Here is a 57,671-nt window from a genome sequence, read left to right on the forward strand (position 1 = left end):
CCGACTTCGGCCTGGGCCGCCTCGCCGAGCGCGTCGATCAGCTCGTGGGTGCTTGCCGGAGTACTGGTGGCAGACTCGAGCAGCGCCATCCGCCGCCGCGCGATGGCCGCGGCGGCGAAAGTGTCGCCGGCCAAGCTGTGCGCGCCGGCGAGAGTGTCGAGTGCGGCGGCCTCGGCCAGCGGGTCGCCCGTGCGGTGCGCGAGTTCGACCGCATGTTCGGCACGGGCGATGGTGTGCGACACGGCGTCGTCGGGTGAGTGCTGGGCGGTGAGGGCATCGGTGAGCGTCCGGCCGGTGTCGGCCAGCGCCACGGCGGCCTCGGCAGCAGGGTCGTCCCCGGCGAGCTCGCGCGCTTCGGTGATGAGTGCGACCGCCTCCTCCGGTGGCAGCGGCCGGACGAACTTGCTCGCGAACCGGTACGCGTCGGCGGCGGCGGTCGCCAGGTCGCGGGCGGCGCCGGCGGAGTCACCGGACCGGAGGGCGGCCTCCGCGGCCGCACGGTGCAGCCGGTGCATGTCGTCGCCCCGCATCTGGCATCCCGCGGCGGAAGCGGCGTCCCGCAGCATCGAGGCGACGGTGGCCGGGTCGTCGGCGAGCGCGGCAGCCTGCTCGTAGCGCATCTGGGACTCGCCGATCAGATTCCGGGTGAAGCACAGTCGCGCCAGGTGCTGGGCGAAACGGGATGCCTCCGCGCGCCGCTCCGGCCGCTCGCCCGCCCACGCCATCGCGGCGCGGAAGTCGTCGGCCACCGCGTCGAATCGTGGCCGCCAGTCCGCTCCCACCACCGCCAGCTCGCCGGCCCCGGCCAGGCACCAGCTCAGGTGCCGGGTCCGGATGTCCTCCAGTTCACCTGCCTCGGTGAGCCGCTCCATCCCGTATTGACGAATGGTTTCCAGCGCCCGGTATGCGGTACCGCTGGGGGAGGCCGTCACCACCAGCAGGCTCTGCTCGGCGAGCCGGGCCAGGCCGTCGGCGACAACACTTTTGTCGGACCCGGCCACTTCCGTGGCGGCCGCGACGGTGAACGACTTCACGAACACCGACACCCGGCGCAGCAGCATTCGATCGTCCGGCTCGAGCAGGGCGTGACTCCAGTCCAGCGCTGCCCGCACCGAGCGGTGCCGGTCCTCGGCACGCGAGCCGCCGGCCAGCATCCGCAGCTGGTCGGACAATCCGGCTTCGAGGCCGTCGAGCCCGAGCGTGGTCCAGCGGGCCGCGGCCAGTTCGATCGCCAGCGCCACCCCGTCCAGCCGCGCACAGAACGCGGCGACCTCGTCGCGGAGCGCATGATTCGGCGGCCAGCCACCGGCCGCCGCGCGGTCCATGAACAATTCGACCGCATCCGATGCGCCCTCGCCGGTCAGCGACATCGGCGCGACGGCGTACACCCGCTCGAACGGCACCATCAGCCGAGCGCGGCTGGTCGCCAGCACCGTCACACCGGGGCATGTCGCGAGCAACCGTTCGATGAACGGCGCCACCCCGTCGCGCACGTGTTCGCAGTTGTCCAGCACCAGCAAGGCATGACGGTCGGCCAGCGCGGCCGACACCGTCTCGTCCATGGCACGGCCGGGCTGCTCGCCGAGGCCGAGGGCGAGGGCGACCGTGCCTGCGACCACGCAGGAATCCGCGCCGGCGATCGGGACAAGGTCGACGAACCACACCCCGTCGGGGTACTCGGAGGCGATCTGCGCGGCCACGGTCAACGCGAGCCGGGTCTTGCCCACTCCGCCAGGGCCGACCGCGGTCACCTGCCGATGTTTCCCGAGCATCTGGGTCAGCTCGGCCCGCTCTCGGGCGCGGCCGATGAACGAGGTCAGTGGTGTCGGCAGTAGCGGCGCCGGGTGCGACCGGTCCGCGCGAGCCGGAAGGGACGCACGCTGAGCGAGGGCCCGCCGATCCGGTACCTCCAGTTTGCGCAGGAGCGAGGAGACATGGCTCTCCACGGTCCGCACGGAGATGAACAGCCGCGCCCCGATCTCGGCGTTGCTGAAATGTTCCCCCACCAGCGCCAGCACCTCGGCTTCCCGAGCCGAGATCTCCACCGTCGCCGCCATGGCACCGATTCTGCCGTATTCGCCGCGCACTCATACTCTGCGGTTTGTTTCCGGTGGTGGGGAGCTGATTCCGGCCTGCTCGCCCGGCCCGCGAAGCGGGACCTCCGATGAGCACCGCAGCACCCGCGTTGGACGATCCGTGCCGCGATCAGTGGTCGGTTCCGTGGTCGCCACGGATGTGCGCGGGCCGCGCCGGAGGAGATGCTTTGAGCACGTTCGGTTCGCCTCGACAGGCGGCCACCAGGAACAACGCGACCGACGAATTCAGGAGTGATCATGACCAGCTCTCCCACCCAGGGAATCAAGACCGTGCTGCATCCGGTGTCGGACCTGGCGGCGGCCAAGGCGTTGTACGCCGCTCTGCTCGGTGTGGCGCCGCAGACCGACACGTCCTACTACGTCGGCTTCGAGGCCGAAGGCCAGCACATCGGGCTGGTGCCGAATGGGGGCCCGCAGGGCATGACCGCACCGGTGGCCTACTGGCACGTGCCGGACATCGAGGTGAAGCTGGCGGAGGTGACCGCCGCGGGAGCCACCGTGACCGAGCATGCGCACGACGTCGGCGGCGGCCGCCTGGTCGCCACCGTCACCGACACCGATGGCAACGTCCTCGGGTTGATCCAGGACCACTGAGCGCCGAATCCCCAAAACACCATCCCCTCATCCGACATCGCCACGAAGGAAACCAGCTCATGAACGCGCAGAAGTCCGCTACCCGTACCACCACGAAGACCAAGGCTTCCGTCGGATTCACCGACGAGGAACGAGCCGCGATGAAAGAGCACGCCCAAGAATTGAAGACGGCGGCGCGCCGGGGTTCGCGAGCGGCCAAGGCGGACGGGGAGCAAGACGTGCTCGCGAAGATCGCCGGAATGCGGGAATCCGATCGTGCCATCGCCGAACGATTGCACGCCATCGTCAAGACCAGCGCTCCGGAGCTGTCGCCGAAACTGTGGTACGGCATGCCCGCCTATGCCAAGGACGGCAAGGTTCTGTGCTTCTTCCAGAGCGCGGAGAAGTTCAAGTCGCGGTACGCGACATTCGGTTTCAACGACATCGCCGCCCTCGACGACGGCACCGTGTGGCCGACCGCTTTCGCACTCACGAAGCTGACCGCCGCCGACGAGGCGCGGATCAGCGACCTGGTGCACCGGGCGGTGGGCTGAAGACCGGGCCTGCCACTGCACGACAGTGGCAGGCCGGGCACTCCCGGTCGGCTCAGGCTCGTTCGCCGCAGCGTTGTGCCGGTTCCACCATCTCGCATCCGGATGGAACCGACCACGCATCCGGAACGTCCTACTGAGTACTGTAGGAGAACAAGGACGAATGCCGCAGTGTGGCGGCGCTCGTCCGAAACTGACCGGGGGGGTTGGGATGGTTGTCGCCGCGGCGAGCCAGGAAGTCCTGATCGCGGGTGGTGCGTCACCACGTGCGAAGTTCGAGCGCCAATTCGTCGCGCTGTATGCCGCGGCGGGGAGCCCGTCATTGCGGGCACTGGCGGCATCAGCGCAGCAACGAGCGCAGTCGGTGAACGCCCAGCACGCGGGACCGGTGTCGGCTCAACGGATCAGCGATTGGAAGGCTGGACGGAACGTACCCGCCCGTTTCGAGACATTGCTTCCGGTATTGCTCGTCCTCATCGACCGTGTCCGTCGGCGCCGAGCCGAGATCCGGTCCGACCTGGTCAGCCTGAGGCTCTGGAAGACGCTCTGGGAGCATGCCAAGCCGGCAACGATGCGCCGCGCGGCGGCAGCGGCGGGATCCCCGTTCCGGGGCGCCGCGCACTACACGGGTGCGGATACCGCATTCTTCACCGGGAGGGATCGCGCGATCCGAGAGGTGACCGCGCTGGTCGATGCGGCCGCGGATGCTCGCGGACACCAGAGACTTCTCGCCTTGGTCGGTGCCACCGGTACCGGCAAGACCTCGCTGCTGGAAGCCGGCCTGGCCCCTGCCTTGAGGTCGTCGACGACATCGCGATGGGAGGTGCGAACGACTCGATTGGGCGACGACGCCGTCGGCTCGCTCGAGGCCGCGATCGCGGAATCGGCGCGTCGCGGCCGCTCCGCCGGGGATCGTCAGCTGGTCATCATCGACGGGTTCGAGTGGTTCACAGCGCCCTGTCGCGATGACGAGACACAGGCCTCCGTTGTGCGGCTTCTACTCTCGCTGACCGAGGTCGCCGTCGTGCTGATCTCACTGCGCGCGGATGGCGTCGTAGGCTGTCGCAGGTTCCCGGTGCTCGCCGACACACTCGCCCGGCGCAGCTACCTGCTCGCCGCGATGGATCTGGACGAGCTACGCACGGTGATCACCGAACCGCCACGGCGGCACGGGATCAAGGTGGAGCCCGGTGTCGAGGAACTGCTGCTCACAGCCATTGTCGGCGGTATCCATCGGCGTCGCCGCAGAGTGGAAGCGAGCACCCTCTCGATCTTGTCGGCGACGATGCATGCCATCTGGCAAGAACGAGAAGCCACGCGCCTCACCGTTGCCGGCTATCGACGGGTCGGGGGTGTCGAAGGGGTGCTGCACGAAGCGGCGGAATCGGTCTGGGCCGAGCTCTCAGCGAGGCAACGGTCCCACGCCAAGCGATTGATCCTCAGCCTTGTCTCGGTGCGCCGGGACGCCGACGAAGCCCGTCGCAGAGTGTCCTACCCCGAGTTGTCCTGCCTCATGAGTGGGTCCGCCGACCGAGCGGCCGTACTGGAGAGACTCATCGAGTCGCGGCTGGTGACCATTGCCGCCGACCATGTGTGCTTGAGTCACGATCTGGTGCTTGCGTGGCCGCGCCTGACGGAATGGCTGGAAGCCGGCCGACCCGCTGCCGCTGGGTGATCCGCGCCTGCCGATCGGTCGCCGACCGGCCGAAACCGCCGGTTTCGGCCGGGATTCGGCCTGCCGGGGTGCCGGCCATGCCGGGCCACACGCTCGGTGCGGTCGAACCACGTGATCGGGACCTACTGGCTCCTGCGAGACGTCCGGACCGGACGGATCTTTTCGCTGTCGACCTGCACTGTCCGCGAATGGAAGGTCGGTCGGCATTGCCCGCACGGTGGAGGCGATCGATGATCGGTGCTGCCGGAACATCGTCCGGCAGCGAATTTAGGGGGTGGAAGTATGCGGCGATATGTAAGCATGCTCGTTCTGCGCGTCAAACGGTCTCGAGTCACTCATGCCTATCTCTACGCGACCTGTGATCAATGGCCGCCGTTCCCGAGCTGAGTGCGCACGGTCGGGCGAGGCGGAGAATTCCCCGGCCGCCCGGCCGTCCGCTCGTCGGTGATCTCGCAGCGTATCAACACGATCCGATCGGGTGGATGGTCGGCGCACGAGTGGCCTACGGCGATGTCGTGCAACTCGCGCCCGGGATCGTGGTGCTCTTCGACCCGGACGCCACACACCGCGTGCTCAGCGAGACGAACGTGAACTACGTCGTCGACTCCGGACGCCTCGCCGGCGCACGCAGCCGACGCGAACGCCTGTCCAGACTGTCCACCTGGAAACTGATTCGCCGGGACCTGTGGCACGGATTCGACTCCGAACTGGTCGACGCGCACGTCCGCCGGTATCGGGAATGGATGGGCGGTGCGGATCTCGACCGCGACGCCGGATTGGTGGATGTCTGTCGTGACCTGTGCGGCCGTGGAATCGTCGATTTCTACTTGGGCGGCGACCGCGGCACCGCGGCACTGGTCACCGAAATCCGCGCCGCAGCCGACCAGCTGTTCGCTCGTTCGTTGGAAACCCTGGACCGAGCGGAAGCCCGCGTCCGCTGGTGGCCCAGACCACACGCGGCTCGAGCGGATTCGGCGAACCAGCGGCTCGTCGAACTGCTGGGGGAGGTCATCCGCCAGCGAGCCGCCGAGCGCCGTTCGGCACCTGCGCGCGATGCCCTCGACGTGCTTCTCGCGGCGTGCGGCGGAGTCGCGGACGATGGGCTCCTCGGAACGCTGCGCATGGCTTTGTTCGCATCGCACGGAGTGCCCGGTGTCGCGTTGTCCTGGCTGCTGCTGCGGCTGGCCGCCGATGCCGGCCTGCGGACCCGGGTACTCGACGAACTCGACGGCGACCCGATGGTCACCGGATCGGTGGCGACCGACATCCCGTACACCATGGCCGTGATCCGTGAGACGCTGCGCCTGCATCCGCCGCAGTGGATTCTGTCGCGTACCGCGGTGCAGGACACGGAGATCGGCGGCTACCGGGTCAAGGCGGGCTGGGAGGTGGTCATGTGCCCCTACCTGTTGCACCGCGATCCCGGCGCGTGGGCCGAGCCCGAGCGATTCGATCCCGGCCGCTGGCTGAATGCCACCCCGCACCCTCGCCACTCGTATCTCCCGTTCGGCTCCGGCACCCGCATCTGCCCGGGATCACAACTGGGCATACTCCAGATGGTCTCGGCCGTACAACAGCTGTTCACCCACTACGAGCTGTCACTTCCGCAATTCGACACGGTGACACCGGCATTCACGACCTTGCTTCACCCGGCGAACGTCACGCCAGGGTGGCATCGTCGGCCGGAACACCGGTCGCAGGGCGGTCCGACCAGCTAGGGGCGCGGACACACCTGGCCGCCGGGGGGCTGAAGGTAATTCGGTGCCGCGCTCGTGGGGAATGCGCCCGGCCCTGCCATCAGGTCACTATCCGGAGGGGATGTTCGAGCAGCGCTTTCAGCTGTTGCAGGAACCGCGCGGCCACGGCTCCGTCGATGGCGCGGTGGTCGGCGGACAGGGTGACCCGCAGGATTTTCCTGGTCACCACCCGATCGTCGTCCAGCCGCAGTTCGTCGGTGGCCGCGCCGACGGCCAGGATGGCGGCCTCCGGTGGGTTGATCACGGCGGTGAAGTGCTCGATGCCGAACATCCCCAGGTTGGAGATGGTGAAGGTGCCCCCGCTCATCTCGTCGGTGCGCAGCTTGCGCTCGCGGGCGCGTTCGGCTTTGTCGCTGCTCTCCGCGGCGATTTCGGACACGCTCTTGCGATCGGCGTCGCGCAGCACCGGCACGAGCAGGCCCGCGGGGGTCGCGACGGCGATGCCGAGGTGAACCCCGCGGTGCCGCAACAGCTTGTCGCCCGCGAAGGAGACGTTGACCGAAGGGTTGGTCCGCAGCGTCACGGCCACGGCCTTGACCAGCAGATCGTTCACGCTGACCTTCCCCGTGCCGGTCTGTGCCAGCGTGGCGTTGACCTGCGCGCGGAAGGCGAACAGCTCGGTGACATCGATCGCGGTGGTCAGATAGATGTGCGGGGCCTGCTGTTTGCTCTCGGTGAGCCGCGTGGCCGAGACCCGTTGAATGCTCGTCAGCGAGATCTCCTCGTAGTCGCCCGGAGCGGGAGAGGAGGATCCGGTCGAGGAAGCGAGGACCACTTCCGTGGGCGGGTCGAGTTCGGCTGCGCGATGGGCGGATTCGACATCCTGCCGCACGATGCGTCCGCCCGGGCCGGTACCCACCACGCTGGAGATGTCGACACCGAGTTCGGCGGCGATCTTGCGTGCCAGCGGCGAAGCCTTCGTTCGCTCCGACGATCGGCGGGGATCCTCAGCGGCGGGTCCGGTGGCGGTGAGAGCCGGAACTGCGCGGCCGCCGGGCTCGGCGCCGTTCTCGGGAAGCGGTGCGGGCGCTTGCTCGATGGGCGCGGTGGGCGGGCTGCCGGTCGCGACGGTTGCGCTGCCGTCGCCGATGAGACCGATCGGGGTGCCGATCGGCACCCGCGCACCCTCCGCGGCGAGGATCTGCTCGAGAACGCCGTCGTCGTAGGCCTCGAGTTCCATGAGGGCCTTGTCGGTTTCGATCTCCGCGAGGACTTCGCCTCGTTCGACCGGATCGCCCACCCGTTTGAGCCAGGAGACGATGACGCCTTCCTCCATGGTGTCGGAGAGGCGAGGCATGGTGATTTCGGGCATGGATGCTTCCTCGGGTCTCAGCGTCGCTTACCGACTGCCGCGAGGGTTTCCACCGCGGCGGTGTAGAGCGAATCGGCCGACGGCAGGGCGAGCCGTTCGAGCGGCTTGGCATAGGGCAGCGGTACCTCGGCCATGGCCACCCGGCGAACCGGGGCGTCCAGATAGTCGAAGGCGCCGTCGGAGATGGAGGCGGCGACCTCCGCGCCGATTCCGTAGGTGAGCCAGTCGTCCTCACCGATCACGGCGCAGCCGGTCTTGCGGACGGACTCGACCAGGGTGGCACGATCCAGTGGGCGAAGGCTGCGCAGGTCGACGACCTCGGCGGAGAATCCGTCGGCGGCGAGTCGCTCGGCGACCTCGGTACAGACCGTGGCCATGCGGGAGTAGCCGATCAGTGTGATGTCGCGGCCGGTCCTCGTGACCGCGGCCTTACCGATGGGGGCGGCCGGGAGATCGTCCGGCACTTCCCCTTTGGTGTTGTAGAGCGACAGGTTTTCCAAGAACAGCACCGGATCGTCGTCTTCGATGGCGGCCTTGAGCAGCGCTCGCGCGTCGGCCGGAGTGCTCGGCGCGACCACTTTCAGACCCGGTACGAACGCGTAATACAGCTCGATGTTCTGCGAATGTGTCGCGCCCAGCTGCTGCCCGCCGCCGCCGGGGGTGCGGATGACCATGGGCACGCTGGTCTGCCCTCCGAACATGCCGTAGATCTTGGCGGCGTGGTTGACGATCTGGTCCAGCGCCAGCAGCGAGAAGTTGATCGTCATGATCTCCACGACGGGGCGCAGGCCGAGCATCGCGGCGCCGATGGCGGCACCGACGAAACCCTCTTCGGCGATAGGAGTGTCGCGCACCCGCTTCTCGCCGAATTCGGCCAGCAGGCCCGCGGTGATCTTGTAAGAGCCTTCGAAGATGCCGATTTCCTCCCCGATGAGGAAGATATCGTCGTCGCGCCGCATCTCCTCGCGGAGGGTTTCACGCAGCGCTTCACGATAGGTCATGACAGCCACGGTGATGTCCTTAACTGGTGAAGAGCGGATCGGCGGGCAGGCGGCGTGAGTCGCCCGCCACGGGCGTCGCGTAGTTGTAGTCGAACAAGCTCGACGGTTGCGGGTGCGGACTGCTCGCGGCGAATTCGACCGCCGCGGCGACCTCGGCGCTCACCTCGGCTTCCAGCGCGGCCACAGCCTGATCGCTCAACACACCCGCGGCGAGCAGCGCGTCGCGCCACCGGACGATGGGATCGTTGCTCCGGGCCACCGAAACGGCCTCCTCGGTGCGATATTTCGCCGGATCGACGACCGAATGGCCCTTCAGTCGGTAGCTGACCGCTTCCAGCAGCGCGGGCCGGCGCTCGCTGCGGGCGGTTTCGATCAACTCACCGGCCACCTCGCGCACGGCCAGCACATCGGTGCCGTCGACACGCTCACCGCGCATGCGGTAGGCGGCCGCGCGCTTCCACAGATCCGGTTCGGCGGAGGAGCGTTCGACCGTGGTGCCCATCCCGGTCTGATTGTTGATCACCAGGAACACCACCGGTAGGCGCCACAGAGCCGCGATGTTCAGCGACTCGTGGAACGCGCCGATATTCGTGGTGCCCTCACCCATCTGGCACACCACCACGTCGTCTTCGCCGCGGTAGTCGATGGCCAGCGCCGCGCCGACGGCCAACGGCACCTGGCCGCCGACGATGGCGTACCCGCCCAGCAGGCGGGTCGCGGTGTCGTACATGTGCATGGAACCACCCCAGCCCTTGGAAGTGCCGGTCGAGCGGCCGTAGAGCTCGGCCATGACCCGGCCCGGCTCGATACCTTTGGCCAGCGCGTAACCGTGCTCACGGTAGTTGGTGAACAGATAGTCGGTCGGGCGCATGGCCGCGCCGAGCCCGACCACGGTGGCCTCTTCGCCCAGGTTGAGGTGGCAGTAACCGCCGATCTGTGCCTGCTGGTAACTCTGTGCGGTGCGCTCCTCGAACCGGCGCACGAACAGCATGTCGCGAAACAGCCCGCGCAGACTGTCGGGGTCCTCCGCGGTGATGCGCGCATCGACCGGGTTCGCCGAGGAATCGATGCGGGTTCGGGCGGAAGCGTCGTCGCTACCGCGATCTTCGGCGATCGGCGCGGATGCGCGGGTGGTCGCCGACCGAGTCGTCTTGCGACTCGGTCGCCGGGGTGTGGTGCTGGTGGTCACGGCGGGGCTCCTCAACGCTTCCGGGGCGCGATGTGCACGGGCAGTCCGAGACCGGCCAGGGCCGCCTCCATGCCGATCTCGCCGAGAGTGGGGTGGGCGTGGATGGTGTCGGCGAGCTCGTCGAGAGTCGCCTCCAGCGAAATGGCCAACGCGCCTTCGGCGATCAGGTCACTGGCCGACGGGCCGATGATGTGCACCCCGACCACTTCGCGATGACGCTGTCCGGCAACAATCTTCACGAATCCCTCGGTCTCGCCGAAGGTCTGGGCCCGGCCCAGCGCAGCGAAGGGAAAACGCGCGGTGACGACGTCGTGCCCGGCGGCGCGGGCCTTCGACTCGGTGAGCCCGACGCTCGCGATCTCCGGGTGGGTGAAGGTGGCGGCCGGGATCGCGGTGTAGTCGATGCGCGCCGGGTGACCGGCGATCACGTCCGCGGCGGTGAGCCCCTGATGCGACGCGACGTGCGCGAGCAGGGCGCGCCCGGTGACGTCTCCGATGGCGTAGACGTGCTCGACGCCGGTGCGCAGCTGCTCGTCGACGGGGATGAAACCACGAGCGTCGGTGTCGATTCCCACGACGTCCAGTCCGAGATCGGCGGTGTTGGGACGGCGTCCGACGCCGACGAGTACCACGTCCGCGACGAGTTCCCGCGCGTGCTCGCCGGTCACGCTCACCCGCAATGCGTCGGTGTGCGCGATGGCCTCGACCGTGGAGCCGGTGAGCACGGTGATGCCGCGCTTGGTGAACGACCGTGCCAGGGCGGCACCCAGGTCGGCGTCCTCCAGCGGGACGAGTGTGTCCTGCACTTCGACGATGGTCACCTGGCTGCCGAAGCTCGCGAACAAGCTGGCCCATTCCGCGCCGACCGCGCTACCGCCGATGACGACGAGGCGTTCGGGCACGTCGGTCAGCCCGAACGCTCCGTCGGAGGTGATGACCCCCGGCAGATCCGAGCCCGGGATCGCCAGCCGGGCGGGCACCGATCCGGTCGCGATGATCACGTCGGTCGCGCTGATCGCCCGCGTGGCCGTGGCCGTCGGCGCGGCGGCGTAGCGGGGGCCGCCGGGGAAGATCGGCGATGGGGCCGCCTCGAACACCTCGACACCGGTGGGGCCGGTGAAGCGGGCGTGACCCTCGATCACCGTGACATCGTTGGCGGCGAGCAGGCTCGCCACACCGTCGGTGAGTTGCTCGACGATGCCGTCTTTGCGGTGGCGAACCGCGGCGAAGTCGTAGCGCACATTGTCGGCGTGGACACCGAAATCCGCGGCAGTGGTGATGGTTTGGAAGATCTCAGCGGATCGCAGCATCGCTTTGGTCGGAATGCAACCCCAGTTGAGACAGACCCCGCCCGGGCGCTCCTTCTCGACCAAGCCGACCCGCAGGCCGCGTTGGGCCGCGCGGATGGCGGCGACGTACCCGCCGGGGCCGCCGCCGACCACCAGGAGATCGAAATCCGGCACTCGTGGTGCTCCTCGTCCTCGATGATTCGATCCACCATCGGTTGTGGGGTGGATCATCGCTATCGAGTGTTGCCGTTGCAGGATGCACAGACAATTGCCACGAAGCCCAGTAGTGCGGTGAGCCGATTGGGCGCTGCGCCCAATCAGACGACCGGGGTCAAGTTTCGTCCGAGGTGCGAGCGAGGTCTAGCGCGGCCAGTGCCAATGACAGTTCGACGTAGTTGCGCTGGCCTTCGATCGGGTGGCCGAGCAAGGTCGAGATGCGGTGGAGCCGGTTGATGACGGTGTTGCGGTGGCAGTGCAGCCGTGCCGCGGCGTGGGCCGCGGAGCAGTCGTGCGCCAACCAGGCCGCCAGGGTGTCCAGCAGTGTCGCGCATTCGGTCGCGGGCAATGCCAGCACCGGACCGAGAGTGTGGGTGACCAGCATGTCGGTCAGGTCGGTCGAGCGCACGAGCAGCGCGTGCTGGAAGCGCTGATGCAGCGGCACGAGCCCGGTCGCGTCACGGGGCAAGGTCTGCAAGGTCAGGAGTGCCCAGCCGTGCGCGGTGCCGACCTGCGCCAGGCCGCCGACGGCGGGCGAGGCGCCGGCTCGACCGCGGATATGTGGTTCGATCCGGCGCAGGACCGCGGCGACGTCGTGGCGCTCGGTCGCTATCAGCCCGACCGTCGAGTCGACGCGATCGTGCCACACCGATCGGATACCGACCGCGGCCAACGCTGTCTCTGTGCCGGTGTGCACCGCCTCGCCCGCACCGCGGGCGACCACGACGAGAAAGGCGCTGCCGGCCGGAAGGTTCAGCTCACGCGCGGCGCGCGCGGCGAAGGTGGTGTCGTGGGCGCGGCCCGCGAGCAGGTCTTCGATCAGCGCGTGCCTGCGGCGCTCGTCGCTGCGCAGCTGCTCGAGTTCGGTATTCCGGTAGGAGGTGACCAGCGACGAGGACAGCGCGTCGATCACGGCCCACAACGCGGTGCCCGCCGCACGAATCTCGCCGGGAACGAGTTCGTCCGCTTTGTCGAGCAAGACCTCCCACACGATCCGGCCGCCGAGCCGGAAAGTGCGCAGCATGGCCTCCAGCGGCACACCCTGTTCGGCACGGCGGCGGCCGATGGACGCGGCGACCTCGTCGTCGAACGCGGTGGTCGGAGCGCCCAGCAGATCGAGGATGCGGGTCACGTATCGGCGGCAGCCATCGACGAGGTCGGCGCGGGCAACCGTCGAGTAATCGGTCCACTCGGGATTGTCGGTGAAGATCTCCGAGATCAGCCGGTCGGTCAGCGCCGGAATCTCCGCACGACAGGCTGCCGCCAGTTCCTGCGTGCGCGTTTGCGGAATCGCCTTCTTCGATGTCGACATGTCGCTCGGGGCCCTTCTTCCTCGGCCGTGCGCTACGACTGCGTTAGCGGCGGCGTACCACGACGGTATAGCTGTCGACAGGCGCTATGGACAGCCGTGGCCGACCAACGGTGAGCGCATCCCGGCGGCAGCGCACGCCGGATCGTTCTGCGATCGCGGTTCCGATGGAGGTTTTCATTACCGTAGATGCGGCAATAGAATGCGGCTGGTGTCGAATCTACGGATCAGTGAAGTGGCCGCGTTGCTCGGGGTCAGCGACGACACGGTGCGTCGATGGATCGATCAGGGCCGTCTGGACGCGATTCAGCTCGACAGTGGCCGCAAAGGTGTCAGTGGCCGCGAACTCGCCCAGTTCCTGCGGGCCAATGCCGATGCGCCCGCACCCGGTGTGACGGTCGCGGCGTCGGCCCGCAACCGGATGCGCGGAATCGTGACCCGAGTGGTCAAGGACACCGTGATGGCGCAGGTGGAGATGCAGGCCGGACCGTTCCGGCTGGTGTCGCTGCTGAGCCGGGAATCGGTCGACGAGCTCGGTCTGGAAGTCGGCAGCATCGCTGTCGCGTCGGTGAAATCCACGCACGTCGTCGTGGAGATACCGGAAAGCTGACGGGGATGAGGAAGATTCGCGAATGGGGTGTGGCCACCGCGACCGTGCTGGCTGTCGTTACGGCGGGCTGTGGTTCCGGCGACGCGACCGAACATACCGGCGCCGACCATGTCTCGGGCACGCTGATCGTGTTCGCCGCGGCCTCGTTGACCGAGACGTTCACCGAACTCGGTAAGCAGTTCGAAGCCGCGCACCCGGGCGTCGAGGTGGTCTACAGCTTCGGCGCGAGTTCCGCCTTGGCCGAACAGATCAACCAAGGCGCACCCGCCGACGTGTTCGCCTCGGCCGCGCCGAAGAACATGCAGCAGGTCCGCGACAAAGGTTCGGTCACCGCCACGCCGGTCACTTTCGTGCGCAACCGGCTCGAGATCGCGGTGCCGAAAGGCAATCCCGGGCGCATCACCGGGCTGGCCGATTTCGGCAAGACCGAGCCGAAGCTCGCCTTGTGCGCGAAGCAGGTGCCCTGTGGCGCCGCGACCGAGACGGTGTTCGAGACCGCGGGCATCACACCGCAACCCGATACCCGCGAACAGGACGTGAAAGCGGCCCTGACCAAGGTCACGCTCGGTGAGGTCGACGCCGCGCTGGTCTACCGCACCGACGTCGAAGCGGCGGGAGACAAGGTCGAGGGTATCGACTTCCCGGAATCGGTCAAGGCGATCAACGACTACCCGGTCGCGCCGCTGGCGCACGCGCCGAACGCGGTGGCGGCTGCCGCGTTCGTCGACTTCGTGACCTCGGAGAAAGCCCAGTCCGTCTTCGCCGCGGCAGGATTCGACACCCCGTGATCGCGCCCTCGCGGCGGCGGGCGGTGCTCGGGCGGCGACCGGTAGCGCTGATGCTGCCCGCTGCCTGCGGGCTGGCGTTCCTGGTCGTACCACTGATCGGGCTGCTGTGGCGAGCACCTTGGGCGACCATGCCGGATCGGCTGCTCAGTGCTGAAATCGGCCGCGCGCTGCGGCTTTCGCTGGTGTGCGCGACCGCGGCCACGGCGATCTGCGTGATACTGGGTATTCCGCTGGCCTGGGTGCTCGCGCGCGCCGAGCTGCCGGGGCGCGGACTGATCCGCGCCTTGGTCACCGTGCCGCTGGTGTTGCCGCCGGTGGTCGGCGGCGTCGCGCTGCTGCTCGTGCTGGGGCGGCGCGGGCTGATCGGACGGTACCTCTACGAATGGTTCGATGTCTCGCTGCCGTTCACCACCGCCGGGGTGGTCGTGGCCGAAGCATTCGTGGCCATGCCCTTTCTGGTGATCTCCGTCGAAGGAGCCCTGCGGGCAGCTGATCCGCGCTTCGAGGAGGCGGCCGCCACCCTCGGCGCCACCCGCTGGTACGCCTTCCGCCGGGTCACGTTGCCGTCGGTCCTGCCCGGCGTCATCGCGGGTTCGGTGCTCTGCTGGGCGCGGGCACTGGGTGAGTTCGGCGCCACCATCACGTTCGCGGGCAACTTTCCCGGCCGCACCACCACCATGCCGCTGGCGGTCTATCTCGCGTTGGAAACCGATCCGGACGCCGCGATCGTGCTCAGCCTGGTGTTGCTGGCCGTCTCGGTCGCGGTGCTGGTCGCGTTGCGCGAACGATGGATTCGGGGAGCGGTATGAGTTTGGAAGCCGACCTGCGGATCGACCGAGGGCGCTTCGCACTCGAGCTACCTTTGGTCGTCGAACCGGGGGAGGTGGTCGCTGTGCTGGGACCGAACGGGGCGGGCAAGACCACCGCGCTGCGCGCCCTGGCGGGGTTGATCGCGCTGACCGGCGGGCACATCCGCTTGGACGGAACCACCTGGGACGCGCCACCCTCGGTGTTCCTGCCCGCCGAACGCAGACGGGTCGGCGTCGTGTTCCAGGACTACCTGCTGTTCGGGCATCTTTCGGCACTGGAGAACGTCGCCTTCGGGCTGCGTGCCAGGGGATATCGGCGCGCCGCCGCCCATGAGCAGGCCGGCCGATGGCTCCAACGGGTCGGACTGACGGATTACGCCCAGCGCAAACCACGAGCGTTGTCGGGCGGGCAGGCGCAACGGGTCGCGTTGGCCCGCGCGCTGGTCACCGAACCGCAACTTTTGCTGCTCGACGAGCCGCTGGCTGCGCTGGACGCAGGTACCAAGCTCCACGTGCGCTCGGACCTCGCCCACCACCTGCGCGATTACCCCGGCCACACCGTTCTGGTCACCCACGACCCGCTCGACGCGATGGTCCTGGCCGACCGGCTGGTCATCCTCGAGGACGGGGCGATCGTTCAGCAAGGACCGCCCGCGCAGGTGGCGGCGCGGCCCCGCTCGGACTATGTGGCCACCCTGATGGGCCTCAACCTCTACCGCGGCACCGCGCGTGGCACGGTTGTCGACCTGGACGGTGGCGGCAGCATCACCATCGCCGACCCCACCCAGGGGCGGGTCTATGTGGCTTTCGGTCCCAACGCCGTGGGCCTGCATCCGGAACAACCCGTGGGCAGCCCCCGCAACTGCTGGCCGGTCACCATCACCGGCATCGAGCAACACGCTCACATCACGCGGATTCGTCTCGACGGCATCCCGCCCGTACTCGCCGACATCGCCCCCGCCACCGTCGCCGAATTGCGACTGCACCCGGGGCAGCGGCTGTGGGCCGCGGTGAAGGCCACCGAAACCCGCTCGTATCCGGCGTGAAAAAGCGAAAGCAAGGAGCCATGCACTCCTTGCCACTTCTAACATATATCGCACCCGGGGCCTTGCGGCAAGGCCCCGGTCGTGCTGCACAATCTCCAGCCGAAGCCAGAACCTGCGGAAATCGACGATTCGCAAAGTTGTGCGCTTCGGCCCCGAATGGGCCTCGCCAGATACAGGGATGGAGTTCGTGTGATCGATGTGATCGTTGCCGGTGGCGGACCGACCGGATTGATGCTGGCCTGCGAGTTGCGGCTGCACGGCGTGCACACGCTGGTGCTGGAGAAGGAGGCGGAGCTCACCGAGCGGTCCCGAGGGCAGGGGCTGCACACGCGCAGCGTCGAGATGATGGACCAGCGCGGCCTGCTGGACCGATTCCTCGCGGTCAGTAACAAGTTCCAGGTCGGCGGTCTCTTCGGCGGCATCGTCAAGCCGTGGCCGGAACGGATGGACACGGCGCACCCGTACGGCCTCGCCAATCCGCAGACGGTCACCGAACGGCTGCTGAACGAGCATGCTCTCGAACTCGGTGCCGAGATCCGGCGTGGCTGCGAACTGGTCGGGCTGACCCAGGACGACGAAGGAGTGACCGTCGAACTGGCGGACGGTACGCACCTGCGTGCGCGCTACCTCGTCGGATGCGACGGCGCTCGCAGCACCGTGCGCAAGTCGCTCGGCGTGGGTTTCCCCGGCGAGCCCACCAAGGTCGAGACGTTGCTGGGCGTGATGGAGTTGACCGAGGACCCGGCGACTATTGCCGCGATCGTCGCGGAAGTGCACAAGACCCAGAAGCGGTTCGGCGCCGCCGCGCTGGGGGATGAAGACGGGGTGTATCGCATCGTGGTGCCCGCCGACGGGGTGGCCGAGGATCGTGCGGCCGCACCGACGCTCGAGGAGTTCAAACAGCGGCTGCGGACCATCGCAGGCACCGACTTCGGCGCGCAGGCACCGCGCTGGCTGTCCCGGTTCGGCGACGCCACCCGGCAGGCCGAGCGCTACCGGGTCGGCCGGGTACTGCTGGCAGGCGACGCGGCGCACATCCACCCGCCGACCGGTGGGCAGGGGCTCAACCTCGGCATCCAGGACGCGTTCAACCTCGGCTGGAAACTGGCCGCCGAGGTCGCGGGCTGGGCGCCGGAGGGGCTGCTCGACAGCTACCACGCCGAACGGCACCCGGTGGGCGCGCGCGTGCTGGAGAACACCCGCGCGCAGATCACGCTGATGGGGACCGATCCGGGTGCGACCGCGCTGCGGGAGCTGTTCTCGAAGCTGATGGACTTCGAGGAGGTGAACCGGTACGTCACCGAGATCATCACCGCGATCGGGGTTCGCTACGACCTCGGCGAGGGGCATGATCTGCTCGGCCGGCGAATGCGGGACGTGGCGTTGAAGAAGGGGCGACTCTACGACCGGATGCACGGCGGCCGCGGGCTGCTGCTCGACCAGACCGGCCTGCTCTCGGTGGCGGGCTGGGCGGATCGCGTCGACCACGTCGTCGAGGTCAGCGAAGAACTGGAGGTGCCCGCGGTCCTGATCCGGCCGGACGGCCATGTGGCGTGGGTCGGTGAAGATCAGCACGATCTGCTCGGCGAGTTGCGGAAGTGGTTCGGTGCTGCCGTCGGGTAGTGGTGCGGTCGTAGGTTGAGCGGGCGGCCTCGGTCACCGACGCTGGTGGCCGAACTCCGCCTGATTTGCTTCAATCAATATATGTGCAGGTGGATGGCTTATTCTGGTGAGCCGATCCTGGCCGAGGACCTCTTGTTCCGGCCGGTGCATTCCCTGATCGATCAGAGCCTGCACTCGCGCCTGGGTGCGACGACCACGAACGGTGACGGCTTCGGGATCGGCTGGTACGGCGAAGGCCCGCGCCCGGCGGTGTTCAAGAACATCGAACCGGCGTGGAACGACCGCAACCTGCGGGAGATCGCTGCGCAAGTGCGTACACCGCTGTTCTTCGCGCACGTGCGCGCCTCGACCGGAACCGAGGTGCAGCGCAGCAACTGTCACCCGTTCCGGCACGGGCACTGGTTGTGGATGCACAACGGAGCGCTGCGCGATTTCCGGAGGATCAAGCGTGATCTGATGACGGCGGTGAACCCGGCCCTGTTCACCGACATCGAGGGTTCCACGGATTCGGAAACGCTTTTCTACCTCGCGCTGACCTTTGGGCTCGTCGACGACCCGTTCGGCGCGGTCGCCCGCGCGGTCGGCTTCGTCGAGGAGGTCGGCCGCGCCCACGACGTGCAAGCCCCGGTACAGATGACCGTCGCGACCACCGACGGCGAGTCCATGTGGTTCTTCCGGTATTCCAGCGAACACGCCACACGCTCGCTGTTCTATTCCAACGATGTCGCGAAGGTGCGGGCTCTGCACCCAGAGGTGCGGGCTCTGCGCCAGTTGGGTGCGGACGCGCGATTCGTCGTATCCGAGCCGCTGCGCGACCTGCCCGGGGCGTGGAACGAGGTCGAGGAATCGTCGGCAGGCGTCGTCCGCCTCGGCCACGATGAAACCCGCCCGTTCCAGCCGATCGCACCCTGAACGCTATGTGGTGCCGCTGATCGCGTCGTCCGAATCCGTTGTGCCGGTGAGGCGGTGCCTACTCGTCGTGTCCTGCGTCTTGTGCGGGATGAGTGTCGCGATGGTTAGGCTGCGGCGTTGTGCGTGGGCTGTCGTCGGTGACGAGGTTGTGGTCGGTGTGGGTGGTTACTCGGCTACTGATGGTGGTCTTCACCGGGGTGACGTTGTTGCCGCACAGCATCTGGGATGCCTCGGCCGCGGATTTGACGCTGTACCGGGAATGGGCCGGAATCATCGTCGGCCGGAACGTCTTCCCGCTGGACGACGAGCGGTGGCAGTATCCGCCCGGAGCGGGCGTATTGCTGGCGGTGCCCTGGCTGCTGGGTGGCGGGTTCGGCTACAACTGGTTGTTCTTCGCGCTGGTCGCCGCGGCGGACGCGAGCGTGCTGAGCTTGCTGATCCGGGCGGCACGCGGCGACGGACGGGCGATCGCGCAGACCGGGCCCTGGGTCTGGACGGTGGGGGTGGCCTTGCTGGGCCGGGTCTGTTACGGCCGATTCGATTTGATCGTGGCCGCGACCGCGGTCGCGGCACTGCTGTGGTCGGCGCGTCGACCAGCGGTGGCCGGGGCGGCCGCCGCTGCGGGCGTTTTGCTGAAAGTGTGGCCGGTGGTGGTCCTGCTGGGGTTGCGCAGGCGAACGCTGTGGCGGATGAGTGCGGTGGCGGCCGGTGTCGGCCTGATGTCGAGCGTCGGATTGACAGCACTCGGCCCCGGTGCGTGGTCGTTTCTGGAGTTCCAGTCGAAGCGTGGATTGCAGATCGAATCCGTCGCTGCCACACCGCTGTTGATCGCTCGGCTGGTGAACGGTGGGTACACCATCGTGCATCGCTACGGGGCCGATGAGTTGTCCGGGCCGGCGGTATCCGCCGCGGCTCGGGTGTGCGTGGCTGCCACTGTCGTCGGCGGCGCGATATTGCTGATCACCTGGTGGCGCACGCGGCCTCCGGCAGCAGATCTGGCCTTGGCCGCAGTACTGCTCGCCTTGGCGACCAGTCGCGTGCTCAGCCCGCAGTACCTGGTATGGGCGGTGGCGGTGGCCGCGGTCTGCGCGCTCGACTCGCGCACCACACAGCGGCCCGTGGTGGTGCTGGTGCTGGTGACAGCGCTGATGAGTCAGGTGGAATTCCCGTTCGTCTACGACCGGGTGGCTACCGGAAGCCTGCCGGGAGTGATCGTGCTGACCCTGCGCAACGGCCTGCTGCTCTGGGCGACTGTGTGGTCTGTACTGCGGCTGCGCGGCGCGAGTCCTCGGATGCTTCGTGACTACGCGGAAATGCCACAGCTCGGTGACAGTCCCACCGCCGCAAGGTCACGCTGAACGACGGCCATTACCACTTCGCTCGCCGGTGCGATTGATCGATGGACTCATGGCCGTGAAATGCGATGCAACTGGTCGATCAAACACGGCATGTACGTGACACGGGCACCGGACCACCCGCGCGGGCCGACGACGACTGGCTGTCCGGTGTGCCGCCGCGACCGGCGTCAGAGCTCGGCAACCAAGCCCGCCGCCGCTTCGATCGCGGCGGCCTCGTGGTCGAGCAGGACGTCGCCGCCTTGCGTCGTGACGATCGGCGTGTACGGGTCGTCCACGAATTCTTCGCCGAGCAGCTCGCGAAGCACCGCGAGTCCGCAGAACGGAACGTAGTGCGGGCTGTAGCCGCCTTCTTGCACGAAGGCGATGCGGCCCGCGCAGGTTTCGGCGGCGATGTCCAGCATTCGCCGGGTCAGGTGCCGGAAGCCGCCGCTGGTGACCATCTGCCGAGCCAGCGGGTCGAGAATGCTCGCGTCGAATCCGGACGCCACGATGATGAGCTCGGGCGCGAAGGCACGCAGCGCAGGTTCGACGACCCGGTCGATCGCGTGCCGATAGGCGGCGTCACCGCTACCGGGCGGAAGCGGCACGTTGATCGCGTAACCGTACCCATCGCCCGTGCCACGCTCTTCGCGGTAGCCGGAGTTCGGCGGGAAACACAGGTGCTGATGGATCGAGATGGTCAGCACCGACGGATCGTCGTACCAGATGTCCTGAGTGCCGTTGCCGTGGTGGACGTCCCAATCGACGACGGCGATGCGTCCCACGCCGAGAACGTCTTTCGCATAGGCGGCGGCGATGGCAACGTTGTTGAAGAGGCAGAAGCCCATGCCGGTGGCGCGGGTCGCGTGATGGCCGGGCGGATTGACCAGTGCGTAACCGTTGTCGACCGTCCCCGCGAGCACATCCTGAACGAGTGCGATCGCACCGCCCGCCGAGAGCGCGGCGATCTCGTAGCCGCCTTTTCCGAACGACGAAACGCCGTCGCCGGCGTCCCCGCCCTTCGGCTGCAAACTCTCGGCCTTGATGCGCTCCAGATGTTGCGCGGTATGTACCCGCAAGATGTCGGCCTCGTCGGCGGGGGTCGCTTCGATCGAATGCAGCTTGTCGAGCAAGCCGGATACCGCGACCAGCTCGTGAAAACGCCGTTTGGTGTCGGGATGCGCGAGGTGGTGCCCGATCGGCTGGAGGCCGACCGTGGCGTCCGAGGGGAACAGGCTTCCGCTGCCGGTGTCGGCCCATCCGTAGAGGGTGTTCCACACGTATCCAGTCGTCATGGTGAACTCCTAGCAGTCGGCGGACATCCACACGTCCGACCCGTCCGAATGGCTACACGCGCTCATTACAGGCACAGCAGTCACTACGCCGCAACCGGAGGGGTTGCCACCTGCGGCGGTGGCGGCGACCGTGCTCGGGGAAGGATCGGCCTCCTACAGCGGGCTCGGCTCGGAGGCGTGGGTGGCGCCGATCCAGTGCAGGAGTCGATGAATCGTTTCGTCCGCGAGGCGGTAGCGCACGATGCGGCCACTCTTGGATGCGGTGACCCAACCCTGGTGACGCAACTGGCGCAGGGCGTGTGAGGCGGCGGTCGCGGTCATCCCGACCGTGGCGGCGAGTTCGGTCACGCTCTGGCCGGGAGTGTGGTGCAAGCACACCAGCAGGCGCAGCCGGTTGGCGTCGGACAGCAGGTCGAATCGGTGAGCCCAATGTTCGACGCTGGATACGTCCAGGCCGAGCGCGGCGGGCCGGGCGCGTTCGGGGTCCAGCGAGTCACTCGTAACCACCTCTCTACTCTGCCGCCCTCTCCTCGACTGGGCCGAATATTGCGGAAGTGCACATATCGGTCCACTTGAACATATATGGCGCGTATCGTTCCGGAGGTGAGGGAGACCATTTCGGCGATGCATATGAGTGATGGCATCGTCGACGCGCCGACCTCCGCGATATTCGCGGTCATCGCTCTCACCGGGCTGGGATTCGCGGCGTGGCGCGCGCGTGCCGAACTGGAGGAGCGTGCCGCTCCGATGGCCGGTCTGGTGGCCGCGTTCATCTTCGCGGTGCAGATGGTGAATTTTCCGATCCTGCCGGGCGTGAGCGGGCATCTACTCGGTGGTGCGCTCGCCGCCATTCTGGTCGGGCCCTACATGGGTGCGCTGTGTGTGGCCATCGTGCTGATCGTTCAGGCACTACTGTTCGCCGATGGCGGGTTGACGGCGCTGGGTACGAACATCACGAATATGGCGTTGCTCGGGGTGGCGGTGGGCTATCTCGCCGCGCGCCGGCTGCTGCCCCTCATGCCGAGGCGCGCAGGGTTCGGGGTCGTCGCATTCGTCTCCGCGATAAGCGCGACCATCTGTGCCGCCATGGGTTTCGCTGCCGAATACGCGATCGGTGGGGCAGCTGGATCCACTGTCGGCGCGGTTACCTGGTACATGCTGGGTACGCACACTTTGATCGGCATCGGGGAAGGCGTCATCACCGCGATCACCGTCGTCGCCGTAGTCAACGCCCGCCCCGACCTCGTGCACCTGCTGCGTGCTGCCGATCGCACGAGGACGCGCGTGCCGGGGCCGCGCGCCGCACTCTCGATGAACGGATTCCTGCTCGGTTTCGCCGCCGTCGCGGTACTCGTGGCGGGTCTGTTGTCGTATGTGGCGAGTTCGCGACCCGACGGGCTCGATGCCGCGACGCGGCGCGGCTGTACCGTGGCCGAAGTCGACGGCAATGAGGAACTGCACGGCGAGTGCATCGCCCGGAACGTGGCCGATCACGCGTTGGCGGATTCGCCGCTGGCCGGGTACACGATCGACGGTAACCATGGGCTGACCGGCGTAGCGGGCGTTCTCGGGCTCGCCGCCGTATTCGCCGCGCTGCTCGCGGTGGTGCGCATCGTCAGGGCGGGCCGATCGAAGCATCGTCGGGCCGAACGGGTCTGGGAGGACGGAGTCGCGTCACCCGACCCGGGGTCGACCTAGGTGTCCACGGTGAGTCATCGGCTGCACCTCCCCGGCAGTTCGCCGGTGCATCGGACTCCGGCCGAGGTGAAGATCGTGTGCGCCGTAATCTCAGTCTGCGCGGTGGTCGCGACACCGAGGGAAATGTTCTGGCCGTTCGCCTGCTATGCGGCCGGATTGTTCGTCGTCTGGCGGGTGGCACAGATTCCACTACGGTGGATCGCGCCGCGCCTGCTGATCGAGTTGCCCTTCGTCGTCTTGGCTGTTCTGCTGCCGTTCGCGGCCGGAGAACCCAGAACGACGATTTTCGGACTGTCACTGTCGACGACGGGTCTCTACGCCGCATGGGGAATCGTCGCGAAAGGTGCGATCGGAGTGGGCATTTCGCTGACAGTCGCTGCCACGACGAGCGTGCGGGAACTACCGGGCGGACTCAGCAGGCTACACGTGCCCGCCATGATCGTCACGATCGTGGTGCTGATGCTGCGGTATGTGGACCTCATCGCCGACGAGGCGGAACGCATGCGCGTGGCGCGGATCTCGCGCGGAGACGACCCGCGGACGCTACGTCAGATCGGCGCCACAGCGCGCGGCGTCGGCAGCCTGTTCCTGCGCTCCTACGAACGCGGCGAACGGGTGCACATGTCGATGCTCTCGCGCGGGTTCACCGGTACGGTCACCGATTTCGGCACAACCCCGGCCAGCGGTAGGCAATGGATTCTCTCGTGTGCTCCCGTGTCGGCCGTACTCGGCGTCTGTGTCGGCGCCTGGGTCGCCCGGTGAACGAGTCGACGGCCCAAGCCGTCCGCTTGGCCGACCTGACCTTCGCCTATCCGGACGGGACCGGTGCGTTGCACGGGCTGGATCTCGACATCGCCCCCGGCGAACGGGTCGCGGTTCTGGGACCCAACGGCGCGGGCAAATCGACCCTGATGCTGCACCTCAACGGTGTGCTCAGCGCGACCTCGGGCGAGGTGTACATCGGCGGCACCCGGGTGGACCGCACCACCGTCCGCGCCATACGCCGGCGCGTCGGCGTCGTCTTCCAAGACCCCGACGACCAACTGTTCATGCCGACAGTCGAGCAAGATGTCGCGTTCGGGCCCACCAACTTCGGCATGCGCGGCGAACATCTCGCCGAGAACGTGCGCTTCGCGCTCGCCGCCGTCGGAATGACCGATCGAGCCGACCGCTCCCCGGGCCGTCTATCGCTGGGCGAACGCCGCCGCGCCGCGCTCGCCACCGTCCTTGCGTGCCGCCCGGAAGTACTCGTCCTCGACGAGCCCGCGGCCAACCTCGACCCGGTCGCCCGGCGAGAACTCGCCGACATCCTGCTCACGCTGCCGACCACACTCGTCCTGGTGACCCACGACCTGCCCTATGCCCAGCGCATCTGCGAGCGCGCGGTCATCCTCGACAACGGACGCATCGTCGCCGACGGACCGATAAACGAAATACTGGCCGACACCGACCTTCTCACCGCACATCGCCTCAGCTGAGCACTGTCCGGACATACGTTCGCAAACTACGCAGGTTCGCTGATTCCGGTACGCAAATATCGGCATTTGCGAGGCATTTCGAGCCGCTATGGGCGTGGGTAGCGTGCGAATGAGAAACCAGGAACTCGACGTCCGGAGGCTCACACCGTGAAAAACCACCTCGTCCGCACGCACCGCTGCGCGGAGCACTTCCCGCGCGAGGAGCATCTCGCGTGGCGGATCGCCGAGGTTGCCGCGGATCCGGTGGCGGTCACGCCGGAGACCGAGGAGATGATCGTCAACCGGATCATCGACAACGCGGCGGTCGCGGCGGCGTCGGTGACCCGCCGTCCGGTGGCCAACGCACGTGCGCAGGCGCTGGCGCATCCGTATCGACCGGGCGCGACGGTGTTCGGGGTGCCGGGACGGTTCTCGCCGGAATGGGCAGCGTGGGCGAATGGTGTCGCGGTGCGCGAACTGGATTTCCACGACACCTTCCTGGCCGCGGAGTACTCCCACCCCGGCGACAACATCCCGGCGATCCTGGCGGTGGCCCAGCACACCGGCCGCAGCGGCCGGGATCTGATCCGCGGGCTGGCGACGGGATACGAGGTCCAGGTGGATCTCGTGCGTTCGATCTGCCTGCACGAGCACAAGATCGATCATGTGGCCCATCTCGGCCCCTCGGTGGCAGCCGGTATCGGCACGCTGCTGGGGCTCGATACCGAAATCATCTACCAGGCCATCGGCCAGGCATTGCACACCACCACCGCGACCCGCCAGTCCCGCAAGGGCGAGATCTCGAGTTGGAAGGCGTACGCGCCCGCCTTCGCCGGAAAGATGGCGGTGGAGGCCGTGGATCGCGCCTTGCGTGGCGAGGGTGCCCCCTCGCCGATCTGGGAGGGTGAGGACGGGGTGATCGCCTGGCTCCTCGGCGGACCCGAGAAGGAATACTCGGTGCCGCTTCCCGGTCCTGGCGAACCCAAGCGCGGAATCCTCGATACCTACACGAAGGAGCATTCCGCCGAATACCAGAGCCAGGCGCTGATCGACCTGGCCCGCCGGATGCGCGAGCGGATCGGTGACCTGGACCGGGTCGCCTCGATCGTGCTGCACACCAGCCACCACACCCATGTGGTGATCGGCACCGGATCGGGCGACCCGCAGAAGTTCGACCCGACCGCGTCGCGGGAGACCCTGGACCACTCGGTGATGTACATCTTCGCCGTCGCCCTGCAGGACGGCACCTGGCATCACGAGCGCTCCTACACACCCGAGCGCGCGCGGCGTCCCGACACGATCGAGTTGTGGCGCAAGATCTCCACCGCCGAGGACCCGGAGTGGACCCGCCGCTATCACTCGACCGATCCGAAGGAGAAAGCGTTCGGCGCCCGTGCGGAGGTCACGTTGACCAGCGGTGCGGTCATCGTCGATGAACTGGCGGTGGCCGACGCGCATCCGCACGGCGCGCGACCCTTCGCCCGCGACCAGTACATCGCCAAGTTCCGGACATTGGCGGATGGCGTCATCGAGCCCGCCGAGCAGGACCGCTTTATGGAAGCCGCGCGGTGTGCGGGTGAGTTGCCGGCCGGCGAGCTGGCGCAGTTGAACATCTCAATTCCCGACGAAGTGCTCGCGCGGGCGCCGAAGCTGCCGAAAGGACTCTTCCGATGACCGGCCTGCTGGCTGCGGCGACCTCGACCGCCGGCAAACGCGCCGCATTCCGCGCGGGACTGACCTCCGGAGCGATCCAGCGTTTCCCCGGGGCATTCAATCCGCTGGTGGCCGGACTGATCCAGGAGATCGGCTTCGAAGGCGTGTACGTCTCCGGGGCGGTGGTCTCGGCCGATCTCGCCCTGCCCGACATCGGGCTCACCACGCTGACCGAAGTCGCCGGACGAGGCCATCAGATCGCGCGGGTCACCGACCTGCCGGTGCTCATCGACGCCGACACCGGCTTCGGCGAACCGATCAGTGCCGCACGCACCGTCTCGATGCTGGAAGACGCCGGAATCGCGGGTTGTCACCTCGAGGATCAGGTGAATCCCAAACGGTGCGGTCACCTCGACGGCAAGGCCGTGGTGACGACCGAGGAGATGGTGCGCAGGCTCGGGGCCGCGGTATCCGCGCGGCGCGACCCGAACTTCGTGATCTGCGCGCGCACCGACGCCGCCGGAATCGAAGGCATCGATGCCGCGATCGAACGAGCGAACGCCTATGGCGACGCCGGCGCAGACCTGATCTTCACCGAGGCGCTGCAGACGGTCGCCGAGTTCGAGAAGTTCCGGGCCGCGGTCTCGATTCCACTGCTGGCCAACATGACCGAATTCGGCAAGTCTGCGCTCATCCCGGCGGCCACTCTGCAGTCCATCGGCTACAACGCGGTGATCTACCCGGTGTCGACGCTGCGTCTGGCGATGTTCGCGGCGGAATCCGGGTTACGGGAGATTTTCGAGCACGGCACACAGGCGGGCCTGCTGGATCGGATGCAGCACCGCAGTCGTCTCTACGAACTGCTGCGATACGAGGCCTACAACGAATTCGACGCCGAGATCTTCAATTTCACTCTGGGAAGGAACCAGTGATGACGGAGACCGCGATACCGACCGTCTACAAAGGTCTGGCAGGGGTCGTCGTCGACACCACCGCCATCTCCAAGGTGGTGCCCGAGACCAACTCTCTGACCTACCGCGGCTACGCCGTCCAGGATCTGGCCGCCCACTGCAGCTTCGAGCAGGTGGCCTATCTGCTCTGGCACGGTGAACTGCCCACCGACGCCGAGTTGGAGAGGTTCTGCCAGCAGGAGCGGGCCTCGCGTCGCGCCGACCGGTCGATGCTGTCGCTGGTGGCCAAGATGCCGGACACCTGCCATCCGATGGATGTGGTCCGCACCGCCATCAGCTATCTCGGCGCCGAAGATCCGGCCGAAGAGGACAATTCGGCGAGGGCCAACCGCGGCAAAGCGCTTCGGATGTTCGCGGTGCTGCCGACCATCGTCGCGGCCGACCATCGCCGTCGTCACGGTCTGGACCCGGTCGCGCCGCACTCCCACCTGGGGTATGCCGAGAATTTCCTGAACATGTGCTTCGGGGCCGTCCCGTCGCGCGAACTGGTGCGGGCGTTCGAGGTGTCGTTGATCCTGTACGCCGAGCACAGCTTCAACGCCTCCACCTTCGCAGCTCGCGTGGTCACCTCGACGCTGTCGGATATCTACAGCGCTGTCACCGCCGCTATCGGCGCTTTGAAAGGGCCGCTGCACGGTGGTGCGAACGAGGCTGTCATGCACGGCATGCTCGAGATCGATGATCCCGGGCTGGCCGAGGCGTGGTTGCGCGACAAGTTGGCCGGGAAGGAAAAGGTCATGGGTTTCGGACACCGCGTCTACAAGAACGGTGACTCCCGGGTGCCCACCATGAAGAAGGCCTTCCTGGATATCGCCGCCGCGACCGACGGCCACAAGTGGGTGCGAATGTACGAGATCCTGGAACGCGCAATGAACGAGGCCACCGGCATCGAGCCGAATCTCGACTTCCCGACCGGACCCGCTTACTACCTGCTCGGCTTCGACATCGAAGTCTTCACCCCGATCTTCGTCATGAGCCGCATCACCGGCTGGACCGCGCACATCATCGAACAGGGTGAGTCGAACGCACTGATCCGCCCGTTGAGCGAATACATCGGAGTCCCACAGCGCTCGGTCGTCGCCTGAGCCCTTTCGCGCAGTACCGACGGCCCGCACGACAGTACGTGCCGTCGCTACGTTGCCGCGCGCCCTTATTGCGGCGACGATGTAGCGTGCTCTGTCCGGCAGAACCCGGCCACCCAGGTACACCGCGCCGCAGCTACCGGTCGACTTCACGACTACGCAGGGCCGCCATCGCGGCGCGCGTCAGCGTGACGAACCCGAGCCGCTGTGCGGTCGAGGCAGGGGGATCTCCAAGTGCACCGTCTGAAAGCCGGTGTGCGGGCCGCGTGCGTCGTGGAGTATTCGGCCGAAGGTGAGCCAGAAGTCGAGGGCACCAGGGGTGCGCGCGTCGGTGTGCGGATACAGCCGATCGAACTCCGTTGTGGTGCAGCCATAATCGATCGCCGCGCGGACTGATCGGGTGGCCGGGCCGCGGCGGTGGTGCTCCGGTCGGACGTAGACCCGGAAGAGCTGTGCGGTGCCTCGACTGCTGGTCCTGAGTCGCCCATCTATCTCTATGTGACTAGTAATTATCTTCATTGCGGCGGAGCGTAGAGGCAGAACCTGTACCCGTTCTGGCGAGATTCTGCGAGAACTGTCGAGGCTGAAGCCCATCCGGAGAGTGCGTGATGCACTGGCAATTAACGTGGTTTGGCAGGTAGTCGGTCTGGATGGCGGAGTGGGTACAGGCTGCCACGACCTAGTGTGAAGAGAGTCGGGACAACGGCTAGAACGTGTGCTAAGTTAATAACCATTCTGATCGTCGAGGCGGTGTCGGCGCTTCTGCCGTCACCGTATCCTCGCGATCGCCGCCCTGGCTCAATGAGGAGTGGTGCAGTGATGGATGGTTTCAGCAGGCGCGAGGCGTTGCGGGCTGGTGGGGTGTTGGGGGGGTTAGGTGCGTTGGCGGCGGTAATTCCGGCGCGGGCGCAGCCGTGGTCCTGGTCGCCGGAGGGGTCGGTGGCCGGGAGTGGGGAGGGGGTTGATCCGATGGGGGTGTGGGATCCGGAGGCGGATGAGTTGGTGGCGTCGTTGCTGGATCGGGGGGAGGTGGGGAGGGTGAACGGGTTATTACGGACCTGGACGCGTAATGGTCAGCCGTTGCCGGAGGGGTTGCCGGGGGATCTGCGGGATTTCATGGAGTATGCGCGTCGGTTGCCGGTGTGGACGGATCCGCAGAAGCTGGCGACGGCGGTGGAGTTCAACAAGAAGCGGGGGTTGTATCTGGGGGTGTTGTATGGATTGGCCAGCGGGATGATGAGCACGGTCATTCCGAAGGAGGCGCGGGCGGTGTATTACTCCAAGGGTGGTCATGATCTGAAGGATCGGATCACCAAGACCGCGAAGTTGGGGTATGACATCGGGACGGCGAACGCTTATGCCCCGGATGGGGAAATGGTGGTGACGTGTGTGAAGACGCGGTTGGTGCATGCCGCGGTGCGTCATCTGTTGCCGCGTTCGCCGCATTGGGTGGCTTCGGCGGATGAGCAGATTCCGATCAGCCAGAACGACATGATGGTGACCTGGCACAGTTTGCCGACGACGGTGATGAAACATTTGACCGCGTGGGGGGTGCCGATCCCGGTGGCGGAGTCGGAGGCGTTTCTGCATTCCTGGCAGGTGGGTGCGCATATGTTGGGGATACGGGATGAGTACATTCCCAATTCGTGGGGCGAGGCGAACGCTCAGGCCGCTCAGGTGCTGGATCCGATTCTGGCGCCGACTCCGGAGGGTGCCAAGCTCGCTGATCGGTTGTTGCGGTTGGGGGCGAATCTGGATTTGGCGGTGCTGACCAAGCCGGTGTTGGGGGCGTTCACTCGTTTCCTGCTCGGGGATGCGATCGCCGACGGGTTGGCCATCGGGCGGGAGCCGGTGTGGGATCCGTTGCTGCGGGTGAGTTGGGGGCCGTTCATCGCGGTGCGGGAGGGTTTGTTGCCGGTGGTGCCGTTGGCGCCGGATGCGTACTGGTTGTTCGATGAGTTCCTGCGCCGGGCGGCGTTGGTGTATCTCGCCGAATTGCGGATGCCGATCAGTATCGAACTGCCCACCATGAACCGTGACATGACCCAACCACACCGCTGACCCGAGTTCGCGACGTCGAGGTGTGGGCGACGATTCCGCCCGGGTGAGGCCTGAACGCGTGCGGACTCGATTCCACGGGCGACAGCGGGATCCGGCTCGACACCGGGGTGGTGTGTGATTCGATACCGTGTCGCATCGCCATGCTCGGGTGTGGATGCCGGAGAATGGTGCACGTTGCGCGCGTTCCGGCTCTACCGTGATTCCCGCTGTCGCCGCAATCCATCTCGATCACGTGACCTCGGTGCTTGAAACACGGAGAATTCGATGTTCACCCGATGGAAGACGATAGCCGCCGCGTGTGTGGCCGCGACGGTAACCGCTACTGTTCAACTCGGCGTCGCGCCTTCTGCGGACGGCGCACCGAACCATTGCCCCGATCTGTATGTCGTGGCGATCCCCGGAACGTGGGAGACGTCCAGTACCGATCCGGGCAAAGGAATACTCGCACTGAGTTTGACCGGCTTACCCGGGGATGTTCAGGTCGACTATGTCCATTACGCGGCGACGGCGTTTCCCTGGGAAAGCGAAGTGTACGGTCGCTCCAAACAAGAGGCCATCGACAAAGCGCGCGACTCGGCCTCCGACATGGCGCAAGCGTGCGAAGCCACCCGGATCGCGTTGCTCGGCTACAGCCAAGGTGCGGATGCGGCAGGTGACCTCGCGGCCGAGATCGGTACCGGATTGGGCGTGATGCCGCCGCAGCGGGTCGTCCTGGTCGGGCTGATCTCCGATCCACGGCGCTCCCCCGGCGATACCCTGATCGGCCCGCCCGTGCCGGGCGCCGGAGCGGTCGGGCCTCGCCCGGGAGGTTTCGGTTGGCTCACCCCGCGCACCTACACCTTCTGCGCCGCAGGTGATCTGTACTGCGCGATGCCGGAGGGTGACTTCGCCGGACGTATCGCCGGCTTCTTCGTCCAACTCTCGGATCCGGATCCGGGAAAAATAGGCAACTATCAGCAACAGGCGACCGAGATCATCGGCGACGCACTGGCCGCAGGCGGCCTCGGCCTGCTCTCCGACCAGATCAACGCCTCCGCGTACGAACAGCGGAAGCAACAGATCGACGAATTCTTGAAATCCGGCATCCATCAGAGCTACCCCTCCTACACCCTCGGCCCCGATGCTCTCACCCCCTTGACCTGGCTGCGGCAGCGTCTCATCGAGGAAGCCCGACCCTGACCGTCTCGGTCGCTGAGTGATGCGCCGGGTGCCCGAGGCAACGGTGGCTGCCATGGTCAACTGGCGAGACGCTGGGCGCATCCGACCCTTGCAGATTGACGGCAAGTGCCTTCAGTTCTAAAGTGATGGCACTTGCCATCACTTCGAAAGGCGGCGTCGCCATGGCCTTGTTCAACCCGAGAACCGAGACGTTCGAGGAATTCGATCCCGCCACCAGGGTTCGGCTACGGTCGGTGGTCGACTTCTTCGAAACCAAGGGCAAGCAGGCACTCACCAGCGATGCGTTCCGGGCGGAGTGGTACGACGACTGGATGCGGTTCCTCGCCGAGAGCCGGATCATCGCCTACATGGCGACCCCGCGGGCGAGCGCGGGTACGGATCCGGAGAAGCGCTGGGACACCGCGTTCATCTCTCGGTTCAACGAGATCACCGGCTTCTACGGGTCGCAGTACTGGTACGCATGGGGTGTCTCCACGCTCGGTCTCGCCACCATCTGGCAGAGCGCGAACGGCAAGGCGCATCTGCGTGCCGCCGAGGAACTCGCCCGCGGCGGGATCATCGGCTTCGGGCTGTCGGAAAAGGATCACGGCGCCGACATCTACGCCACCGACATGCTGCTCACCCCGGACGGGGCGGGTGGGTTCACCGCCACCGGCAGCAAGTATTACATCGGCAACGGCAACGTGGCCCGGATCGTGCCGACCATCGGCAGACGCACCGACCTCGAAGGTCCCGACGCATACGTCTGGTTCGTCGCCGACAGTCAGCACCCGAGCTACCGGCTGGTCAAGAACGTCATCCACGGCCAGAACTTCGTCTCCGCTTACGACCTGGTGGACTATCCCGTGTCGGCCGACGACGTACTGCACGTGGGCCGCAAGGCATTCGACTCCGCCCTCGCCGCGGTCAACTGCGGCAAATTCAATATCGGCATGGTCGCTCTGGGCATCGTGCAGCACTGCTTCTACGAGACGATCAACCACGCCGCCGCCAAGATCCTGTTCGGGCATCCGGTCACCGACTTCGGGCAGGTGCGGCAGATATTGTCCGACAGCTACATTCGCATGAACGGCATGCGGCTCTACCACGAACGCGCGATCGACTACATGCGATGCTCGACGCCGGAGGACCGCCGCTTCGTGATGTTCAATTCCATCGGCAAGATGAAGGTCACCCGTGAGGCCGAAAGGGTGTTCCGGGAACTCTCGGATGTCATCTCCGCCAAGGGATTCGAGAAGGACAGCTACTTCGCGACAGCGCGCGGCACCATCGACTCCATGCCACGGCTGGAAGGCACCGCCCACGTCAATATGGCACTCACTCTGAAATTCATGCCGAACTTCCTCTTCGATCCGGCGGAACTGCCTCCGGTGCCGGTGCGACGGGATCCAGGCGACGACGAATCACTTTTCCGGCAGCCCGGCGCCGCCGGATTGGGCAAGGTTCGATTCGCCGACTGGCGCTCGGCCTACGCGCACTACCGACACCTACCCAACGTAGCTCTGTTCATCGAGCAGGCCGAGCGATTCACCCAGTTCCCGGTCTCGGCGCCGCCGACCCCGGCCCAGTTGGAGGATCTGGATTACCAACTGGCGGTGGGGGAGTTGTTCACGCTGCTGCCTTACGGACAGCTCATCCTGGAGCAGGCCGCGATCATCGGGACGTCCGAGGACATCGTGGAGTCCATTTTCGAGGTATTCGTTCGCGACTTCTCGGCGTACGCGCTCGGACTGTTCTCGAAAGCTTCTTCGACTCCCGCGCAGCAGGAGTGGGCGCTGAATGCGCTGCGCAAGCCGATCGTCGACGAGCAACGAACCGCACGCCTTCACGACGAGGTGATGAGCTACGCGGGCGTCTACGAGATGAACCCGTAGCTCGCTCAGGTCGAACAGCTGGAATATGCGTAGCGCCGGCGAGGGGTTGCCTCCGCTGCTCGTCTGTGGTTGGCGTTCGCATACTTTCACCGGCACATCGTCCTGTCATCCGGGAGGCGGCCATGCGCGGTTCGCACGGCCCTTCCCGGCCAGGGGCTCGGAGCTATCTGTCGGTCTCCTCGAGTTCGCGGCGCAACAACTTCCCGGTGGCGTTGCGCGGCAGTTCGTCGACGAACACCACTTCACGGGGGACTTTGTGACGGGCGAGGTTCGCTCTGACGTAGTCCTTGATCTCGTGTTCGTCGCGCCGGGCATTCGCGGCGGGAACGACGAAGGCACGCAGCCGTTTTCCGAAGTCCGGGTCTTCGACGCCCACGACCGCGGCTTCGAGGATGTCGGGTCGGTTGACCAAGAGGTTCTCCACCTCCAGTGGGTAGACGTTCTCGCCGCCGGAGATGATCATGTCGTCGTCGCGGCCGTCGATGAACAACCGTCCGTCGGCGTCGAAGTGGCCGACGTCGCCGCTGGACAGCAACCCATCGACTATTTCCTTGTTCCGGCCGTCTGTGTAGCCGGAGAAGCTGAGTCCGCTGGAGACGAAGATCGTGCCCACCTCGCCGGGGGTGGTGATCTTGTTGCGTTGCGCGTCGTAGAGCGCGACACGGCATCCCACGGGAGGTTTGCCGACGGTTCCCGGTGCCACCCGCATGTCCTGCGGGGTGGCCACGGCGGCGACCGCGACTTCCGTCGAGGCGTAGAGGTTGTACAGGACCTCGCCGAAAGCGTCGGCTGTGCGCCTGCTGAGGTCCGGTGAGACGGGTGATCCCGCGGTGAAGATGACTTTCAACGACGTTGTGTCGTACTGCTCGAGCACGTCCGATCCGAGGTCGAGGATGCGCTGCAGCATGGTTGGTACGACGACCAAGGTGGCGGCGCGGTGATCCGCGACGTCGGCGAGGGTTCGCCGCGGATCGAACTTGCGTTGCTGGAAAACTATCTTGTTGCCCAATGCCCAGCCGAGAGTGAATTGCGACAGGCCGGTGCCGTGGAAGATGGGGGCCGCCATCACGACCGCGTCGTCGCGCGGCAGCGGCACTCGGTGCAGGAATTGCGCCGATTGCAATGGTGAGACCTTGTCTCGCGGAGCACCTTTGGGAGTGCCGGTGGTCCCGCTGGTCAGAATGACGATGCCGCCGGGGCGTTCCGGGGCGGGCAGTGGCGCGGTCGAGTTCGCCGCGATGAGCAGGTCGATCGTCGGTGTGTCCGCTTCGACGGAATCGGCTTCGTCCACCCAGGTCAGGATGCGCGGCACCGGTCCGGGAACCGCACCGAGCAACTCGGCGAATTCGCTGTCGAGCAGAATCGCCCCGACCTTCTCCCGTTCGGCGACCTCGGCCAGCTGTGGTCCGGCGAAGCCGGTGTTCATCAACACGACTCGGGCGCCCAGCTTTCCGGCCGCCAGAAGCGTCGACACCATTCCGCGGTGGTCGCGGCACAGTGCCGCGAGTACGGTGCCGGGACCGATCCCCGCGGCGGTGAGTCCCCGGGCCAGCGCATTGGACTGCTGGTCGAGTTGAGCGAAGGTCAGCGTTCCGCGTTCGTCGACGATGGCGGGTGCGGCTGCGTGGCGGCGGGTGGCATGTGCAAGTACGGTGACGAACGGGCCGTACACGGAAGCTTCGCGCATCACGCGGATCGTTTCGGCCGGGTGCGCCGGATCGAACATTCCGCGCTTGGCCAGCACGACCGCCGCCGACGCCAGGTCGACCACCGAGCGGACTGCCGCGAGCGGCGATTGCAACGTCATTGTCATCGGACACCTCCAATTGGGCCGATCGGCGATCGAAACCGTCCGCGGGCTCATACCGTCAACGCTGGCTCGTCGCCTCGTAGAGCCTATCGCTTCGGAAGAATCCGCGTTCACATATGCCCCGGAGCGAGCCGGGTCGGCCGGGCAGTTCGCAGTTGCCGATCGAGTGGGTTGTTGAGAGAATGCTCTGTAACTTATATCAATATCTCGCTGGAGTTCGGCATGTCTAGTCCTGAACCGGCAGCACAGCTGCTGACCACTCCCGATACGGATCTCGGGCGTCGGCGCCGCTACATGGCGGGGCCCGCGGCGCTGCTGGGCGGCCCGGCCAACGTCATCATGCAATTGAGCTTGCCTCCGGTCGGCCGCGGCGTTGTCGAGAGCACGGTCGACAGTGGGCGGTACACGCTGCATCCGCGCAAGCGTGGCCGCACGACCCTGACCTATCTGGCGGTGGCGATGCTGGGTACCGAGGAAGACCGGGCGGCCTATCGTGCGGCGGTCAACACGTCGCACCGCTACGTGCGGTCCGGCCCCGACAGTCCGGTGAAGTACAACGCTTTCGATCCGGACTTGCAGTTGTGGGTCGCCGCGTGCCTCTACCGCGGCACCATCGACTCCCTGACCTACCTGTACGGCCCGGCGGACGAGGATCTGGCCGACGAGGTGTATCGCGAGTCCAGCCGATTCGGAACCACATTGCAGATGCGACCGGAGCTGTGGCCGCCTGACCGCGCGGCATTCGCGGAGTACTGGGACCAGAAGCTGTCGGATCTGACCTTGGACGATGAGGTGCGGGCCTATCTGCTCGACGAAGTGGTCGACTTGGGGCCCTATCGACGCTTCGAACGATTGGCGTTCCGCCGGGTGAACCGGTTCTTCACCACGGGTTTCCTCCCGCAACGCTTCCGCGACGAACTGGGGCTGGATTGGAGCCCCCGCCGTCAGCGAGTCTTCGAGGTCACGATGCGCTCGATCGGACTGTTGTTGCGAGTGCTTCCCGAGCGCTTGCGGTTGTATCCGTTCGAAACCTACCTCCACGACATGCGTAAGCGGCGGGCGCTCGGGAAGCCGTTGGTGTGAGAACCATTGCGCGTCATATCAACAGCTCGGAAGCCGTGGATGCACCGGGACCGCTGCTGCGAGGGTATCTCGGTGACCGGCGTTTCGAGTTGGCCCTTCGGCGGGCGGTAGCTCTGCAGATTCTGCATCCTGCGATCGCCGCGGCGCTCACCGAGCATGTGACCTACCGGCTGTGGTTGCACAAGCGCCGCACCGTCAGGCGGCATGCCCTGGAAAATTGGGGCGCGGCCGCATCACGCTCGGACCACGTGCTGCGGCAGAATCGTGCAGAGCGAGTGTGACAAAGGATGGGTGGTGGCGACAATCCCTACTTGGAAACCGAACTCGACCCGTCGCGCGCAGCGTCGTACCCGGACCGAAGTGCAACGAAGCACCGCCCGGTTGCAACCGTTCACACTGGCCGCGTTCGGCCGAATCCTGGCCGCCACCAGTGGAATTCCGGTCCGGATCGCCGCCAGCTCTACTCTGCCACCAGCGGTGGCGGGCAGGTGGCTGCGCACCGGCACGGGAGATCTCATCGAATTCGATGCCGGCCTGCCGGAGATCGCCCGCATCAACACCGTGCTGCATGAAGCGGGTCATATCCTCTACGGCCACACTTCGGTCGAGCACCGGGTCGACACAGGTCAGGCGCTGTGCTCCATACTCGGTCCCGCAGCCATCGCGCACTTCGCACATGTGAGATACCGATCGGCCTACGACACCGCCAGCGAACGCGAAGCAGAGGACTTCGCAAGGCAAACCCTGCGCACGATCCTGTGGAGCGATATGGCCACCGGTGAATCCGCCGAACTGCTTGCGGCGCTGGGCTTTCCACGCAGCCGGATCGAGTAGCGCGAGTGGCACAGTTCGCCGGGGTGGTGTCGGTGGTCATCTTTGCCGGCGTCTGCGCGCTGGCATGGCAGCTCGCACCGCAAGGGGCTCGGGGACAATGGCGGCCCATCGTCATCCTCGGGTTGGTCGCGCTGAGCTATCTCTCGCTCACCCCGGCTTTCGAGGCCGTGTTCGCGCCGATCCGGGTCAACACCGCATACCTGGTGAGCAGCCTGTGCGCGGTGACCGCAATCGTCCTGACCATGCTGTATTGGCGAAACTATCTGTCGGCCGATCCGCCGACGCGACAACGCGTACTCGCGGCACGCGCGGTATACGGGTCGGTCGGAGTGATTCTGATATTGCTGTTCATGACGTCACCGCAGCGGCCACATGGAGTAGGTTTCGCGCGGGAATTCGCCGGGAATCCGCGCATGCAACTGTACTGGGCTATTCAGGCGCTCGTGGTAATCCATGCGATGTCCACCTTGGCCGGCGTGGCGGCGCGCGCCAGCGTGCGCGAGCGACACTGGCGCCGAATCCTGTTGACTGTCCTGGCATGCGCGTCCGTCCTGCTCGTCGGGTACGAGACCTGGGTGCTCGTCGTCGTCGGTCTATGGCCGGCCATGCCACCGTTGTGGGCGCAACGTCTCACCAACTCGTTACAAGTCGCGGTGAGCGTTCTGCTGGCTATCGGCACAACCGGCCCGGTCGTGCTGGGGACATTCCGCAGCGCTCGACTGGCCCGCTCCTACATCGAACGACTGGCACCCCTGCACCGTTGGCTGACGCAGCGCTACCCGCAGGTGCGGTTCCGCTCCCGCGTGAGCAGACGCGCCGAAACGCGCGTGACCGATATGTTGATCGAGATCAGTGACGCCCTGCGGCTGCTGCAACGCGACGCACCGGCGTTGGCTGCCTGCTACCGGCTGGACCATGAATCGATCCGCGCCGCAGCGCGCGACAGCCCCCGCCATGTGGCCTACGAACTCACTGCCGCAAAACTTTTCGAAGCCGAGAACCTGTTCGGGCCCGAGCGCAAACCGCGCGGTCGGGTGGCCGGGCTCCGGCGCATCCGGAGCGGGCGCGGCGGATCATGAAGGGGGTTCGGGTAGATCCGGCGGGTCGGCGGGGAGTCCTTCTTGTACGCGGAGGAACTTGAGGTAGTCGATCAACGAGGCCAAGGACTGCTGGGATAGATCCATGGCCCGGAAGGCCACGGCTTCGAGACCGGGTGCGGTGCTCAGTCGCAGGTATTCGATCTCTTGGCGGCCGCGCTGCCAGGCTTCGTCATCGGTGAAGAATCGGATGTCCACGTCGAATGCCGCGGCCAGGCCGGCGGCATGCTTGAGCGAGGGGTTCTGCTTGAGCCCGGAACGCAATTGTGCGACGTATACCGCCGAGATCGGGTAGCCGAGATCGGTCGCGCGGCGCGCTATCTCGTCGGCGGTATAGCGCCGGCCTTCGGGATTCGGCATCGTTCGGAACAAGTACTCGAGTCGGTCGGAGAAGGCACCATTGCCCATGCCGCATGCTCCTTCTCGGACTACCCTTCGCTGTAGCGGTCATGCTACAGCATAATTGCTTGGTAGCGGTGCGATAGCCACTCTCGCGTAGCTGTCATCTAACTCGGCGAGCGCTGAGAAGGGACATCCCCGCGGCAAATCTGCGGACTAGTCCGCGAGCCCGAACGGAGCGCGCGGGTCGAGGCCTGCGCGTAGGGATCGAGGGGAGGGCGAGAACATGTGACTCGAGTCATATCGGATCAGTTGTTCGTAGGTGCCAAAGCAAAGTCGTTATGCTGTAGCATAATCACAAATTTTTGTCGGCTGCGCCGAGCGGAGTGTCTTCATCAGGGAATAGGTAGAAGCATCGGCATACCGATCGCGATGCCGTGCGCGAGCGGACATCTATCGATGAGTGCCCCGTGGACTGCACATGGCTTACATCCATCGAAATGATCGTGTCGACTGTGATGCCGGTGAGCCGGCCTGCCCGGTCGGATGGGAAGGACGAAAGACATTATGGGACTGCTGGCGAAGAAGCCGTTCGACATGGCAGGCCGGGCCGAGCAAACGCTCGTCGACGTGGAATCGGTCTTGCGGCGGGTGGAGGACACGTTCGCCAGGACCGAGACGACCCTCGACGTCGTCAGCACCACATTGACGACCGCGGCGCAGACGATGGTGGCGTCTCGGACCGCCCTCGCGGCAGTGGACGAGCGGCTCGCCGAAGTGAATGCCATGACGCGTGAAGCCGTCGCGCTGATGGAGGGGACACGCGCCCTGCTGGACGACCTGCATGCGGTAGTGGAGAAACTGGCGGCGCAACCGGTCGCCGAGGGCATTCAGCGGTAACACGGGGTCGTCCGCACGACAACGGCGATCCCGACCACCGGCCGGCAAACCGCCCACTCCAGCGGACCAATCGTCGTCGTCCGCCCGGCCACCGCTGACACCCCGGTCGGCAATCCCCACCACCCGTGATCGGGCTGCGTACCATCACCCACATGCAGCTATCGACCCGCAACCAACTCGACGGCACCGTCGTCTCCATCACTCGCGGCGAAGCCATGGCCGTAGTTCGAGTCCGGCTCACCGGCGGTGAGGAGATCACCTCCTCGATTACCCGTGAGGCGGTCGACGACCTGAAACTTGCCGAGGGCTCGGCCGTCAAAGTTCTCATCAAAGCGACCGAGGTGGCGCTCGGCGTCGAATAGCCGCGGGTATGCGGAATCGGCGATCCGGCCTTACGAGCTTGCTCGACTTATCAGCCCGTCGGTGGCCGGGCACGCTCCACGATGACCTGGTAGGGATCGTCGTAGATGATCCGGCCCGGAGCGTCGGAGCTGAGGCGGCACCATTCGATGCCGTGGGCGTCCAGGATCGCGAGATAGCCGTCCACACGCGCGATGAAATGGGTGGCCGAGGACTTGAACCACGCTTCGGCCGCCGGATGACGGGCTCGATTGTAGGGCGAGGGATCGAGGCGTCCGGGATCGGCGAGATTCTCGGTATACCAGTCATTTTCACGGCGGCGGAACCGCTCTTGCTCCGGGGTGAGGCGCCCCGACCGGGCGAGGCCGTTGATCAGGGCGAAGATTCCCGGGTATCGACCGTGTCGGTTCGGCGCCGCCGCCTGATATCGAACGAAGAGCAGCTCGGCCTCGCCGTTATCGGATGCGGAGCCATGGGCTGATGAGGGCTGGCGATGGGTATGCACGCCACGAGCGCCGTCAGCTGCGAGCCCGAAGTTCGTCCTGCGCCCCTGCACGGAATTCGGTTCCGTCCACCATGGTTCGTGTGCTTTGCGGGGCGGTCTCGGGGGAGCCCGCACCGAACGGTGGCTGGGTAGCGTATTCGGCCACCCTGATGTGCTGTCGCGCCTGACAAGCAGCCGAATGCGTACTGCCGGCCGACGAAATCCATTGCGGTGCACTGGCGATAGAGTGCCATGGCGATCTGCTCGCTGCCGTCGAGCAGGAGCGCGTCGACAGTCTGTGCGTCGCGGCCTCGCCGGGCAGCCCGGTGGGCCGAGGGAGCAAGGGCATCCAGGCAAACGCTGCGGTGGCGCCTGTCAAGACCTTCCGGTGATCAGTGGACATCTCCGCCTCCTCCACAGTCGTCGATGCCCGGTGTCGCAGTTCGACGAGAGATCCCGCATGTCACCTGCGTCGAGCTCGCAGTGATCGTAGGGCTGTGTTCGGCATCCTCGCACCGCCGATCCGATCGACAGGAGAGCCGATCGATGACCGCACCGAGGAGCGTTCGGGGCGTCATCGGTTTCGTGTCGAGGAATTCGGTTCTGAGGCACGGGGTTCCGATTCCACGCCGGTCACGGGCAGGGATTGTCCACACTCACATGCACCGCACTTCGTTCGGCATGGTGCGGCCCACCTGTTCGCGTCTATGGGGAGATATCGTGACCGAGTCCGTCAGCCGGTTGCCCACCGTCGGAGAGTCCGTCTTCGACACCTATGAGCGAATCCGCCGGCGCGGGCCGCTCGTTCCGATCGAGCTGCCCGGGAACGTCCCGGCCTGGCTGGCGGTCGGTCACCAAGCGGTGAGTGAGATCCTCGCCGCCGACGGCACGCTGTTCAGTAAGAGCGCCCGCAACTGCCCCGCACTCCACGACGGCACCATTCCCGCGGACTGGCCCCTGCGCGCGTTGACCGACCTCGACCACCTGCTCAACAAGGACGGCGACGATCACCGGCGAGTGCGCAGAACGATCGCCCGGGCGTTCACCCCCGATCGAGTAGCCGCGCTCGAACCGCGAATTCGGCAGATCGCCGCCGAACTCATCGACGACCTCCGCGATCACACCGGTGAGACCGATCTGGTCCCCCGTTTCACCACGCCCCTTCCGGTACGGGTGATCTGTGAGCTGTTCGGCGTGGCAGCCGACGAACAACCGCAGATCCGGCGCTGGACCACGACGGTGGTTTCGCACACCAGCACGGGGGAGCAGACGCAGGCGGCGGTGCAGGAAATGCTGGCCTATCTGGCCGCATTGCTCGGTCGCAAGCGGCGCACCCCCGGTGACGACCTGACCTCCGCTCTGTTGCAGGCCAACGACGAGAGCGGCTTGACCGACGACGAGTTGGTTCAGACGTTGTGGTTGGTGATCATCGCCGGACACGAGACGACGGTGCATTTGCTGGGCAACGCGGTTATCGCGTTGTGCTCGCATCCCGCGCAGCTCGCCAAGACGAGAGCCGAGGACCGATGGTCGGACGTCGTGGAGGAGGTCTTGCGTTTCCGTTCGTCGGCTTGCGTCATGTTCAATCGGTACGCGCTGCGCGATGTCACCATCGCCGGGGTCGATATCCCCGCGGGCGCGATCGTGGGCTGGTACGCCGGCGTCGGTCGCGATCTACGACGGCATCCGGACGCCGATGTCTTCGATATCGATCACGATCACCGGGACCAATTGGCTTTCGGTCGAGGACCGCACTTCTGTCTCGGCGCACCTCTGGCGCGCCTGGAAAGTCGCGTCGCGCTGTCGACGCTGTTCAACAGGTTTCCCCGGCTGCGCTTGGCGTGCGACCCGGACACCATCCCGCTCAGCCCGCAGTTCATCACTTGCGGGCCGCTCGCTCTACCTGTGATCCTCGAACCCGTAGCGAACTGAAACCGTGTCCCTGGCTGGTCGTGGACGTATCGCGAGACGGCCGGCCATAGTCTTCGCCCGACGATGGGAGCGCAGTGCTATCGCTGCGCGAGTTGTTGCGCGCTGGCATATGCGAGGTGGAGGAAGTCCGCACCGGTCAACGCGGCCAAGGCCTCGGCGACCAGGCGGGTGGCACGGGGCGCGAACACATGACCGATGGTGAAGCCGGTGATCACCCAGACGTCGAAACAGAACGGGCAGGTGAGCAGCTCTCCGATACTGTGCTTCAGTCCATCGGCGGCCTCGGGCTGTTCCATCACCTCGCCGGGACCCCCGTCACCGGTAGGGCGCGTGAACGGCGCGCGTATCGGTGCGGTGATCGCGTCCTTCGTCACGGTACGCGACAGCTTGTGTGCCGCTAGTGCCGTGACCACCAACTCCTGCGCGTTCATGGCCCGTGGCAGCCGCCGGTGGGTCAGCCTGCCGAGCAGAGCGACCACGGACACGGTGATACCGAACATGGCCATCGTAGCCAGGTAGCCGCTCATCGAGCGCGTGCCCTCGGTGCTCGGGCGTCCTTCGGCTTCTTCGTTCATGCGGGGGGCATACCCGCATGAACGACGCTGACCCCCGCGCAGCGGTAGCCGAGACAACAACCGCCCGGCTGCCGGACTCGGCACCGGAGTCTCCGCTTCGATCGGCATGATCGTCACCGGGCTACCGGTCCTCGCTTCGATCGAATCGGTCGTTGCCACCCGGCCCGGCATCATCACCGGTGCCGACCTGCCACTGCGCGGCTTCGCCGGACGCTTCAAGCTCTGCGAGGCCGTCGGCCGAACGAGATAGACCGCGCAAACCGGCGAGCCTCGTTGTGCTTCCCCATGGATACCGCCACAAAATTGGCGCGTCCCCGGATCCGGATTCCAGTTTCGGCGACACTCGCCGATAGCGTAAACCTCCATGCCGTCCTCTGGTTCGCACTCCCATGACATCCGCGCCGTCGTCTTCGACTGGCGAGGCACTCTTGTCTCCGAACTCTCCCCGCAACGCTGGACCGAGGAAGCACTGCGACGGTCGGGTCGCAGACATGACGCTGCCACCGCCACCGCTCTCTTGCAGAACATTCGAACAGCCGCCGGCCAACCCAACCGCCTGCAATCACCGCAGGGCAACACGAGCGCCGCTCGTCACCGGGAGACCTATTACGCGGTGTTCGCGGATGCCGGACTGGACTCCGACCTCGCCGATGCGCTTTTCGCAGTGGATTCCGATCCGAGCTACAACCATTTCGCTGCCGACGCTGCGGCGACTCTCACCACCCTCTTCGAGGGGGGCTACAGAATAGGTGTTCTCAGCAACATTCATTTCGACATCCGGCCGTTCTTCGCCGAGGCAGGGTTGTCCGATTTGATCGGAACCTTCGTCCTGTCCAACGAGCACGGCATTCAGAAGCCCGACCCTGCCATATTCCGGGTGGCGTGCGAGGAACTCGGTACTCGCCCCGCGCAAACCCTCATGGTCGGAGACCGGCCTTCCCGCGATGGGGCAGCCGTGGAGATCGGGATGCCGACCTTGCTCGTCCCTTCCTTGACCGATCCTCGGCAGCGTCAACTTCACCTGGTCACCAACGCCCTGGGCGCCGGCCATCTGCCGGGTTCGGCGGAGATGTCGGAACAACCGCTCCTGGACGCCGAATTCGCGGGCGCGGCGGGGTACGCCGATGTCGGCGATGGTGCTTCACCGCTGGCCCTGGCGCGGAGCGCTTTCGTTCTGCAAACGTAGACCTCGCAGCGTCATCGGGTCCGTGTTCCGATGGCCGTATGCCCCGCGAGGGATGTACCGGTGCCAGACCCGTCAAGGCCGGCGTCACGCAGAATGATCGGATGATTGTGAGCATCGACGACTCGTGTTCAGCTCGAGGCCAACTGGAGGTAGGGCTCGGACGGTACGCATCGCTGGTGAGAACGCACCGCAGTACCCGAAGCGCACTCGTCATGGTCGCCGTGTGCGCGACCGCCGTTCTGTCCGCTTGCTCGTCGTCGAGTCCGGAGGCCGACTTCACCGCCACCAGGGATCAGCCCTTGGTGATCTCGCTGGATCAGCTGCTGGCCGCGACGGGCGGCAGCGCCGCGGTCGGGATCGCCGATCCGCAGCACGGCACGATCACCCGGCGCACCGACGGTGCGGTGGTGTACACGCCGGCGGCCGGGTACACCGGTTCCGACAGCATCGCCGTGACCACTACCGACGCCGTGAAGTTGTTCACCCCCGATATTCCGCCGTTCGGTGAGTTCGGCGGCGTGAGCCTGCAAGGCAGCGGGTACGGGTCGGCGTTCACCCCGGTGCCCGGATCGACCGACGGGTTCTATGGTCTCACCGACCGCGGGCCGAACGTGGACGGCAAGGGGAAGAACGAGAAGCTGGTGCCCACACCGACTTTCACGCCCACCATTGCCGAGTTCGAATTGGTCGGCAGCCAGGCGGTGCTGAAAAGGTCGATTCCTTTGAAGGATTCGGCAGGCCGGCCGTTCAACGGCTTGGTCGATACCTCCGCCGGCACCGGCGAGACCATCCGTGACCTCGACGGCGTCATCCTGCCGCCCACCGATCACGGCCTCGACAGCGAGGGCTTGGTCGCGATGCCCGACGGCAGCTTCTGGGTGTCCGACGAATACGGGCCTTTCCTAGTGCACTTCGATGCCAACGGCACCGAGCTGGAACGGCTGGCGCCGGGTCGCGGTTTGCCCGAGGAGCTGTCGTTGCGCACTCCCAACCAAAGTATGGAGGGGCTCACCGTCACACCGGACGGCACCACCGTGGTCGGCATCATGCAGAGCGCGCTGAACGAGCCGGGTGTCGCGTCGACGCGTGAGGTGCCCATGACCCGGATCGTCACCGTGAATCTGAAGACCCGGGACGTCAAGGAATTCGTCTATCCGCTGGAGGAGCCGAAGCAGAAGCTCGCCGTCTCCGAGATCACGGCGCTGAGCGACACCACCTTCCTGGTCGACGAGCGTGACGGCAACAAAACGCCCAAGGCGAACAAGAAGCTGTGGACCATCGACATCACCGGCGCCACCGATATCGGACCGCAGGCGAAGGTTCAGGGCGCGCAATACGATCCGGAACTGGGCCTGCTGGTCGACGGTAAGCCACTCGAACTCCTCGTCGGTGCCGTGCCCACCGCCGAGGGCATCGCCACACTGCGCAACGCGGGTATCACCTCCGTCACCAAGAAGTCCAACCTGGACCTCGGCGGACTCCTGGACGGTTTGAGCGCCGACGGCAAGTTCTTCGGCCACGACAAGATCGAGGGCGTCGCCACCCGTGACGGCGGCAAGACCCTCTACATCGCTGCCGACAGCGATTTCGGCATCGAGGCCGCCACCGGCGACCGGCCGCCGTTCGGATTGAAGGCGAAACTTCTCGCCGGCGGCGTGCAGGACACGGGGGAGGTGCTGATGGTCGATACCACCAAGCTGCCCGCCGAAACGCAGACGAGAACAATGATGATCACGGTCGAATAGATCGCACGCGACGCCGCACTCGCTGCGGTCCGACCGCGACTTCACCGTGTCCACCCACCAACAGAAACGTAGGTGACTGCCAATGCCGAAAATCGTGTTGTTCGGCGCCACCGGGTACACCGGCCGCCTGACCGCCGAAGCCTTGGTCGCCCGTGGGATCGCCCCTGTGCTGGCCGCCCGCAATGCCGTGGAGCTCGAGAAACTGGCCGCCGACCTCGGCGGCGTGGAGACCGCGGTCGCCGACGTGACCGAGCCCGGCTCGGTACGGGCCCTGCTGAACCGGGGCGACGTACTGGTGACGACGGTCGGGCCGTTTCTGCGATACGGCGCACCCGCACTGGACGCGGCCGTCGCGGCGGGTGCGCACTACTTCGACTCCACCGGGGAAGGCCCGTTCATCCGCAAGGTGTTCGACCGCGACGAAGAGGCACGCAAAGCGGGAGTGGGGCTGCTGACCGCGTTCGGCTTCGACTACGTCCCCGGCAACCTGGCAGCCGGTCTCGCCCTGCGCGAAGCACCGGAAGCCGTTCGCGCGGACATCGGCTACTTCATCGCCGGCCCCGGCACCAGCGGTGGAACCCGTGCGTCCATGGCCGGGATGCTGTTCGAAAGCGGCTTCGCCCTGCGCGGCGGCCGAATCGTGCCCGAGCGGACCGGCTCACGGATCCGCACCTTCGACGTCGTCGGGCGCTCGCGTACGGGAGTATCGATTCCCGGATCGGAACATCTCGCGCTGAGCCGTGCCTACCCGCGGCTACGAGAGGCCGACGTCTTCCTGGGCCTGCCGCCTGCGGCCGCTCGTGCCATGCAGGCCGGCTCCTTTGTCACCGGCGCGGTCGCACGAGTGGAGCCGGTGAAACGGCTGGCCGAAGGCGCGCTGGAACGCGTCGTGAAGGGCTCGACCGGCGGCCCGGGGCGCGAAGCGCGCGGGCGTACTCGCTCCTGGGCGGTCGCCGAGGCACTCGACGGCACCGGCCGCGTGCTGGCGTCGGTGACCTTGGCCGGGGTCGATCCCTACGACTTCACCGCCGCGATCCTCGCTTGGGGTGCGCAGACCGCGCTGGACGGCGGCCTGCTCGGCACCGGCGCGCTCGGCCCTGTCGATGCGTTCGGCTTGGACGCGCTCACGGCTGGTGCGGCCTCTGCGGGATTCGGTCGGTAACGGGTTCGCGGTGGCGGCCGGTCCGCATCAACGGTCCTCCGCGTATCAAGGGGGTGCTGCCCGGCGAAGCGGTCTGCGCCGCCGCCACGCGCACCGCACGGGAAAGGCGGGATAGACCGGGGCTCCGGAAGCGGCAACGCTGCCGACGTGACATTTTCGCGACCATTTCGTAATGTATCGGTGACCTGTTCTCGACAGTAACCGGTAACCGACATAATGCCTGGCCAACACCGTAAACGGACCGCAGCCCGGAAGCTCACCGCGCTGGCTGCGTGTGGCATCGCGGCGACTCTCGCCGTCGTGCTGTGGGTGGCGATGCGACCGGGCGCGGTCGCTCAGCATGCCGCGGGGGTCGATTCGCCGCCGTCATCGGCCGTCGTCACCGGCCCGGCCACGACCACCACGCCGTCGACGACTCAGCCGGCGCAGGCAGCGGCGGCCGCCGCGCAACCACCACCGTCGGCAAAGAATGCCGAACAGCACCCGCCCCCACCGCCTCCCTCCGTCCCCTGTTCGACGGAACTCGTCGGCACGAAGCCACACGTGGCGAAGGTGGGCAACTTGCTCAAGAAAACGTTCGGCGTCACCGACGTCGGTGGCGCCGTCGGGCGTGGCGACGGCGACCACGGTGCCGGCCTGGCGCTCGACCTCATGACCTCCGATTCCGCGCGGGGCGACGCGATCGCCGAATTCGTGCTGGCCAACAAGCAGCGTTTCGGCGTGACCTATGTGATCTGGCGGCAGCGGTACAACGACGGCAGCGGTTGGTCGTACTTGGAAGACCGCGGAAGCCCGACCGCGAATCACTACGACCATGTCCACGTGTCATTCGAGAGGGTGGCCGAAGTGGACGTCACCTGCTGAGTACGCCACCGCCGATGCCCTTGGCCTCGGTGGCGGTCTTACTCGTCGCATGCGCTCGAAACTCGTCCCGCGGCAGACGAATATCACCCTTCGCTTCGGTTCGGCCGAGCCACGGTGGCTCGCCCGAACCAGGCCGCGACGATGTTCGGCTGCCCCGGGTACCTATCAGGGGACCGTGACCGTCACAGGTTCCGAGAACGGCATCCCGCCGGTGGAGGTGTCATCGAAGCAGCCGCCCCGGGCGCTGATGGTCGTGCCCGGTTCGAGTCCCTCCAGCGTCGTGGTGACGGTCTGGCCGGGGCCGGCCAACGATTCCGGTGCGCTGTTGCCGAAGAAGCGGTGGTTGTTCTCGGGGCCGACACCGGCTTCCGCCCAGCACCGGCCGGTGTCGTTGGGATTGTGCAGGGTCGCGGTCACGGTTCCCGGCGCGGTGCCTGCGAAGGTGACCTCAGGAGCCTGCAACGGTGTTTGCGCGCTCGCCGGCGCGGCGACCGGGCCGAACGCCACAAGCGCGACCGACGCGGCCAGCAGGATGGGTCCATTGATTCGCTTATTTGTCACGGGACCGACCTTATCGGAATCATGCGTCCCAATGCTCGTATCCGCCAATCGATTACGAGCCCGTTCGACCAGCCGGACCAGCAGTCGGCGAGTTCCTGAGCCGTCCAGCTGTCGGCAGCCCCCGCAGAGGCGCCCGTGACGGCGGAGATCGCGCAGTCCCGCTGCCGGCGCTCGATCGAGCGTCACGACTTCGCGATCTCACCAGGGGGTATCCGGCCTCGGTGATATCGCGGCCCTCACTAGCATCGATACCGCGAACAATATCGAGGAATCCGAGGATCTGCGTTGACTACCGAACAACTTGACCGCTGGAATGCCCAGGAAGCCGCCGCTGAGGCGATGATTCCCATCATCGGCACGTTGTATCGGGGGAAAGGGGTGACGATCCTGCTGCACAGCCGGTCGCTGGTGAACAAGTCGGTGATCAGCATCCTGCGGACGCACCGCTTCGCGAGGCAGATCGAGGGCGAAGAGTTGTCGGTGGATCAGACCCTTCCCTTCCTGCAAGTACTCAGCGAACTGGATCTGGGGCCCTGCAAGATCGATCTCGGTCAGCTGGTCATGACCTATCGCGCCGACGATCGCGGACTCTCGATCCGCGAGTTCACCGCTGCTGTGCTGGCCGAGGTGACCAATGGCAACAAGGCTCAGTCGCCGGCCCCCAGGGATGTCGTCCTCTATGGCTTCGGTCGCATCGGTCGTCTGGTCACCCGCCTGCTGATCGAGAAGGCGGGATCCGGCAACGGATTGACCCTGCGTGCCGTGGTGGTGCGCAGAGGGGGCGCCGACGATCTCGCCAAGCGCGCGTCCTTGCTGCGCCGGGATTCGGTTCACGGCCACTTCAACGGCACGATCAAGGTCGATGCCGCCAACGAGACGATCACCGCGAATGGGAACGTGATCAAGTTCATCTACAGCGATGATCCGACGACGATCGACTACACCGCGTACGGGATAAACGACGCGATCCTGATCGACAACACCGGCAGGTGGCGTGATCGTGAGGGGCTGTCGCAACATCTGCGCCCCGGCATCGCGAAAATCGTTCTCACCGCGCCCGGTAAGGGCGACGTTCCCAATATCGTGCACGGCGTCAACCACCGCGGCCTTGACCTCTCGCAGCGGATCTTCTCGTGCGCCTCGTGCACGACCAACGCGATTGTTCCGCCGCTCAAAGCCATGGATGACGAGTACGGCATCATCCGCGGGCACGTGGAGACCGTTCACTCGTTCACGAACGACCAGAACCTCCTGGACAACTATCACAAGGCGGACCGTCGCGGTCGGTCCGCGCCGTTCAATCTCGTGCTCACCGAAACCGGCGCCGCGTCGGCGGTCGCGAAGGCGATGCCGGATTTCAAGGCCAAGATCACCGGCAACTCGATTCGCGTACCCACTCCCGACGTATCGGTCGCTATCTTGAACCTGCAGCTCGAGCGCAAGACGACGAAGAGCGATGTGCTCGAGTACCTGCGTCAGGTTTCGCTGGCCGGGCCGTTGAGCCGCAACCTCGATTACACCGCCGCCACAGATGTGGTCTCCAGCGATTTCATCGGATCGCGCGCAGCGTCGATCATCGATGCCAATGCAACGATCGTCGAGGATGACACCGCGATTCTGTATGTCTGGTACGACAACGAATTCGGCTACTCCTGCCAGGTGGTGCGGACGGTGCAGTACATCTCGGGCATCGAGTATCCGACCTACCCGCAGGTAAGCGCTCGGCTGGAGCACACCGCCGACTCTCGGGTGCCGACCGCGACCGCCGCGCGGTGACTCGCGCGACGGGTGTCGCCAACCCTGCGCCGGGGCGTCACCGACCGGCCGCGGGAAGCAGCAGTGTGTCGCCGCGTGATGCTTTCCGCGGAGGTGGTTCGGGCAAATAGGGCGGTGACGGCTGGTCAGTCGGCCCGCACGGTATCCGGTGCGACCACAGTGGAGCGCATCGCGGCCACTTCGGCGCGCAGCGCTCGGATCTCGGCGACGAGTTCGGTCATCTCCCGGTCGGTATTCTCCACATTCGCCTCGACGCTCTTCAGCTGATCCATCACCCAACTGGTGGTGGTGCCGATCGCGAAACTGATCAGACCGATGCCGAGGGTCATCAGGATCAAGGAGATCAAACGGCCCTCGGTCGTCACCGGATACACATCGCCGTAGCCGACGGTGGTCACCGAGACCATCGACCACCACAGCGCGTCACCGAAATTGTGGATCTTGCTGTCGGCCGCCCCGTACTCCGCGTCGAAGAAAGCCAGGCTGCACAGCAGCAGGAGCAGTATCGAACTGACGCCGACGAACACCGCGAGCCTGGCTCTGGTCGTCGTGTTCCGGTTCAACGTGCCGATCACGAGCATGGCGGCGCGCAGCAGCCGCAGCGGGCGAAGCGGCGGCAACACCACGATCAACAGGTCGATCGGGTGGGAACGCAGGAACCGCAAGCGGCTCCCGGACAGCCACAATCGCACCGCGAAATCCAGCGCGAACGCCGCCCAGATCGCCACGTCGACCCGGGTGAGCCAAGCGTCGACACGAGGCGAGGCCCCGGTATCGAGCACCTGCCAGGCGTAGACGCCGAGGAATGCGACGGCCAGCACCATCATGGGAACGCCGGTCGTCCGCTCCCAGGATTCTCTGCGGGTGAACTCGGATTGTGTTTCGGGCATCGGACTACCTGTGTCGCTCAGCTGCGGCGTCGGCGACACCGCAGGTTCGGCCGGTGGGATTTCCGGGAGAGGCCGGCCGTTTCTCACGCTGATTCTCACACGGAGTCAGAGACGGTGTGCCGGCCCCGGTCGGCATTCCAGCGTGTCCACAGGGGAGCCCGGCATTCGTCCGGCGTGTCGCTGGATGTTTGCGCGTCGGGTTGGATTTGAATGCAGGCTGGCTGGTCGACGAATGCCCGCGAACTACCCGTGGAGGTCGAGATCGTGATCCGGCGGTTGTTTTGTTTCCCCGGCGGCAGGTTCAGCGGTGTAGCACGAACCCTCAGTGCGATCGGCGCTGTAACACTGGGGCTGCTCCTGGCGACGATGGCAACCGCGGAGCCACTGTATCCGCGGCCCGATCCGGACCCGTTCTATGCCGCCCCGGCGGATCTGGCGGCACACCTGCCAGGTGATGTGCTCGGTGAGCGGGCGCTGCCACCGCTGGCGATCTTCCCCGGTTCCACCGTCACGCTGGTCAAATTCCGGTCCACCAATTCCCATGGAGCGCCGATCGCGGCGATGACCACGGTTCTCACGCCGTTCGGCCGGCGGCCGGATGGGCCACTGCTGTCTTATCAGCACTTCATCAATGCGCTCGGCACCGACTGCGCCCTTTCGCACAAACTGTACGGCGACGATCTGAACCTGAGGGTGACCACGCCGATCTTGAACGTGGCGCTGGCGCAGGGCTGGAGCGTCGCGCTGCCGGATCACCTCGGACCGCAATTCGCTCTCGGGGCGGCGCGTTTGGGTGGCCAGATCGTATTGGACGGCATCCGGGCGGTGAAGCGGCTGCCCGCACTCGCCGTGGAGTCCAGCCCGACGGTGATGGCAGGCTACTCCGGCGGCGGGTTGGCCACCGGATGGGCGGCCGCGTTGCAGCCGACGTACGCACCGGAGCTGGAACTCGCGGGCGCGGCTATCGGCGGCGCCCCGATGAATCTGATGACAATGGCCGAGGCGCTGGGTTTGAACCCGCACCCTTCGTTCGGGTTGGCCATGGCGGCGGCGATCGGTCTGGAGCGGGAATACCCGGATCGACTGCCGATCAGCGCGTATCTCAACCCGCGCGGCCTTGAAGTCGGCGAGGCCATGGCCAACAGCTGCAGCAACGAAATCCTCACCGCGGGCCTGGACGGCAGCGCCCGGGATTACATCACCGACACCTCGATCTTCGACAGTCGCGAAGCCCGCTCGGTGGTGCAGGAGAACAGTCTCGAACTGTACGCCGGGGTGCCGCAAACACCGATCTTCGAATGGCATTCGCCGGAGGACCAGCAGATTCCGGTCGACGCCATCGACAACACCCTCCGCCGTTGGTGCACGGAAGGGGTGCGGGTGCAGACGCTGCGGGTGCCCGCGGCCGAACTGGGGCCCGCGGTCGAACATTTGTCGCCGGCGGTGCTGGGCGCGCCCGCGGTGATGCTGTGGCTCGACGCTCGGGTTCGCGGAGAGCCGGCCCCCACCAACTGCTGATGAGCGGCTACACGGGCACCGGTGGTGATCGCCGCGGACAATTCGGACCACCCGTGGTCATCCGGAGGTCGGGTCAGAGCCGATCGACAACCAGATATGCATCGCCGCGGCGGGTACGGCGACACCGATGACGAACGTCAGCCACAGGGCGCGCGCACCGTATCCGATCAACACGTCCCGGTTGTGGACGTGGGCCAGTCCGTGTAGCACCACCGCCCGAAAGATATCGGGCTGCCGCTCCCGCCTGCGCTGTCCGGTGCCGCCGAACGCCTCCGCGACCAGGCCGGCGCCGAGGCAGATCGTCGGCCGGCCCGCCCGGCGAATGGTGACGGCATCCCTGCTGTGATCGGAGATCGCGACAACGAACTTCGGTGGGCGCGAGGAGAGTCCGGCGATCTCGACGAGGCCGTCGACCGTAGCCCGCAGCTGGGCGGGCACCGCTCACCGAAACTGTGATCGTACCGATCGGGCACATCGCGCGCGGCTTCCTCGCGACGACCGCATCGGCTCACAGACGCTCCGGGATGCGCCGCACGGACCGCGATGCGCTCGTCGAGGTGGTAAAGGCTGTGGCTCACAGGCAGTTTCGGGGAAATCGAGCAAGCGGGGCGAAACGGGCGGGCGGCTCGGCGAAGCCGGTGCCGGACTCGCTCGACTGGCCGGCGCCGGTAAGGGGCGCTACGATCGACGCGATGACGACTCATTCTGTTCAAAGATTGGGGGTTCCATTCGTGCAAGGTGAGCGCTGATGCTCACTGACATCGCGAATGGGGACGATTCCCGCTTTTCCTTCTGGCTGCGCGTGCGTGAATTCGCCGTGCCGCCCTCCATGATCGAGACTTCTACCGCCCGCCGCCGCGTGGGGGACTGGGCCGGCGCGTGTGCCGCGGCAGGCTTCGATGTCGATTTCACTTTGCGGTCGGTCGCACGTAGCCACGGGCACGAACTCGCCGCTCGAATCCGGGCCGATCTCCGCCATCTGGCTCCTGACCTGCTGCGCTGGCATCTACCGAGGGTTGCTCCGGACGGGCTGTTGCGACCAGGTCTGACAATCGCTCTGGCGCGGTACGACACCGCTCCCGACCGGCGCGGCGGCGCGCGTGCCATGCACCTTGTCGTTCGGACCGCGCCGGCTTGGGCGGATGCCGGTCAGCGGATCAGCCTCGCGCTGTGGGATGGATCCGCCGCCTGGGCCGGTACCGGCCTGCATCCGCATCCTCGTCCCGATCGCCGTTTCCGCTTGGATCTCCATCGCCACCTGTGGGACGCGCGCAGGGCCGATGAGCTGGGGATACGGTCCGGGGCCGAACGCCACGCAGGTTGTCGCCCGAGGCTGGATTCCGAGCTGCTCGCGACGGTGCCGCAGGTTCGCCGCTGCGCCGTCGACCGATGGGCGGACGAGGCGGAGATTCTGCGCCGCGCCGAGGGACGGCGTAGCAGTACCTTCGTCGTGCGGCTCGGGGGTCGGCGACGGCTGGTACTGGACCTGGACGCGGGCCCCCGCGACGGTGTGCGGCCGCCCACGGTGCGGATCGCGTCGGGGTACCCGGTCGGCGAGGTCTCCGCGCTGCCGGTCCTGCCCGACGCGGCGACCTGGGTACTGCCCGATCTGGAACTGATCCGCACCGGCGCGCTTGCGGCCGATCGACTGCATCCGCTGGTCGCCTCGGCATTGGTACCCGACTACTCTGCGACCGATGCGCCCCGCATCCCGAGTCGGGCGGGGAAACCGCGCGTCGTGCAGTGCAGGGGAGAACAGCATCGGATCGGGCTGGCCGACGGGGTCCTGACCGCCTTGGACCACGACCCTTCCGAGATCCGGCGGGAGGAACTGCTGGTCGCCTTGACCGGTACTCCGCTGCCCTGTTTGCGGGCTATCGACGAGGCGCACCGTCATCCGGACTGCCTTGTCGGCGTCCGTGAACGTTTGGACCATGGCGACACCGCCGGTGCGCTGGCCGTCGTAGGGGGACTGCTCGGCCCCCGCGTATCACTGCGCGACGGCGCCCTGAGCGACGCACTCGAGGCGTCCGCGCAACGGCGAATCACCTACGGACTGTTCAAAGCAGGTCTGTCCGAACCCGGAATCGGCCGCATTCCCCCGGTTCGCCGTCCACGCGACCGGCGCGCGCACCCGCGCAACGCGACCTCGCGCTGACCCGGCGAACTTCGCCCACATCCACTCGACTCCGCCGACCCTAGAGGTGATCACACATGCTCGCTGCTGTCCGCACATCCACCGATCCAGCCCGCCGCTCCCAACTCGACGTCGCCGACGAGTTGCTGACTCTGCTGTGCGAGGTAACCACCGAACCACGCTCCGACACCCAACTGGAGGCCCTGGCGCTGGCCGTGGCAGCCGACCTGCCGGTTCTCCTGTGGGGCGAACCGGGGATCGGGAAGACCGCCGCCCTCACCCAGCTCGCCGCCGACCTGGACCTTCCGCTGACCACGGTCATCGCGAGTGTGCATGAGCCCTCGGACTTCTCGGGCCTGCCCATCATCGGAGACGATCCCGCGGAACACGGGGTTCCGATGGCTCCGCCGGACTGGGCCGTACGCCTCGTACGGGCCGGCCGCGGACTGCTGTTCCTGGACGAGCTGTCCACTGCCCCGCCCGCTGTGCAAGCCGCCCTGCTCCGTCTGGTCCTGGAGCGGCGGATCGGCACCGTCCAACTGCCGCCCGGTGTCCGGATCGTGGCCGCGGCCAACCCGCGATCCTCGGCGGCCGATGGCTGGGAGCTGAGCCCGCCGCTGGCCAACCGATTCGTGCATCTGCAATGGACTCATGATCACGATGTCGTCGTACGCGGACTCGGCGGGACCTGGCCCCACGCGACACTGCCGCGGCTGGCCTCGGAGAAGTTGAGCGAAGCCGTCGTTTTCGCGCGCCGCGCGGTGTGTGTGCTCCTCGCGGCACGTCCTGCTCTCGTGCATCAACTACCCAGCACCGAAACGCGCCGAGGTGGTCCCTGGCCGTCGCCTCGAAGCTGGGAGATGACATTGCGGCTGATCGCCTTTGCCACCGCGGCCGGTTCATCCCGGGAAGTGCTTTCCCTGCTGGTCCGGGGCACTGTGGGGGATGGGCCGGGCTTCGAACTGCTGGCCGGCCTGGATCGGATGGACCTTCCGGACCCGGAGGTGTTGCTCGCCGATCCGGCGGGCGCCGCGCTGCCCGAGCGCGGGGATCTGCGCCAGGCCGTCCTCGACGGCGTTGTGGCGGCAGTCCGCAAACGCCCGGAGAAGTCCCGCTGGGATGCGGCATGGGCGCTGTTGGTGAAGGCTTCGGAAACCGGAGCCCCGGATCTGATCGTCGTTCCCGCAACCACTCTCGCCGCGCTGCGCCGGGACGACTGGGACGTGCCTGCGGTGATCGAGGAACTCGCCGGAGTGGTCTCGGTGTCCCGGCAAGCGGAGCGGGCAGCCGACCGTGTCGCCGCGAAGGCAGGCCGATGACCGCGAACGCGCCAGGGGCGCTGGACCGCGACAAGCTCTTCGCCGCCCGATTGCATGCCGCCAGGGTCCGGCCCTATCTGGCGACCGCTCTGTTCGCCTTGTGCGTCGTCGAGTCGCGACGAGTACCGACGATGGGTGTGGACCGGCACTGGCGATGCTACGTTTCGCCGGCCTTCGTGGACGGAACTTCGGTGGAGGACCTGGCCTCGGTGTGGGTGCACGAGGTGTCGCATCTGCTGCGCGACCATCACGGTCGCAGTGACCGATTCGCCCGGCAGCACGACCTGACCGGCCCGGCGGAACGACTGCGGATGAACATTGCCGCAGACTGCGAGATCAACGACGACGCGTTCGGCGACGGGCTGGCCGAGCCCTGCGATGCTGTCATGCCCGCGTCGTTGGGGTTGCCCGAAGGGGAGCTCATGGAGGACTATCTGCGCAAGTTCCGGCTCGGACCGACTACGCAGGGCATAGCCTGGCTCGACTGCGGCAGCGGCGCGGACGGATTGGAACGCGAGTGGGAGTTGGGACCGGATGGTGCGGACGGCCTCAGCGAACAGGAACGAGACGCCGTCCGGTTCCAGGTGGCACAGGGCATCGTCGGCCGTCCGGGGAACGTGTCCAAAGGATGGCAGCGCTGGGCGGCGGAGGCGTTCCACCCGCCCCAGCCATGGCGCGATCTACTGGGAGCGGCCATTCGCTCAGCGGTCTGCGGCGCCGGTGCGGGCGAGGATTACACCTATGGCCGGCCGGCGCGGCGCTCGGCCGGGGTGCCCGGCGTAGTGCTGCCGAGTCTGCGGCGAACGCCACCTCGGGTCTCGGTGCTTATCGACACCTCGGGGTCGGTCAGTGACACCGAACTGGGCAGCGCGCTTCTCGAAGTGGCCGCCATCGCCCGTGCCGTGGGCGGCCGCCGCGACCTGGTCACTGTGCTGCCGTGCGACGCGGCGGCCAGGATCGTGCACCCGCTGTGCCGTGCCGAGCGGATACCGCTGGTGGGTGGTGGCGGCACGGACCTGCGCACGGGGATCGCCAAAGCGCTACGAGCGCACCCCCGCCCCGATGTCCTCGTGATTCTGACCGACGGCCAGACACCCTGGCCGAGCAGACGGCCATCGTGCCGGACAGTGGTGGGCTTGTTCCGTCGCCGGCACGCTGCTTCGTGGCGCGAACAGGATCCCGATTACATTCCGGACGCGCCGCCCGCATGGGCCCGAGTAGTCGACATCGGTTAGGTACGCACGCTACGACGAGCTCTGGAACCGAAGGTGACGGGGCTGCTGGTCGGCAGTGATGCCGGCGACAGCGGGCCGTCCGCCGACCGAGCTGACCCGCCGCATTTCGACGTCGGCGCGGCTGGTCTCGGGACAAGGGTCCGCTTTGTCGCGGGTCCAGGTGCCTTTCAAGAATTCGGTGGGTCGGGTCCTACACACCATGACCGCTCGGATCGTACCCGCCGACCGCGCGTCCGGCGGGTCGCCACCGCTCGAGGTGGGGACTCGCCGGACGCGACGGACCACGGCGGCCGGATCACCCGGCCAGGTGTGCCTCGATCGCCTCGATGATGCGCGGGCGCAGTTCGGCGGCGCGGATGACGGCGTCGACCGAACCGACCTCGACAGCGCGCCGGATATCGTGCACGCGGTCGAATTCCGCGGCCACATCGGCGAGCTTCTCCGTCCGGACAGACGACCGGGTCTCGTCGAGTTCCGCGGCCAGGGACGCGCGCTCGGTGC

General features: G+C 66.7%; 53 protein-coding genes and 1 pseudogene (1 of these 54 running past the window's edge). 37 read left to right on the forward strand and 17 right to left on the reverse strand.

The annotated features are described in order from the left end of the window. Positions 1-2,057, reverse strand: a 2,057-nt coding sequence (locus ACFU5M_RS12155) for an ATP-binding protein (protein ID WP_379048038.1), incomplete at its 3' end; no start/stop codon positions are given. Positions 2,058-2,333: 276 nt separating this feature from the next. On the opposite strand from ACFU5M_RS12155, the gene ACFU5M_RS12160 reads away from it, so the two are divergent. From ACFU5M_RS12160 to ACFU5M_RS12175, 4 genes are all read left to right on the forward strand, one after another. Next, positions 2,334-2,690, forward strand: coding sequence for a VOC family protein (locus tag ACFU5M_RS12160; RefSeq protein ID WP_379048041.1), 357 nt, complete (start codon positions 2,334-2,336; stop codon positions 2,688-2,690). 59 nt (positions 2,691-2,749) lie between these two features. Beyond that, complete coding sequence (locus ACFU5M_RS12165) at positions 2,750-3,223, forward strand: iron chaperone (protein WP_379048044.1); 474 nt, start codon at positions 2,750-2,752, stop codon at positions 3,221-3,223. A 208-nt stretch (positions 3,224-3,431) separates the two neighbouring features. After that, positions 3,432-4,895, forward strand: a complete 1,464-nt coding sequence (locus tag ACFU5M_RS12170; protein ID WP_379048047.1) for a hypothetical protein — start codon at positions 3,432-3,434, stop codon at positions 4,893-4,895. A gap of 365 nt (positions 4,896-5,260) precedes the next feature. Beyond that, positions 5,261-6,613 carry a cytochrome P450 gene (locus tag ACFU5M_RS12175; protein ID WP_379048050.1) on the forward strand — a complete coding sequence of 451 codons (1,353 nt, stop codon included), beginning with the start codon at positions 5,261-5,263 and terminating at the stop codon, positions 6,611-6,613. A gap of 79 nt (positions 6,614-6,692) precedes the next feature. Here ACFU5M_RS12175 and ACFU5M_RS12180 read toward each other — a convergent pair whose 3' ends face one another. The 5 genes from ACFU5M_RS12180 to ACFU5M_RS12200 form a co-directional block, all read right to left on the reverse strand. Next, positions 6,693-7,964, reverse strand: coding sequence for a dihydrolipoamide acetyltransferase family protein (locus tag ACFU5M_RS12180; RefSeq protein ID WP_379048053.1), 1,272 nt, complete (start codon positions 7,962-7,964; stop codon positions 6,693-6,695). A 17-nt stretch (positions 7,965-7,981) separates the two neighbouring features. Further along, a complete protein-coding gene (locus ACFU5M_RS12185; RefSeq protein ID WP_379048056.1) occupies positions 7,982-8,965 on the reverse strand; it encodes an alpha-ketoacid dehydrogenase subunit beta in 984 nt (327 codons plus the stop codon). 19 nt (positions 8,966-8,984) lie between these two features. Next, on the reverse strand, positions 8,985-10,154 hold the full coding sequence (gene pdhA, locus ACFU5M_RS12190; protein ID WP_379048059.1) for a pyruvate dehydrogenase (acetyl-transferring) E1 component subunit alpha: 1,170 nt from the start codon (positions 10,152-10,154) through the stop codon (positions 8,985-8,987). Between the two features lie 11 nt (positions 10,155-10,165). Beyond that, positions 10,166-11,617: a dihydrolipoyl dehydrogenase gene (gene lpdA / locus ACFU5M_RS12195; RefSeq protein ID WP_379048062.1), complete on the reverse strand. Its 1,452-nt coding sequence runs from the start codon at positions 11,615-11,617 to the stop codon at positions 10,166-10,168. A 157-nt stretch (positions 11,618-11,774) separates the two neighbouring features. Next, entirely contained in the window at positions 11,775-12,971 is a 1,197-nt protein-coding gene (locus ACFU5M_RS12200) for a PucR family transcriptional regulator (RefSeq protein ID WP_379048065.1), read from the reverse strand. 208 nt (positions 12,972-13,179) lie between these two features. Between ACFU5M_RS12200 and ACFU5M_RS12205 the strand changes: the two genes are divergently transcribed. The 7 genes from ACFU5M_RS12205 (at position 13,180) to ACFU5M_RS12235 (ending at position 20,114) form a co-directional block, all read left to right on the forward strand. Next, positions 13,180-13,578 (forward strand): molybdopterin-binding protein, encoded by a 399-nt coding sequence (locus ACFU5M_RS12205; protein ID WP_379048068.1) that lies wholly within the window; start codon positions 13,180-13,182, stop codon positions 13,576-13,578. Between the two features lie 5 nt (positions 13,579-13,583). After that, positions 13,584-14,366, forward strand: coding sequence for a molybdate ABC transporter substrate-binding protein (modA, locus tag ACFU5M_RS12210; protein ID WP_379048071.1), 783 nt, complete (start codon positions 13,584-13,586; stop codon positions 14,364-14,366). A 50-nt stretch (positions 14,367-14,416) separates the two neighbouring features. Further along, positions 14,417-15,175: a molybdate ABC transporter permease subunit gene (gene modB, locus ACFU5M_RS12215; protein ID WP_379048217.1), complete on the forward strand. Its 759-nt coding sequence runs from the start codon at positions 14,417-14,419 to the stop codon at positions 15,173-15,175. Beyond that, positions 15,172-16,221, forward strand: coding sequence for an ABC transporter ATP-binding protein (locus ACFU5M_RS12220; protein WP_379048074.1), 1,050 nt, complete (start codon positions 15,172-15,174; stop codon positions 16,219-16,221). Before modB ends, ACFU5M_RS12220 begins: the two co-directional genes overlap by 4 nt. Before the next feature lie 189 nt (positions 16,222-16,410). Further along, complete coding sequence (gene rox / locus ACFU5M_RS12225) at positions 16,411-17,844, forward strand: rifampin monooxygenase (protein ID WP_379048078.1); 1,434 nt, start codon at positions 16,411-16,413, stop codon at positions 17,842-17,844. Between the two features lie 93 nt (positions 17,845-17,937). After that, a complete protein-coding gene (locus ACFU5M_RS12230; protein WP_379048081.1) occupies positions 17,938-18,756 on the forward strand; it encodes a class II glutamine amidotransferase in 819 nt (272 codons plus the stop codon). 137 nt (positions 18,757-18,893) lie between these two features. Further along, complete coding sequence (locus ACFU5M_RS12235) at positions 18,894-20,114, forward strand: glycosyltransferase family 87 protein (protein WP_379048084.1); 1,221 nt, start codon at positions 18,894-18,896, stop codon at positions 20,112-20,114. Between the two features lie 167 nt (positions 20,115-20,281). On the opposite strand, the gene ACFU5M_RS12240 is transcribed toward ACFU5M_RS12235, so the two are convergent. Both ACFU5M_RS12240 and ACFU5M_RS12245 read right to left on the reverse strand, forming a co-directional pair. Further along, a complete protein-coding gene (locus ACFU5M_RS12240) occupies positions 20,282-21,388 on the reverse strand; it encodes a class II histone deacetylase (protein WP_379048087.1) in 1,107 nt (368 codons plus the stop codon). Positions 21,389-21,541: 153 nt separating this feature from the next. Beyond that, positions 21,542-21,895: an ArsR/SmtB family transcription factor gene (locus tag ACFU5M_RS12245; RefSeq protein WP_379048090.1), complete on the reverse strand. Its 354-nt coding sequence runs from the start codon at positions 21,893-21,895 to the stop codon at positions 21,542-21,544. A 75-nt stretch (positions 21,896-21,970) separates the two neighbouring features. Here ACFU5M_RS12245 and ACFU5M_RS12250 point away from each other — a divergent pair. The 7 genes and pseudogenes from ACFU5M_RS12250 to ACFU5M_RS12280 form a co-directional block, all read left to right on the forward strand. Further along, positions 21,971-22,675 (forward strand): annotated as a pseudogene (locus tag ACFU5M_RS12250) (energy-coupling factor ABC transporter permease); the annotation flags it as partial. A 24-nt stretch (positions 22,676-22,699) separates the two neighbouring features. Next, a complete protein-coding gene (locus ACFU5M_RS12255) occupies positions 22,700-23,086 on the forward strand; it encodes a PDGLE domain-containing protein (RefSeq protein WP_379048219.1) in 387 nt (128 codons plus the stop codon). 9 nt (positions 23,087-23,095) lie between these two features. Next, positions 23,096-23,848 carry a cobalt ECF transporter T component CbiQ gene (gene cbiQ / locus ACFU5M_RS12260; RefSeq protein WP_379048093.1) on the forward strand — a complete coding sequence of 251 codons (753 nt, stop codon included), beginning with the start codon at positions 23,096-23,098 and terminating at the stop codon, positions 23,846-23,848. Next, the gene (locus ACFU5M_RS12265) at positions 23,845-24,564 is read left to right on the forward strand and encodes an energy-coupling factor ABC transporter ATP-binding protein (protein WP_379048096.1); all 720 of its coding nucleotides are present in this window, start codon (positions 23,845-23,847) and stop codon (positions 24,562-24,564) included. Before cbiQ ends, ACFU5M_RS12265 begins: the two co-directional genes overlap by 4 nt. Before the next feature lie 147 nt (positions 24,565-24,711). Beyond that, positions 24,712-26,217, forward strand: a complete 1,506-nt coding sequence (gene prpD, locus ACFU5M_RS12270; RefSeq protein WP_379048099.1) for a 2-methylcitrate dehydratase PrpD — start codon at positions 24,712-24,714, stop codon at positions 26,215-26,217. After that, positions 26,214-27,128, forward strand: coding sequence for a methylisocitrate lyase (gene prpB, locus ACFU5M_RS12275; protein ID WP_379048102.1), 915 nt, complete (start codon positions 26,214-26,216; stop codon positions 27,126-27,128). The genes prpD and prpB overlap by 4 nt, the downstream gene beginning before the upstream one ends. Further along, positions 27,128-28,252, forward strand: a complete 1,125-nt coding sequence (locus tag ACFU5M_RS12280; protein WP_379048105.1) for a bifunctional 2-methylcitrate synthase/citrate synthase — start codon at positions 27,128-27,130, stop codon at positions 28,250-28,252. The genes prpB and ACFU5M_RS12280 overlap by 1 nt, the downstream gene beginning before the upstream one ends. 180 nt (positions 28,253-28,432) lie before the next feature. Here the strand turns inward: ACFU5M_RS12280 and ACFU5M_RS12285 are convergent, their stop codons facing one another. Continuing rightward, complete coding sequence (locus ACFU5M_RS12285; protein WP_379048108.1) at positions 28,433-28,843, reverse strand: GNAT family N-acetyltransferase; 411 nt, start codon at positions 28,841-28,843, stop codon at positions 28,433-28,435. Positions 28,844-29,068: 225 nt separating this feature from the next. Between ACFU5M_RS12285 and ACFU5M_RS12290 the strand changes: the two genes are divergently transcribed. From ACFU5M_RS12290 to ACFU5M_RS12300, 3 genes are all read left to right on the forward strand, one after another. Continuing rightward, complete coding sequence (locus tag ACFU5M_RS12290; RefSeq protein ID WP_379048221.1) at positions 29,069-30,310, forward strand: oxygenase MpaB family protein; 1,242 nt, start codon at positions 29,069-29,071, stop codon at positions 30,308-30,310. A gap of 264 nt (positions 30,311-30,574) precedes the next feature. Next, positions 30,575-31,489, forward strand: coding sequence for a cutinase family protein (locus ACFU5M_RS12295; RefSeq protein WP_379048111.1), 915 nt, complete (start codon positions 30,575-30,577; stop codon positions 31,487-31,489). A gap of 125 nt (positions 31,490-31,614) precedes the next feature. Continuing rightward, on the forward strand, positions 31,615-33,363 hold the full coding sequence (locus ACFU5M_RS12300; RefSeq protein ID WP_379048114.1) for an acyl-CoA dehydrogenase family protein: 1,749 nt from the start codon (positions 31,615-31,617) through the stop codon (positions 33,361-33,363). Between the two features lie 163 nt (positions 33,364-33,526). On the opposite strand, the gene ACFU5M_RS12305 is transcribed toward ACFU5M_RS12300, so the two are convergent. Continuing rightward, positions 33,527-35,176: an acyl-CoA synthetase gene (locus ACFU5M_RS12305; RefSeq protein WP_379048118.1), complete on the reverse strand. Its 1,650-nt coding sequence runs from the start codon at positions 35,174-35,176 to the stop codon at positions 33,527-33,529. 219 nt (positions 35,177-35,395) lie between these two features. Between ACFU5M_RS12305 and ACFU5M_RS12310 the strand changes: the two genes are divergently transcribed. The 4 genes from ACFU5M_RS12310 (at position 35,396) to ACFU5M_RS12325 (ending at position 38,169) form a co-directional block, all read left to right on the forward strand. After that, positions 35,396-36,256: an oxygenase MpaB family protein gene (locus ACFU5M_RS12310; protein WP_379048121.1), complete on the forward strand. Its 861-nt coding sequence runs from the start codon at positions 35,396-35,398 to the stop codon at positions 36,254-36,256. After that, positions 36,253-36,537, forward strand: a complete 285-nt coding sequence (locus ACFU5M_RS12315; RefSeq protein ID WP_379048124.1) for a hypothetical protein — start codon at positions 36,253-36,255, stop codon at positions 36,535-36,537. Before ACFU5M_RS12310 ends, ACFU5M_RS12315 begins: the two co-directional genes overlap by 4 nt. 196 nt (positions 36,538-36,733) lie before the next feature. Continuing rightward, a complete protein-coding gene (locus ACFU5M_RS12320; RefSeq protein ID WP_379048127.1) occupies positions 36,734-37,090 on the forward strand; it encodes a hypothetical protein in 357 nt (118 codons plus the stop codon). Between the two features lie 5 nt (positions 37,091-37,095). Continuing rightward, positions 37,096-38,169, forward strand: a complete 1,074-nt coding sequence (locus ACFU5M_RS12325) for a DUF6545 domain-containing protein (RefSeq protein WP_379048130.1) — start codon at positions 37,096-37,098, stop codon at positions 38,167-38,169. Here ACFU5M_RS12325 and ACFU5M_RS12330 read toward each other — a convergent pair. Further along, complete coding sequence (locus tag ACFU5M_RS12330) at positions 38,164-38,595, reverse strand: XRE family transcriptional regulator (RefSeq protein WP_379048133.1); 432 nt, start codon at positions 38,593-38,595, stop codon at positions 38,164-38,166. The genes ACFU5M_RS12325 and ACFU5M_RS12330 overlap by 6 nt on opposite strands. Positions 38,596-39,093: 498 nt before the next feature. Here ACFU5M_RS12330 and ACFU5M_RS12335 point away from each other — a divergent pair, with 498 nt between their 5' ends. Together ACFU5M_RS12335 and ACFU5M_RS12340 are read left to right on the forward strand one after the other, a co-directional pair. Then, positions 39,094-39,426, forward strand: coding sequence for a hypothetical protein (locus ACFU5M_RS12335; RefSeq protein ID WP_379048136.1), 333 nt, complete (start codon positions 39,094-39,096; stop codon positions 39,424-39,426). A gap of 152 nt (positions 39,427-39,578) precedes the next feature. Continuing rightward, positions 39,579-39,788, forward strand: coding sequence for a molybdopterin-binding protein (locus tag ACFU5M_RS12340; protein ID WP_379048139.1), 210 nt, complete (start codon positions 39,579-39,581; stop codon positions 39,786-39,788). Positions 39,789-39,838: 50 nt separating this feature from the next. Here the strand turns inward: ACFU5M_RS12340 and ACFU5M_RS12345 are convergent, their stop codons facing one another. Then, positions 39,839-40,342 carry a hypothetical protein gene (locus ACFU5M_RS12345; RefSeq protein ID WP_379048142.1) on the reverse strand — a complete coding sequence of 168 codons (504 nt, stop codon included), beginning with the start codon at positions 40,340-40,342 and terminating at the stop codon, positions 39,839-39,841. A gap of 648 nt (positions 40,343-40,990) precedes the next feature. Here ACFU5M_RS12345 and ACFU5M_RS12350 point away from each other — a divergent pair. After that, complete coding sequence (locus ACFU5M_RS12350) at positions 40,991-42,202, forward strand: cytochrome P450 (RefSeq protein ID WP_379048145.1); 1,212 nt, start codon at positions 40,991-40,993, stop codon at positions 42,200-42,202. A 77-nt stretch (positions 42,203-42,279) separates the two neighbouring features. Here ACFU5M_RS12350 and ACFU5M_RS12355 read toward each other — a convergent pair whose 3' ends face one another. Then, positions 42,280-42,777: a DUF1360 domain-containing protein gene (locus tag ACFU5M_RS12355; RefSeq protein WP_379048148.1), complete on the reverse strand. Its 498-nt coding sequence runs from the start codon at positions 42,775-42,777 to the stop codon at positions 42,280-42,282. Positions 42,778-43,141: 364 nt separating this feature from the next. Between ACFU5M_RS12355 and ACFU5M_RS12360 the strand changes: the two genes are divergently transcribed. From ACFU5M_RS12360 to ACFU5M_RS12375, 4 genes are all read left to right on the forward strand, one after another. Beyond that, on the forward strand, positions 43,142-43,963 hold the full coding sequence (locus ACFU5M_RS12360; protein ID WP_379048151.1) for an HAD family hydrolase: 822 nt from the start codon (positions 43,142-43,144) through the stop codon (positions 43,961-43,963). Positions 43,964-44,139: 176 nt separating this feature from the next. After that, entirely contained in the window at positions 44,140-45,708 is a 1,569-nt protein-coding gene (locus tag ACFU5M_RS12365) for an esterase-like activity of phytase family protein (RefSeq protein ID WP_379048154.1), read from the forward strand. A gap of 82 nt (positions 45,709-45,790) precedes the next feature. After that, on the forward strand, positions 45,791-46,870 hold the full coding sequence (locus ACFU5M_RS12370; RefSeq protein ID WP_379048157.1) for a saccharopine dehydrogenase family protein: 1,080 nt from the start codon (positions 45,791-45,793) through the stop codon (positions 46,868-46,870). Positions 46,871-47,086: 216 nt separating this feature from the next. After that, the gene (locus ACFU5M_RS12375) at positions 47,087-47,734 is read left to right on the forward strand and encodes a hypothetical protein (RefSeq protein ID WP_379048160.1); all 648 of its coding nucleotides are present in this window, start codon (positions 47,087-47,089) and stop codon (positions 47,732-47,734) included. A 165-nt stretch (positions 47,735-47,899) separates the two neighbouring features. Here the strand turns inward: ACFU5M_RS12375 and ACFU5M_RS12380 are convergent, their stop codons facing one another. Then, a complete protein-coding gene (locus ACFU5M_RS12380; RefSeq protein ID WP_379048163.1) occupies positions 47,900-48,295 on the reverse strand; it encodes a hypothetical protein in 396 nt (131 codons plus the stop codon). A 285-nt stretch (positions 48,296-48,580) separates the two neighbouring features. Between ACFU5M_RS12380 and ACFU5M_RS12385 the strand changes: the two genes are divergently transcribed. Next, complete coding sequence (locus ACFU5M_RS12385) at positions 48,581-50,071, forward strand: glyceraldehyde-3-phosphate dehydrogenase (RefSeq protein ID WP_379048166.1); 1,491 nt, start codon at positions 48,581-48,583, stop codon at positions 50,069-50,071. Between the two features lie 125 nt (positions 50,072-50,196). On the opposite strand, the gene ACFU5M_RS12390 is transcribed toward ACFU5M_RS12385, so the two are convergent. Further along, complete coding sequence (locus ACFU5M_RS12390; protein WP_379048169.1) at positions 50,197-50,961, reverse strand: potassium channel family protein; 765 nt, start codon at positions 50,959-50,961, stop codon at positions 50,197-50,199. Positions 50,962-51,327: 366 nt separating this feature from the next. Here ACFU5M_RS12390 and ACFU5M_RS12395 point away from each other — a divergent pair, with 366 nt between their 5' ends. Continuing rightward, complete coding sequence (locus ACFU5M_RS12395) at positions 51,328-52,479, forward strand: lipase family protein (RefSeq protein WP_379048172.1); 1,152 nt, start codon at positions 51,328-51,330, stop codon at positions 52,477-52,479. Between the two features lie 57 nt (positions 52,480-52,536). On the opposite strand, the gene ACFU5M_RS12400 is transcribed toward ACFU5M_RS12395, so the two are convergent. Continuing rightward, entirely contained in the window at positions 52,537-52,917 is a 381-nt protein-coding gene (locus ACFU5M_RS12400; RefSeq protein ID WP_379048175.1) for a hypothetical protein, read from the reverse strand. A 310-nt stretch (positions 52,918-53,227) separates the two neighbouring features. Here ACFU5M_RS12400 and ACFU5M_RS12405 point away from each other — a divergent pair, with 310 nt between their 5' ends. From ACFU5M_RS12405 to ACFU5M_RS12415, 3 genes are read left to right on the forward strand one after another with little or no spacing between them, the layout of a single operon-like run. After that, complete coding sequence (locus ACFU5M_RS12405; RefSeq protein WP_379048178.1) at positions 53,228-54,637, forward strand: hypothetical protein; 1,410 nt, start codon at positions 53,228-53,230, stop codon at positions 54,635-54,637. A 56-nt stretch (positions 54,638-54,693) separates the two neighbouring features. Beyond that, entirely contained in the window at positions 54,694-55,935 is a 1,242-nt protein-coding gene (locus tag ACFU5M_RS12410; protein WP_379048181.1) for an AAA family ATPase, read from the forward strand. After that, positions 55,932-57,170: a VWA-like domain-containing protein gene (locus ACFU5M_RS12415; protein WP_379048184.1), complete on the forward strand. Its 1,239-nt coding sequence runs from the start codon at positions 55,932-55,934 to the stop codon at positions 57,168-57,170. The genes ACFU5M_RS12410 and ACFU5M_RS12415 overlap by 4 nt, the downstream gene beginning before the upstream one ends. Before the next feature lie 295 nt (positions 57,171-57,465). On the opposite strand, the gene ACFU5M_RS12420 is transcribed toward ACFU5M_RS12415, so the two are convergent. Continuing rightward, positions 57,466-57,671, reverse strand: partial view of a carboxyl transferase domain-containing protein gene (locus ACFU5M_RS12420; protein WP_379048187.1) — the 3' portion only. 5,257 nt of this gene lie beyond the right edge of the window; 206 of the gene's 5,463 nt are visible here — the last part of the coding sequence; its start codon lies beyond the right edge, outside the window — the gene reads right to left on this strand; its stop codon occupies positions 57,466-57,468.

The sequence above is a fragment of the Nocardia sp. NPDC057455 genome, assembly GCF_042802775.1.
Lineage (GTDB): Bacteria > Actinomycetota > Actinomycetes > Mycobacteriales > Mycobacteriaceae > Nocardia.

Bases quoted from the DNA above. Each gene is read 5' to 3' on its own strand.
- ACFU5M_RS12285 (WP_379048108.1), bottom strand. From the start codon at position 28,843: ATGGGCTTCAGCCTCGACAGTTCTCGCAGAATCTCGCCAGAACGGGTA.
- ACFU5M_RS12330 (WP_379048133.1), bottom strand. From the start codon at position 38,595: ATGGGCAATGGTGCCTTCTCCGACCGACTCGAGTACTTGTTCCGAACG.
- ACFU5M_RS12390 (WP_379048169.1), bottom strand. From the start codon at position 50,961: ATGCCCGAAACACAATCCGAGTTCACCCGCAGAGAATCCTGGGAGCGG.
- ACFU5M_RS12410 (WP_379048181.1), top strand. From the start codon at position 54,694: ATGCTCGCTGCTGTCCGCACATCCACCGATCCAGCCCGCCGCTCCCAA.
- ACFU5M_RS12355 (WP_379048148.1), bottom strand. From the start codon at position 42,777: ATGAACGAAGAAGCCGAAGGACGCCCGAGCACCGAGGGCACGCGCTCG.
- ACFU5M_RS12305 (WP_379048118.1), bottom strand. From the start codon at position 35,176: ATGACAATGACGTTGCAATCGCCGCTCGCGGCAGTCCGCTCGGTGGTC.
- ACFU5M_RS12160 (WP_379048041.1), top strand. From the start codon at position 2,334: ATGACCAGCTCTCCCACCCAGGGAATCAAGACCGTGCTGCATCCGGTG.
- ACFU5M_RS12335 (WP_379048136.1), top strand. From the start codon at position 39,094: ATGGGACTGCTGGCGAAGAAGCCGTTCGACATGGCAGGCCGGGCCGAG.
- modB (WP_379048217.1), top strand. From the start codon at position 14,417: ATGCTGCCCGCTGCCTGCGGGCTGGCGTTCCTGGTCGTACCACTGATC.
- ACFU5M_RS12240 (WP_379048087.1), bottom strand. From the start codon at position 21,388: ATGACGACTGGATACGTGTGGAACACCCTCTACGGATGGGCCGACACC.
- ACFU5M_RS12175 (WP_379048050.1), top strand. From the start codon at position 5,261: ATGGCCGCCGTTCCCGAGCTGAGTGCGCACGGTCGGGCGAGGCGGAGA.
- ACFU5M_RS12180 (WP_379048053.1), bottom strand. From the start codon at position 7,964: ATGCCCGAAATCACCATGCCTCGCCTCTCCGACACCATGGAGGAAGGC.
- ACFU5M_RS12300 (WP_379048114.1), top strand. From the start codon at position 31,615: ATGGCACTTGCCATCACTTCGAAAGGCGGCGTCGCCATGGCCTTGTTC.
- ACFU5M_RS12375 (WP_379048160.1), top strand. From the start codon at position 47,087: ATGCCTGGCCAACACCGTAAACGGACCGCAGCCCGGAAGCTCACCGCG.
- ACFU5M_RS12280 (WP_379048105.1), top strand. From the start codon at position 27,128: ATGACGGAGACCGCGATACCGACCGTCTACAAAGGTCTGGCAGGGGTC.
- modA (WP_379048071.1), top strand. From the start codon at position 13,584: ATGAGGAAGATTCGCGAATGGGGTGTGGCCACCGCGACCGTGCTGGCT.
- ACFU5M_RS12185 (WP_379048056.1), bottom strand. From the start codon at position 8,965: ATGACCTATCGTGAAGCGCTGCGTGAAACCCTCCGCGAGGAGATGCGG.
- ACFU5M_RS12295 (WP_379048111.1), top strand. From the start codon at position 30,575: ATGTTCACCCGATGGAAGACGATAGCCGCCGCGTGTGTGGCCGCGACG.
- ACFU5M_RS12220 (WP_379048074.1), top strand. From the start codon at position 15,172: ATGAGTTTGGAAGCCGACCTGCGGATCGACCGAGGGCGCTTCGCACTC.
- ACFU5M_RS12310 (WP_379048121.1), top strand. From the start codon at position 35,396: ATGTCTAGTCCTGAACCGGCAGCACAGCTGCTGACCACTCCCGATACG.
- ACFU5M_RS12340 (WP_379048139.1), top strand. From the start codon at position 39,579: ATGCAGCTATCGACCCGCAACCAACTCGACGGCACCGTCGTCTCCATC.
- ACFU5M_RS12370 (WP_379048157.1), top strand. From the start codon at position 45,791: ATGCCGAAAATCGTGTTGTTCGGCGCCACCGGGTACACCGGCCGCCTG.
- ACFU5M_RS12395 (WP_379048172.1), top strand. From the start codon at position 51,328: ATGGCAACCGCGGAGCCACTGTATCCGCGGCCCGATCCGGACCCGTTC.
- prpB (WP_379048102.1), top strand. From the start codon at position 26,214: ATGACCGGCCTGCTGGCTGCGGCGACCTCGACCGCCGGCAAACGCGCC.
- ACFU5M_RS12230 (WP_379048081.1), top strand. From the start codon at position 17,938: ATGGCTTATTCTGGTGAGCCGATCCTGGCCGAGGACCTCTTGTTCCGG.
- ACFU5M_RS12405 (WP_379048178.1), top strand. From the start codon at position 53,228: ATGCTCACTGACATCGCGAATGGGGACGATTCCCGCTTTTCCTTCTGG.
- ACFU5M_RS12415 (WP_379048184.1), top strand. From the start codon at position 55,932: ATGACCGCGAACGCGCCAGGGGCGCTGGACCGCGACAAGCTCTTCGCC.
- ACFU5M_RS12200 (WP_379048065.1), bottom strand. From the start codon at position 12,971: ATGTCGACATCGAAGAAGGCGATTCCGCAAACGCGCACGCAGGAACTG.
- ACFU5M_RS12360 (WP_379048151.1), top strand. From the start codon at position 43,142: ATGCCGTCCTCTGGTTCGCACTCCCATGACATCCGCGCCGTCGTCTTC.
- ACFU5M_RS12170 (WP_379048047.1), top strand. From the start codon at position 3,432: ATGGTTGTCGCCGCGGCGAGCCAGGAAGTCCTGATCGCGGGTGGTGCG.
- ACFU5M_RS12255 (WP_379048219.1), top strand. From the start codon at position 22,700: ATGAACGGATTCCTGCTCGGTTTCGCCGCCGTCGCGGTACTCGTGGCG.
- ACFU5M_RS12165 (WP_379048044.1), top strand. From the start codon at position 2,750: ATGAACGCGCAGAAGTCCGCTACCCGTACCACCACGAAGACCAAGGCT.
- ACFU5M_RS12290 (WP_379048221.1), top strand. From the start codon at position 29,069: ATGGATGGTTTCAGCAGGCGCGAGGCGTTGCGGGCTGGTGGGGTGTTG.